Annotated in this window: 45 protein-coding genes, 1 tRNA gene and 2 rRNA genes (2 of these 48 only partly in view); 32 read left to right on the forward strand and 16 right to left on the reverse strand. The window is 72.5% G+C overall.

Annotation, left to right across the window (positions count from 1 at the left end):
* From AB8735_RS27435 to AB8735_RS27450, 4 genes are all read left to right on the forward strand, one after another.
* Positions 1-1,650: ribosomal RNA gene (locus tag AB8735_RS27435) — 23S ribosomal RNA — on the forward strand; it begins 1,473 nt to the left of the window's first position.
* Positions 1,651-1,724: 74 nt separating this feature from the next.
* Positions 1,725-1,841, forward strand: a 5S ribosomal RNA gene (gene rrf / locus AB8735_RS27440).
* 119 nt (positions 1,842-1,960) lie between these two features.
* Positions 1,961-2,665, forward strand: a complete 705-nt coding sequence (locus AB8735_RS27445) for a DegT/DnrJ/EryC1/StrS family aminotransferase (protein WP_372410024.1) — start codon at positions 1,961-1,963, stop codon at positions 2,663-2,665.
* Between the two features lie 58 nt (positions 2,666-2,723).
* Positions 2,724-2,799: transfer RNA gene (locus AB8735_RS27450), tRNA-Thr, on the forward strand.
* Positions 2,800-2,871: 72 nt separating this feature from the next.
* Here AB8735_RS27450 and AB8735_RS27455 read toward each other — a convergent pair.
* Complete coding sequence (locus tag AB8735_RS27455) at positions 2,872-5,499, reverse strand: SpoIIE family protein phosphatase (protein WP_372410026.1); 2,628 nt, start codon at positions 5,497-5,499, stop codon at positions 2,872-2,874.
* 418 nt (positions 5,500-5,917) lie between these two features.
* Between AB8735_RS27455 and AB8735_RS27460 the strand changes: the two genes are divergently transcribed.
* From AB8735_RS27460 to AB8735_RS27510, 11 genes are all read left to right on the forward strand, one after another.
* Positions 5,918-11,395, forward strand: a complete 5,478-nt coding sequence (locus tag AB8735_RS27460; protein WP_344020039.1) for a HAMP domain-containing protein — start codon at positions 5,918-5,920, stop codon at positions 11,393-11,395.
* A 244-nt stretch (positions 11,396-11,639) separates the two neighbouring features.
* A complete protein-coding gene (locus tag AB8735_RS27465; RefSeq protein ID WP_344020037.1) occupies positions 11,640-12,326 on the forward strand; it encodes a response regulator in 687 nt (228 codons plus the stop codon).
* A gap of 115 nt (positions 12,327-12,441) precedes the next feature.
* A complete protein-coding gene (locus AB8735_RS27470; RefSeq protein ID WP_372410028.1) occupies positions 12,442-15,132 on the forward strand; it encodes a DNA translocase FtsK in 2,691 nt (896 codons plus the stop codon).
* A 218-nt stretch (positions 15,133-15,350) separates the two neighbouring features.
* Positions 15,351-16,160, forward strand: a complete 810-nt coding sequence (locus AB8735_RS27475; RefSeq protein WP_344020033.1) for a RodZ domain-containing protein — start codon at positions 15,351-15,353, stop codon at positions 16,158-16,160.
* A gap of 115 nt (positions 16,161-16,275) precedes the next feature.
* A complete protein-coding gene (gene rimO, locus AB8735_RS27480) occupies positions 16,276-17,775 on the forward strand; it encodes a 30S ribosomal protein S12 methylthiotransferase RimO (RefSeq protein ID WP_372410031.1) in 1,500 nt (499 codons plus the stop codon).
* Complete coding sequence (pgsA, locus tag AB8735_RS27485) at positions 17,772-18,398, forward strand: CDP-diacylglycerol--glycerol-3-phosphate 3-phosphatidyltransferase (RefSeq protein ID WP_372410032.1); 627 nt, start codon at positions 17,772-17,774, stop codon at positions 18,396-18,398. Before rimO ends, pgsA begins: the two co-directional genes overlap by 4 nt.
* Positions 18,395-18,922: a CinA family protein gene (locus tag AB8735_RS27490; protein ID WP_372410034.1), complete on the forward strand. Its 528-nt coding sequence runs from the start codon at positions 18,395-18,397 to the stop codon at positions 18,920-18,922. Before pgsA ends, AB8735_RS27490 begins: the two co-directional genes overlap by 4 nt.
* Positions 18,923-19,016: 94 nt before the next feature.
* Positions 19,017-19,400, forward strand: coding sequence for a helix-turn-helix domain-containing protein (locus AB8735_RS27495; RefSeq protein WP_004955592.1), 384 nt, complete (start codon positions 19,017-19,019; stop codon positions 19,398-19,400).
* Positions 19,401-19,687: 287 nt separating this feature from the next.
* On the forward strand, positions 19,688-20,158 hold the full coding sequence (locus AB8735_RS27500; RefSeq protein ID WP_372410036.1) for a Dps family protein: 471 nt from the start codon (positions 19,688-19,690) through the stop codon (positions 20,156-20,158).
* Between the two features lie 46 nt (positions 20,159-20,204).
* Positions 20,205-20,426 carry a hypothetical protein gene (locus AB8735_RS27505; RefSeq protein ID WP_344020020.1) on the forward strand — a complete coding sequence of 74 codons (222 nt, stop codon included), beginning with the start codon at positions 20,205-20,207 and terminating at the stop codon, positions 20,424-20,426.
* Between the two features lie 13 nt (positions 20,427-20,439).
* Positions 20,440-20,685 (forward strand): hypothetical protein, encoded by a 246-nt coding sequence (locus AB8735_RS27510; RefSeq protein ID WP_344020018.1) that lies wholly within the window; start codon positions 20,440-20,442, stop codon positions 20,683-20,685.
* A gap of 19 nt (positions 20,686-20,704) precedes the next feature.
* Here the strand turns inward: AB8735_RS27510 and AB8735_RS27515 are convergent, their stop codons facing one another.
* The gene (locus AB8735_RS27515) at positions 20,705-25,477 is read right to left on the reverse strand and encodes an ATP-dependent helicase (protein ID WP_372410038.1); all 4,773 of its coding nucleotides are present in this window, start codon (positions 25,475-25,477) and stop codon (positions 20,705-20,707) included.
* A gap of 47 nt (positions 25,478-25,524) precedes the next feature.
* The gene (locus AB8735_RS27520; RefSeq protein ID WP_344020014.1) at positions 25,525-26,481 is read right to left on the reverse strand and encodes a hypothetical protein; all 957 of its coding nucleotides are present in this window, start codon (positions 26,479-26,481) and stop codon (positions 25,525-25,527) included.
* 178 nt (positions 26,482-26,659) lie between these two features.
* Here AB8735_RS27520 and AB8735_RS27525 point away from each other — a divergent pair, with 178 nt between their 5' ends.
* The 4 genes from AB8735_RS27525 (at position 26,660) to recX (ending at position 29,491) form a co-directional block, all read left to right on the forward strand.
* Positions 26,660-27,211, forward strand: a complete 552-nt coding sequence (locus AB8735_RS27525) for a hypothetical protein (RefSeq protein ID WP_372410041.1) — start codon at positions 26,660-26,662, stop codon at positions 27,209-27,211.
* Positions 27,212-27,228: 17 nt separating this feature from the next.
* Positions 27,229-27,423 carry a DUF3046 domain-containing protein gene (locus tag AB8735_RS27530; RefSeq protein ID WP_344020010.1) on the forward strand — a complete coding sequence of 65 codons (195 nt, stop codon included), beginning with the start codon at positions 27,229-27,231 and terminating at the stop codon, positions 27,421-27,423.
* Between the two features lie 199 nt (positions 27,424-27,622).
* Positions 27,623-28,741 carry a recombinase RecA gene (recA, locus tag AB8735_RS27535; protein WP_344020008.1) on the forward strand — a complete coding sequence of 373 codons (1,119 nt, stop codon included), beginning with the start codon at positions 27,623-27,625 and terminating at the stop codon, positions 28,739-28,741.
* Between the two features lie 6 nt (positions 28,742-28,747).
* Complete coding sequence (gene recX, locus AB8735_RS27540) at positions 28,748-29,491, forward strand: recombination regulator RecX (protein WP_372410043.1); 744 nt, start codon at positions 28,748-28,750, stop codon at positions 29,489-29,491.
* A 43-nt stretch (positions 29,492-29,534) separates the two neighbouring features.
* Here recX and AB8735_RS27545 read toward each other — a convergent pair whose 3' ends face one another.
* The 8 genes from AB8735_RS27545 to AB8735_RS27580 all read right to left on the reverse strand — a co-directional run bounded on the left by AB8735_RS27545 (position 29,535) and on the right by AB8735_RS27580 (position 35,940).
* Entirely contained in the window at positions 29,535-29,915 is a 381-nt protein-coding gene (locus AB8735_RS27545; protein WP_344020047.1) for a rhodanese-like domain-containing protein, read from the reverse strand.
* Complete coding sequence (locus AB8735_RS27550) at positions 29,906-30,481, reverse strand: cysteine dioxygenase (RefSeq protein WP_372410045.1); 576 nt, start codon at positions 30,479-30,481, stop codon at positions 29,906-29,908. Before AB8735_RS27550 ends, AB8735_RS27545 begins: the two co-directional genes overlap by 10 nt.
* On the reverse strand, positions 30,481-30,567 hold the full coding sequence (locus AB8735_RS27555; protein WP_372411923.1) for a putative leader peptide: 87 nt from the start codon (positions 30,565-30,567) through the stop codon (positions 30,481-30,483). Before AB8735_RS27555 ends, AB8735_RS27550 begins: the two co-directional genes overlap by 1 nt.
* A 32-nt stretch (positions 30,568-30,599) precedes the next feature.
* Positions 30,600-32,357 carry an FAD-dependent monooxygenase gene (locus AB8735_RS27560; protein ID WP_372410047.1) on the reverse strand — a complete coding sequence of 586 codons (1,758 nt, stop codon included), beginning with the start codon at positions 32,355-32,357 and terminating at the stop codon, positions 30,600-30,602.
* Positions 32,358-32,525: 168 nt separating this feature from the next.
* Positions 32,526-33,401, reverse strand: coding sequence for an amino acid ABC transporter permease (locus AB8735_RS27565; protein ID WP_344020000.1), 876 nt, complete (start codon positions 33,399-33,401; stop codon positions 32,526-32,528).
* A complete protein-coding gene (locus tag AB8735_RS27570) occupies positions 33,398-34,048 on the reverse strand; it encodes an amino acid ABC transporter permease (RefSeq protein ID WP_372410048.1) in 651 nt (216 codons plus the stop codon). Before AB8735_RS27570 ends, AB8735_RS27565 begins: the two co-directional genes overlap by 4 nt.
* Positions 34,049-34,144: 96 nt before the next feature.
* Positions 34,145-35,062 carry a glutamate ABC transporter substrate-binding protein gene (locus AB8735_RS27575; protein WP_372410050.1) on the reverse strand — a complete coding sequence of 306 codons (918 nt, stop codon included), beginning with the start codon at positions 35,060-35,062 and terminating at the stop codon, positions 34,145-34,147.
* Positions 35,063-35,163: 101 nt separating this feature from the next.
* A complete protein-coding gene (locus AB8735_RS27580; protein WP_344019994.1) occupies positions 35,164-35,940 on the reverse strand; it encodes an amino acid ABC transporter ATP-binding protein in 777 nt (258 codons plus the stop codon).
* Positions 35,941-36,202: 262 nt separating this feature from the next.
* Between AB8735_RS27580 and AB8735_RS27585 the strand changes: the two genes are divergently transcribed.
* Both AB8735_RS27585 and AB8735_RS27590 read left to right on the forward strand, forming a co-directional pair.
* Positions 36,203-36,907: a response regulator transcription factor gene (locus AB8735_RS27585; RefSeq protein WP_372410052.1), complete on the forward strand. Its 705-nt coding sequence runs from the start codon at positions 36,203-36,205 to the stop codon at positions 36,905-36,907.
* Positions 36,908-36,918: 11 nt separating this feature from the next.
* Positions 36,919-38,331 (forward strand): HAMP domain-containing sensor histidine kinase, encoded by a 1,413-nt coding sequence (locus AB8735_RS27590; RefSeq protein ID WP_344019990.1) that lies wholly within the window; start codon positions 36,919-36,921, stop codon positions 38,329-38,331.
* On the opposite strand, the gene AB8735_RS27595 is transcribed toward AB8735_RS27590, so the two are convergent.
* The gene (locus AB8735_RS27595; protein ID WP_372410054.1) at positions 38,310-39,308 is read right to left on the reverse strand and encodes a TAXI family TRAP transporter solute-binding subunit; all 999 of its coding nucleotides are present in this window, start codon (positions 39,306-39,308) and stop codon (positions 38,310-38,312) included. The genes AB8735_RS27590 and AB8735_RS27595 overlap by 22 nt on opposite strands.
* A gap of 173 nt (positions 39,309-39,481) precedes the next feature.
* On the opposite strand from AB8735_RS27595, the gene miaB reads away from it, so the two are divergent.
* Positions 39,482-41,008 (forward strand): tRNA (N6-isopentenyl adenosine(37)-C2)-methylthiotransferase MiaB, encoded by a 1,527-nt coding sequence (gene miaB, locus AB8735_RS27600; RefSeq protein WP_372410056.1) that lies wholly within the window; start codon positions 39,482-39,484, stop codon positions 41,006-41,008.
* A 48-nt stretch (positions 41,009-41,056) separates the two neighbouring features.
* Entirely contained in the window at positions 41,057-41,767 is a 711-nt protein-coding gene (locus tag AB8735_RS27605) for a class III extradiol dioxygenase subunit B-like domain-containing protein (RefSeq protein ID WP_344019984.1), read from the forward strand.
* Positions 41,768-41,866: 99 nt separating this feature from the next.
* Here AB8735_RS27605 and AB8735_RS27610 read toward each other — a convergent pair whose 3' ends face one another.
* Both AB8735_RS27610 and AB8735_RS27615 read right to left on the reverse strand, forming a co-directional pair.
* On the reverse strand, positions 41,867-42,115 hold the full coding sequence (locus AB8735_RS27610) for an antitoxin (RefSeq protein ID WP_372410057.1): 249 nt from the start codon (positions 42,113-42,115) through the stop codon (positions 41,867-41,869).
* A 37-nt stretch (positions 42,116-42,152) separates the two neighbouring features.
* A complete protein-coding gene (locus AB8735_RS27615) occupies positions 42,153-42,401 on the reverse strand; it encodes a gliding motility protein (RefSeq protein ID WP_344019980.1) in 249 nt (82 codons plus the stop codon).
* 182 nt (positions 42,402-42,583) lie between these two features.
* Between AB8735_RS27615 and miaA the strand changes: the two genes are divergently transcribed.
* The 6 genes from miaA (at position 42,584) to hflX (ending at position 50,548) form a co-directional block, all read left to right on the forward strand.
* Complete coding sequence (miaA, locus tag AB8735_RS27620; RefSeq protein WP_344019978.1) at positions 42,584-43,522, forward strand: tRNA (adenosine(37)-N6)-dimethylallyltransferase MiaA; 939 nt, start codon at positions 42,584-42,586, stop codon at positions 43,520-43,522.
* 106 nt (positions 43,523-43,628) lie between these two features.
* Positions 43,629-44,078, forward strand: coding sequence for a hypothetical protein (locus AB8735_RS27625; RefSeq protein WP_344020045.1), 450 nt, complete (start codon positions 43,629-43,631; stop codon positions 44,076-44,078).
* 64 nt (positions 44,079-44,142) lie between these two features.
* Entirely contained in the window at positions 44,143-45,027 is an 885-nt protein-coding gene (dapF, locus tag AB8735_RS27630; protein ID WP_372410060.1) for a diaminopimelate epimerase, read from the forward strand.
* Positions 45,028-45,206: 179 nt separating this feature from the next.
* A complete protein-coding gene (locus tag AB8735_RS27635; RefSeq protein WP_372410062.1) occupies positions 45,207-47,330 on the forward strand; it encodes a bifunctional (p)ppGpp synthetase/guanosine-3',5'-bis(diphosphate) 3'-pyrophosphohydrolase in 2,124 nt (707 codons plus the stop codon).
* A gap of 118 nt (positions 47,331-47,448) precedes the next feature.
* Positions 47,449-48,921 (forward strand): M1 family metallopeptidase, encoded by a 1,473-nt coding sequence (locus AB8735_RS27640; RefSeq protein ID WP_344025413.1) that lies wholly within the window; start codon positions 47,449-47,451, stop codon positions 48,919-48,921.
* A gap of 139 nt (positions 48,922-49,060) precedes the next feature.
* The gene (gene hflX, locus AB8735_RS27645; RefSeq protein ID WP_372410065.1) at positions 49,061-50,548 is read left to right on the forward strand and encodes a GTPase HflX; all 1,488 of its coding nucleotides are present in this window, start codon (positions 49,061-49,063) and stop codon (positions 50,546-50,548) included.
* 54 nt (positions 50,549-50,602) lie between these two features.
* On the opposite strand, the gene AB8735_RS27650 is transcribed toward hflX, so the two are convergent.
* The gene (locus AB8735_RS27650; RefSeq protein WP_344025409.1) at positions 50,603-51,814 is read right to left on the reverse strand and encodes a hypothetical protein; all 1,212 of its coding nucleotides are present in this window, start codon (positions 51,812-51,814) and stop codon (positions 50,603-50,605) included.
* A gap of 339 nt (positions 51,815-52,153) precedes the next feature.
* Between AB8735_RS27650 and AB8735_RS27655 the strand changes: the two genes are divergently transcribed.
* From AB8735_RS27655 to AB8735_RS27665, 3 genes are all read left to right on the forward strand, one after another.
* Entirely contained in the window at positions 52,154-53,245 is a 1,092-nt protein-coding gene (locus AB8735_RS27655) for an aminotransferase class III-fold pyridoxal phosphate-dependent enzyme (RefSeq protein WP_372410067.1), read from the forward strand.
* Positions 53,246-53,285: 40 nt separating this feature from the next.
* Positions 53,286-55,118: an IucA/IucC family siderophore biosynthesis protein gene (locus AB8735_RS27660; RefSeq protein WP_372410070.1), complete on the forward strand. Its 1,833-nt coding sequence runs from the start codon at positions 53,286-53,288 to the stop codon at positions 55,116-55,118.
* 82 nt (positions 55,119-55,200) lie between these two features.
* Positions 55,201-57,180, forward strand: coding sequence for an ATP-dependent DNA helicase (locus AB8735_RS27665; RefSeq protein ID WP_344025403.1), 1,980 nt, complete (start codon positions 55,201-55,203; stop codon positions 57,178-57,180).
* Between the two features lie 463 nt (positions 57,181-57,643).
* Here the strand turns inward: AB8735_RS27665 and lexA are convergent, their stop codons facing one another.
* Positions 57,644-57,671 carry the 3' end of a transcriptional repressor LexA gene (gene lexA / locus AB8735_RS27670; protein ID WP_199895797.1) on the reverse strand. 758 nt of this gene lie beyond the right edge of the window, so the window shows 28 of its 786 coding nt (coding positions 759-786); its start codon lies off the right edge, out of view — the gene reads right to left on this strand; it ends in the stop codon at positions 57,644-57,646.

Here is a 57,671-nt window from a genome sequence, read left to right on the forward strand (position 1 = left end):
GAGGCCGACAGGCGTAGTCGATGGACAACCGGTTGATATTCCGGTACCCGCTTTGAAACGCCCAATATCGAATCAGGCGATGCTAAGTCCGTGAAGCCGTCCTGGATCCTTCGGGTGAAGGGAAGTGGTGGAGCCGACGGACCAGACTTGTAGTAGGTAAGCGATGGGGTGACGCAGGAAGGTAGTCCAGCCCGGGCGGTGGTTGTCCCGGGGTAAGGGTGTAGGCCGTGTGGTAGGCAAATCCGTCACACGTTAAGGCTGAGACCTGATGCCGAGCCGATTGTGGTGAAGTGGATGATCCTATGCTGTCGAGAAAAGCCTCTAGCGAGTTTCATGGCGGCCCGTACCCTAAACCGACTCAGGTGGTCAGGTAGAGAATACCGAGGCGTTCGGGTGAACTATGGTTAAGGAACTCGGCAAAATGCCCCCGTAACTTCGGGAGAAGGGGGGCCATGTCCGGTGATGAGTCTTGCACTCTGAGCTGGGTGTGGCCGCAGAGACCAGCGAGAAGCGACTGTTTACTAAAAACACAGGTCCGTGCGAAGCCGTAAGGCGATGTATACGGACTGACGCCTGCCCGGTGCTGGAACGTTAAGGGGACCGGTTAGCTCCATTTCGGTGGGGCGAAGCTGAGAACTTAAGCGCCAGTAAACGGCGGTGGTAACTATAACCATCCTAAGGTAGCGAAATTCCTTGTCGGGTAAGTTCCGACCTGCACGAATGGCGTAACGACTTCTCGACTGTCTCAACCATAGGCCCGGTGAAATTGCACTACGAGTAAAGATGCTCGTTTCGCGCAGCAGGACGGAAAGACCCCGGGACCTTTACTATAGCTTGATATTGGTGTTCGGTTCGGCTTGTGTAGGATAGGTGGGAGACTGTGAAGCATGCACGCCAGTGTGTGTGGAGTCGTCGTTGAAATACCACTCTGGTCGTGCTGGATGTCTAACCTGGGTCCGTGATCCGGATCAGGGACAGTGTCTGGTGGGTAGTTTAACTGGGGCGGTTGCCTCCTAAAGGGTAACGGAGGCGCCCAAAGGTTCCCTCAGCCTGGTTGGCAATCAGGTGTTGAGTGTAAGTGCACAAGGGAGCTTGACTGTGAGACCGACGGGTCGAGCAGGGACGAAAGTCGGGACTAGTGATCCGGCGGTGGCTTGTGGAAGCGCCGTCGCTCAACGGATAAAAGGTACCCCGGGGATAACAGGCTGATCTTCCCCAAGAGTCCATATCGACGGGATGGTTTGGCACCTCGATGTCGGCTCGTCGCATCCTGGGGCTGGAGTCGGTCCCAAGGGTTGGGCTGTTCGCCCATTAAAGCGGTACGCGAGCTGGGTTTAGAACGTCGTGAGACAGTTCGGTCCCTATCCGCTGTGCGCGTAGGAGTCTTGAGAAGGGCTGTCCCTAGTACGAGAGGACCGGGACGGACGAACCTCTGGTGTGCCAGTTGTTCTGCCAAGGGCATGGCTGGTTGGCTACGTTCGGGAGGGATAACCGCTGAAAGCATCTAAGCGGGAAGCCTGCTTCGAGATGAGGACTCCCACCCACTTGATGGGGTAAGGCTCCCAGTAGACGACTGGGTTGATAGGCCAGATATGGAAGCCGGGTAACCGGTGGAGTTGACTGGTACTAATAGGCCGAGGGCTTGTCCTCAGTTGCTCGCGTCCACTGTGTTGGTTCTGAAACCACGAACAACCATTGCCGGTTGTTGATATGTTTCGTAGTGTTTCGGTGGTCATAGCGTTAGGGAAACGCCCGGTTACATTCCGAACCCGGAAGCTAAGCCTTTCAGCGCCGATGGTACTGCATGGGGGACCGTGTGGGAGAGTAGGACGCCGCCGAACTATTATTCAAAAAAGCTCTGGTGTTTGAACTACGGTTCAGACGCCGGAGCTTTTTTGTTTTCGTGATGCGGTACGGAGCGTCACGTCCGGTTAACCTGGCGCCTCCACCATCCGCAGGTATGGGGACACAGGAACTGCTGTTGGCGGCCGGCGTGGGCTCCGGTGACGAGGTCGTGGTGCCGTCGTATGCCACGACGGCCGCCGCGGAGGCCGTCCGTTCGGTGGGTGCGACACCGGTGTTCGCGGACATCGATGCCGCGAGCTACTGCCTTGCCCCCGCCTCCGTCGCCGCCGCGGTCACCGCCCGGACCGCGGCCATCGTCGTCGCCGAGCTCTTCGGGCACCCGGCCGATCTGGCCTCCCTCCGGCTGGTCACCGCCGCCTGCCCCTTGCCCGTCATCAACCACATCGAGCCGTCCGGCATCGGCCGGGCAGCGGACCGTGATGCCGCCCGTCGGCGGCGGATGAACGCCGCCTGTCTCGACGCCCGGCTGACGGGTGTCCTGACTCCCGTCGTCCCGCCGGGGATTGAGCACCGCTTTCACTCCTATGTCGTGCGCGTACCCGGCAATGGAAGGCCCGACCGGGACGCCTTCGCGCGGGCGTTGCGGTCCCGTGGAGTGGACTGCCGGGTACCCGTGAAGACGCCGGTGCACCGAATGCCCCCGTTCCGGCGGGAGTTGAGGCTGCCGCAGACCGAACGGGCGGTCGACGAATGTCTCGCCCTGCCGGTCGGAGCCGGTATGACGCGGCGTGAGCTGCATCGGGTCGTGTCGGCGTGCAACGCCTTGGGCGGGCTTCTGCCGTACGGTGCCGCCGCTTAGCCCCGGGCTACTGGTCAAAAGTACGTCCGAACATCAGGTATGCTTTATCTCGTTGCCGGCCCCAATAGCTCAGTCGGCAGAGCGTCTCCATGGTAAGGAGAAGGTCAACGGTTCGATTCCGTTTTGGGGCTCCATAAGGAAAGGCCCCCGCCACTCGGCGGGGGCCTTTCCTGTATCCCGGGGCAGCATCCCGGGCCGGTCGTATTTCAGTGGTCCAGCGCTTCCGGCACCCGCATGGCGAGGATCGCCATGTCGTCGGAGGCCGGTTCCGCCGCGAAGCGTTCGACGGCGCGGAGGATGCGGGCGGAGACGGCGCCGGCGGTCAGGCCCGTGCAGGTGGTGAGAACGTCGGCCAGGCCGTCGTCCCCCAGCATGCGGGTGCCCTCGCGGCGCTCGGTGACGCCGTCCGTCACGCACAGCAGGACGTCGCCCGGGTTCAGGGTGACCGTCTGCTCGTACAGCTCGAGGTCCTCCATGACGCCCAGCAGCGGCTGGGGGTCGGCGGCGGTCGACACCGTGCCGTCCTGACGCAGGCGCAGCGGCAGCGGGTGGCCGGCACAGACGACCTTCAGCAGGGCGCTGCCGTCCTCCTGGGGCCAGAGCTCTCCGTAGAGAAGGGTGAGGAAGCGGCTGCGGGCGCCCTCGTCGAGGATCGCCGCGTTGAGCCGCTCCAGGACCGCCGGGCCGCCGAAGCCCTCGCGGGCGAGCAGGCGCAGGGCGTGTCGGGCGAGGCCGGTGACGGCGGCGGCCTCCGGGCCCGTGCCGCAGACGTCGCCGATGGCGAAGCCGTAGGCGCCGTCGCGAATGGGGAACAGGTCGTAGAAGTCGCCGCCGACCTCGTTGCCCTCGCCTGCCGCGCGGTAGATGACGTCGACCTCCACGCCGGGCACGTCCGGGAGGCCGGGCGGGAGCAGGCTGCGCTGGAGGCTCTGGCTGATGGCCGTGCGCTCGCTGTAGAGGCGGGCGTTGTCGAGCGCGAGGGCGGCGCGGCGGGAGAGGTCCTCGGCGAGTTCGAGGATCTCCTGGCGGAAGTGGTCGTCGGTGGGCTTGCCGAGGGTCAGCATTCCGATGACGCGGTTGCGGGCGACGAGGGGCAGGACGACCGTCTCGCCGCCCACCGCGGCCGCCGTGGACAGCGAGATGCCGGGGCCGGGGGAGTGCTCGATGTCGCCGGCCAGGCCGACGGTGCGCAGGGAGGTGCGCAGCGCGCCCTTGTGGGCGGCCTCGGAGGGGGCGGGCCAGGGGCGTGCGCCGGGGGTGGGGACGGGGTCCGGCGGGGCGACCTTGACCAGGAGCGCCTTGAGACCGTCGATCAGGTCCTCGTCCTCGTGCAGGACGTAGGAGAGTTCGGGCTCGGAGGACTGGTCGGCGATGGTGTAGACGGCGCACCAGGTGGCGAGGGTGGGGACGGTCATCTGGGCCATGAGGGCCAGTGTCTGGTCCCGGTCGAGGGTGCCGGCCAGCAGGTCGGAGGCCTCGACGAGGAAGGAGAGGGAGCCGCGGCGCAGCCGTTCCAGCTCGCCGAGGCGGGCGGACTCGACGGCGAGGGCGATGCGGTCGGCGGCGAACTGGAGCCGCAGGGCCTCCTCGTTGCCGTACCGGTGGGGTGCCTCGGCGGCGACGCCGAGCGAGCCGGTGAGGCGGCCCTCGACCTTGAGGGGGACGGTGACGACGGAGCGCATCCCGGTGTCGGTGAGCAGGGGGACGGCGCCGGGGACGGCGTTGAGGTCGTCGTGGACCGAGGGCATACGGGCGGAGCCGTAGCGGCCGGTGCCGGCCTCGACGGGGACGCGGGCGAAGCGCTGGCGGGCGGAGGGCAGGCCGGTGGAGGCGCGGACCTCCAGCTCGGTCTCGTCGTCGGTGGCGAGGAGGAGGTAGGCGGAGTCGCCGTCGAGCATGTCGCGGGCGCGTTCGACGGTGCGCTGGAGCAGGCCGTCGAGGTCGTCGGGGGCGGGGGAGCCGATGAAGACCTCGAAGGGGTCGGCGGAGCCGGAGCGGTCGGTGCCGGATTCGCCGCCGGCGCGCGGCGGGCTCTGGAGCACGGCGCGCTCGGCGTCGCGCACCAGGAGGCAGACGGTCGAGGGGGCGCCGACGGTGTCGCGGACGCGCAGGTGGGAGGCGTAGACGGGGATGACGCGGCCGTCGGCGCCCCTTATGCCGTACGAGCCCTCCCAGCGGGAGAGCCGCAGGGCCTCCGCGATGCCGGTGGAGGTGCCGGGGGTGTGCGGCCAGGCGGCGAGGTCGGCGAGGGGTTTGCCGGTGACCTGCTCCGCGGTGTAGCCGAAGAGGTGCTCCGCGTCGTCGTTCCAGGCGTTGATGTGGCCGGTGCCGTCGATCTGGATGACGGCGACGCGCACCCGGGCGTCGGCGAGCGGCAGGGCGGCCGCGGGGAGGGCCGGGCCGGCCGAGCGGGTGCCGGCGGGGCGGTCGTCGAGGTCGAGCCGGAACCACACCTTTTTATGGGTGGAGCCGTACTCGACGCCCCAGCGGGCGGCCAGGGCCGTGCACAGCATCAGTCCGCGGCCGCCCTCGCGGTCGATGCCGCCGAACTGGCGGGCCGGGGACTGGAGCGGCAGCTCGCGCTCGGGATAGCGGTCGCTGACCTCGATGCGGACCCCGGCGTCGGTGCGGACGCACAGCACCTCGGCGGAGGTGCCGGCGTGCACGACGGCGTTGGTGACCAGTTCACTGGTCAGGACGACGGCGTCGTCGATGATGTCGGGGAACCCCCACCCCTGCAGTGTGTCGCGGACGAAGGCACGGGCCGCGGCGACGGAACGCCCGACCGGCTCGAAAGTGGCGGTTGCCCGCGCGGTGATCACAGCACTCCCCATTGGCCTCTCATCGCTCCCCCGAGTCCTGTGCCCGATTCTCATGACGGCGATTCGTCCGCCAGGCTAAACCGTCGGCACCGGCGATGGGGAACGGAGCCGGGCAATTCAGGAGTGAATGCGGGGGCGGGACCGTACGGGCTTTCCCGCCCGGAATGCCGGGGGAGAAGGGGGTCGGCGGGGCCCGGGAAGCCGACGGATGTGGGGTGGTCCGCGGTGATGTGTCCCGAGGTCCGGGGAGTGCCGCCGGGATGTGCGGCTCATGGTGGGGCACCGGGCAGGTTTTCTGTTCGGCTTTAACGAGTGGCCTGCCAGCTGGTTACGCTCTGACGGGCAGCCGCTCCGGTGCGCTCGGGTGAAACACTGGGAAAGCTGGAAGCGAAAACCCGACGAGGATCAGCGACCCTGCGGGAGGGACACGGTGGAGTCTGGCGGAGCGACGCGGGGCACGAGCACGCGCGCGAAGGGCGGACGGTCCCGGCCCCAAGGGACGACGGAGGTGGACACGGCGGCCCTGCACCGGCTGCTGTCGGCGCTGGAGGCGATGCGGGACGGGAACTTCCGCAAGCGGCTGACGGTCTCGGGCGACGGTGTGATGTCGGAGGTCGCGGCGGTCTTCAACGAGGTCGCCGACCGCAACCTCCAGCTCACCGGGGAGCTGGCGCGGGTGCGCCGGGTCGTCGGGCGGGAGGGCAAGCTGACCGAGCGGCTGGAGGTCGGCGGCTGCGAGGGGGCCTGGGCGGCGGCGATCGACGCGTCGAACGCCCTGGTCGACGACCTGGTGCGGCCGGTGTCCGAGGTGGGCCGGGTGCTGTCGGCGGTGGCCGAGGGCGACCTGGAGCAGCGGATGGACCTGCGCTCCCAGGCGGCGGACGGGACGGCGCACCCGTTGCGCGGTGAGTTCCTCAAGGTGGGGCGGACGGTCAACGGGCTGGTGGACCAGCTCTCGGCGTTCACCGACGAGGTGACGCGGGTGGCCAGCGAGGTCGGCACCGAGGGGAAGCTCGGCGGGCAGGCGCGGGTGCGTGGAATGTCGGGTTCGTGGAAGGACCTCACGGACTCCGTCAACACGATGGCCTCGCGGCTCACCGCTCAGGTGCGTGATATCGCTTTGGTGACGACGGCGGTGGCGAAGGGCGATCTATCCCGGAAGGTCACGGTTCATGTGGCCGGGGAGATGCTGGAGCTGAAGAACACCGTCAACACGATGGTCGACCAGCTCTCCTCCTTCGCCTCGGAAGTGACGCGGGTGGCCCGGGAGGTCGGCACCGAGGGCGAGCTCGGCGGGCAGGCCCGGGTGCCGGGGGTGGCCGGCGTCTGGAAGGACCTCACCGACTCCGTCAACCTCATGGCGGGCAACCTCACCGCCCAGGTGCGCGGGATCGCGGAGGTGACGACGGCGGTCGCCAACGGTGATCTGTCGCGGAAGGTCACGGTGAGCGCCCGGGGCGAGATCGCCCAGCTCGCCGAGACGATCAACCAGATGACCGAGACGCTGCGCACCTTCGCCGACGAGGTGACGCGGGTGGCCAGCGAGATCGGCGCCGAGGGGCGGCTGGGCGAGCAGGCGCAGGTGCCGGGTGCGGCGGGTACGTGGAAGGACCTCACCGACTCCGTCAACAACGCGTTCCGGAATCTCACCGCGCAGGTGCGGGACATCGCGCAGGTGACGACGGCGGTGGCCAACGGCGACCTGGGACAGAAGGTCACCGTCGATGTCTCCGGCGAGATGCTGGAGTTGAAGAACACCGTCAACTCGATGGTGGACCAGCTCCAGTCCTTCAGTGCCGAAGTGACGCGCGTGGCACAGGAGATCGGTGTCGAGGGCGAGCTCGGCGGTCAGGCGGCGGTGCCGGGTGCGGCGGGTACGTGGAAGGACCTCACCGACTCCGTCAACACGGCCTTCCGCAACCTCACCGGACAGGTGCGCAACATCGCGCAGGTGACGACGGCGGTGGCCAACGGCGACCTGGGGCAGAAGGTCACCGTCGAAGTGTCCGGCGAGATGCTCCAGTTGAAGAACACCGTCAACACCATGGTCGATCAGCTGTCGGCCTTCGCCGACCAGGTCACGCGCATGGCGCGGGACGTCGGTACGGAGGGCCGGCTGGGCGGTCAGGCGCGGGTGCCCGGCGTCAGCGGCACCTGGAAGGAGCTGACCGACTCGGTCAACTTCATGGCGGGCAACCTCACCTCGCAGGTGCGGCAGATCGCCCAGGTGACCACGGCGGTGGCGCGCGGTGACCTGTCACAGAAGATCGATGTGGATGCCCGGGGCGAGATCCTGGAGCTGAAGAACACCATCAACACCATGGTCGACCAGCTCTCCGCCTTCGCCGAGCAGGTCACCCGGGTTGCCCGGGAGGTCGGCACCGACGGCCGGCTGGGCGGTCAGGCGCAGGTGCCCGGCGTCGCCGGCGTCTGGCGCGACCTGACCGACTCAGTCAACGGCATGGCCGGCAATCTGACGGCGCAGGTCCGCAACATCGCCCAGGTCGCCACGGCGGTGGCGCGGGGTGATCTGTCGCAGAAGATCGATGTGGATGCCCGGGGCGAGATCCTGGAGCTGAAGAACACCCTCAACACCATGGTCGACCAGCTGTCCTCGTTCGCCGAGCAGGTCACGCGGGTGGCCCGCGAGGTGGGCACCGAGGGCATCCTGGGGGGTCAGGCGGAGGTGCAGGGCGTCTCGGGCACCTGGAAGGACCTCACCCAGTCCGTCAACTTCATGGCGAACAACCTGACGTCGCAGGTCCGCAACATCGCCGAGGTGACCACCGCGGTCGCCATGGGCGACCTGTCGAAGAAGATCACGGTGGACGCGAAGGGCGAGATCCTCGAACTGGTCACCACCGTGAACACGATGGTCGACCAGCTCTCGGACTTCGCGGAGCAGGTGACGCGGGTGGCCCGCGAGGTGGGCACCGAGGGGCAGTTGGGCGGCCAGGCCCGGGTGCGCGACGCCACGGGCATCTGGAAGGACCTCAGCAACAACGTCAACCTGATGGCCACCAATCTGACCAGCCAGGTGCGGAGCATCTCCCAGGTGGCCGCCGCGGTCGCCAACGGCGACCTGACCAAGAAGGTCACCGTCGAGGCCAGGGGAGAGGTCGCGCAGCTCGCCGACACCGTCAACAGCATGGTGACCACGCTGTCGTCGTTCGCCGACGAGGTCACCCGGGTGGCCCGGGAGGTCGGCACCGACGGCATCCTGGGCGGTCAGGCCCGGGTGCCCGGGGCCAGCGGCACCTGGAAGGACCTCACCGAGTCGGTGAACTCGATGGCCTCCAACCTGACAGGCCAGGTCCGCAACATCGCGATGGTCACCACCGCCATCGCGCAGGGCGATCTCACCAAGAAGATCGACATCGATGCCCGCGGTGAGATCCTCCAGCTCAAGACGACCATCAACACGATGGTGGACCAGCTGTCGTCCTTCGCCGACCAAGTGACGCGGGTGGCCCGCGAAGTGGGGACGGAGGGGCAGCTGGGCGGCCAGGCGCGGGTGCGCGACGTGGACGGCGTCTGGCGCGATCTGACCGAGTCCGTCAACGAGATGGCCGGCAACCTCACCCGTCAGGTACGGGCCATCGCCGAGGTCGCCACGGCCGTGACCCGCGGCGACCTCAATCTGCGGATCGACGTCGCCGCGGCCGGCGAGATCCTGGAACTCCAGGACAACATCAACACGATGATCGCCAACCTCCGCGAGACCACGCTCGCCAACAAGGAGCAGGACTGGCTCAAGGGCAATCTGGCCCGCATCTCCGGGCTGATGCAGGGCCGCCGCGACCTGGAGGACGTCGCCCAGCTCATCATGAGCGAGCTGACCCCCGTCGTCTCGGCGCAGCACGGGGCGTTCTTCCTGGCCATGCCGACCGCGGGGCAGGACGGCGGCAGCGGGGAGGACGCGTACGAGCTGCGGATGCTCGGTTCGTACGGCTACTCCATGGGCTCGATGCCCACGTCCTTCCGGCCCGGTGAGTCGCTGATCGGGACGTCGGCCAAGGAGAAGCGCACGATCCTCGTGGAGAACGTGCCCACCGGCTATCTGAAGATCGCCTCCGGGCTGGGGGAGGCGTCGCCGGCGCATGTCATCGTGCTGCCGGTGCTGTTCGAGGGGCAGGTGCTCGGCGTCATCGAGCTGGCGTCCTTCCAGCAGTTCGCGCAGATCCAGAAGGACTTCCTCAGCCAGATCGCCGAGATGATCGGCACCAGCGTCAACACCATCAGCGTCAATACCAAGACGGAGATGCTGCTCAAGCAGTCCCAGGAGCTGACCGAGCAGTTGCGCGAGCGGTCGGCCGAGCTGGAGAACCGGCAGAAGGCGCTGGAGATCTCCAATACCGAGCTGGAGGAGAAGTCCGAGCGGCTGGCCCGGCAGAACCGGGACATCGAGGTCAAGAACACCGAGATCGAAGAGGCCCGGCAGGTGCTGGAGGAGCGCGCCGAGCAGCTGGCGGTCTCGATGCGCTACAAGTCCGAGTTCCTTGCCAACATGTCGCACGAGCTGCGCACGCCGCTCAACTCGCTGCTGATCCTGGCGAAGTTGCTCGCGGACAACGCGGACGGCAACCTCTCGCCGAAGCAGGTCGAGTTCGCCGAGACGATCCACGGCGCCGGGTCCGACCTGCTCCAGCTGATCAACGACATTCTGGACCTGTCGAAGGTCGAGGCGGGCAAGATGGACGTCAGTCCGACCCGCATCGCCCTGGTGCAGCTGGTCGACTATGTGGAGGCCACCTTCCGGCCGTTGACCGCGGAGAAGGGGCTGGACTTCTCCGTCCGGGTCTCGCCGGAGCTGCCCGCCACCCTGCATACCGACGAGCAGCGGCTGCTCCAGGTGCTGCGCAACCTGCTGTCGAACGCGGTGAAGTTCACCGACTCCGGCGCCGTCGAGCTGGTCATCAGGCCGGCGGGCGCGGACGTCCCGGACTCCATCCGCGAGCAGCTGCTGGAGGCGGGCGTGCTGCGCGACGCCGACGGCGAGCTGATCGCCTTTTCGGTCACGGACACCGGCATCGGCATCGCGGCCAGCAAGATGCGGGTCATCTTCGAGGCGTTCAAGCAGGCGGACGGGACGACGAGCCGCAAGTACGGCGGGACGGGGCTCGGGCTGTCGATCAGCCGGGAGATCGCCCGGCTGCTGGGCGGTGAGATCCACGCGGCGAGCGAGCCGGGCCGGGGCTCGACCTTCACCCTCTACCTGCCGCTCAACGTGGCCGAACTGCCGTTGGAGGGCTACCCGCAGCAGCCGGCCGAGGGCGACGCGGGCGGCCGGCGGGCGCTTCCGGCGGCGGGCGCGCCCCTGGAGGGCGAGGAGCAGCTGCCGGAGGTGCCGGCGCGCGGTGCGGCCGGGCTGTTCCTGCGCCGCCGGAGGGCCGCGCAGCAGCAGGCCGTCGCACCGGCGCAGGGCACGGCCGGTGCTGCCGGCCGGGGCGCGGCCGCGGCACAGGCGCCGGCCGTGTCGCAGGAGTCCTGGGTGGAGGTCGGCGCGGGCGGCGGTGCGGGGGCCGGCGGCTTCCACGGCGAGAAGGTCCTGATCGTCGACGACGACATCCGCAATGTGTTCGCGCTCACCAGCGTGCTGGAGCAGCACGGGCTGACGGTGCTCTACGCGGAGAACGGGCGCGAGGGGATCGAGGTGCTGGAGCAGCACGACGACGTGGTGGTGGTCCTGATGGACATCATGATGCCGGAGATGGACGGCTACGCCACGACGGCCGCGATCCGCAAGATGCCGCAGTTCGCCGAGCTGCCGATCATCGCGCTCACCGCGAAGGCGATGAAGGGCGACCGGGAGAAGAGCATCGACGCCGGGGCTTCCGACTATGTCACCAAGCCCGTTGACACTGATCAACTCCTGGCGGTGATGAAGCAGTGGATGCGCGCAGAGTGACAACTGCCCGACCGATCACCGACTGTTTGCTGATCGACTGTGGCCGGTGACGTGTGGGACCGCGGCATTCCGGGAACTTTCACGTACCCCGCCGCGTTTCCTCTCCGTGCGCAGTGACATCGTGGTGACAGGGTGTGGTGACGGGCGGGGTGCGGCTACCATGACCGGCACAAGGACGGGCGGCGCAAGGGAGTCGTCCCCTGGGGCGGCGCCCGGTGCACTTCCGGGGCGAGGAGGACGGGCCATGGTGCAGAAGGCCAAGATCCTCCTGGTCGATGACCGGCCGGAAAATCTGCTCGCGCTGGAGGCCATCCTCTCGGCGCTCGATCAGACACTGGTGCGGGCATCGTCAGGGGAGGAGGCGCTCAAGGCGCTGCTGACGGACGACTTCGCGGTGATCCTGCTGGACGTCCAGATGCCTGGCATGGACGGCTTCGAGACCGCGGCGCACATCAAGCGGCGGGAGAGGACCCGGGACATCCCGATCATCTTCCTCACCGCCATCAACCACGGTCCGCACCACACCTTCCGCGGCTACGCGGCCGGTGCGGTGGACTACATCTCCAAGCCTTTCGACCCCTGGGTGCTGCGCGCCAAGGTCTCGGTGTTCGTCGAGCTCTACATGAAGAACTGCCAGCTGCGCGAGCAGGCCTCGCTGCTGCGGCTGCAGATGGAGAACGGCCAGGCGGGCCGTACCGCGGCCGGTGAGCCGCCGGAGACCGCGGGGCTGCTCGCCGAGCTGTCGGCCCGGCTGGCCGCGGTCGAGGAGCAGGCCGAGGCGCTGTCCAAACAGCTGGACGAGTCCGCCGACGCCGCGGCCGTCGCCACCGCCGCCCACCTGGAGCGCAAGCTCAACGGGCTGCGGCGCGCGCTGGACGCCCTGGAGCCGGGCGCGGGCAGCAGCGTTCCCCCGGTGGCGTCACAGACCTGACGAACCACCCCATGAGTGATGCGGCGTCAGTCCACGCGCTGAAACGGCATCACACACATGGGTGAACGCCCGGGCCCACGTGTCCCCTCCGGCGGACGACGGTAATCTCGGCACCATGGCCTCACGTACGTCCGGCAAGGGTTCCCAGAGCACGGCGGGCACCTCCAAGCAGCGCGCCGGACGCGCCGGGAGCCCCGCCAAGAAGGCGCCTGCCAAGAAGGCGCCCGCGAAGAAGACCGCCGCCCGGCCGCCCGCCAGGAAGGCGCCGGCCCGGAAGGCCGCCGCCAAGGCGGCGCCCAGGCCGTCCGCCGCGGGCCGCGCCGGACGCGGGGTGGCACACGGCGTCGGCGCGCTGTTCCGGGGCGTGGGACGCGGTGCCCGCAACCTGGACCCGGCCCACCGCAAGGACGGGCTGGCGCTGCTGCTGCTCGCCCTCGCCCTCGTCGTCGCGGCCGGCACCTGGTCCAGCCTCGAAGGCCCGGTGGGCGACCTGGTCAAGCTGCTCGTCACCGGCGCCTTCGGCCGCCTCGACCTGGTCGTGCCGATACTCCTCGGCATCATCGCGATGCGGCTCTTCCGCCACCCCGAGCGCCCCGAGGCCAACGGACGCATCGTCATCGGCCTCTCGGCGCTGGTCCTCGGCGTCCTCGGCCAGGTGCACATCGCCTGCGGCGCACCCGGCCGCGGCGAGGGGACGCAGGCGCTCCAGGACGCCGGCGGCCTGATCGGCTGGGCCGCCTCGAAGCCGCTGCTCTTCACGGTCGGTCAGGTCCTGGCCGTACCGCTGCTGGTGCTGCTCACGGTCTTCGGGCTGCTGGTCGTCACGGCCACGCCGGTCAACGCGATCCCGCGGCGGCTGCGGCAGTTGGGGATCCGGCTCGGGGTGATCGAGCCGCTGCCCGGCGAATACGAGCCCGAGGACGCGCACCGGTACGCGGGGGAGTATGACGCCGACTGGCGCGAGACCCCGGCCAGGCCCAAGCGCCCCCGGCGCACGCCGGAGGCGCAGGGCGATGCCGAGAGCGCCGAGGAAGCGGCGCTCGCCAAGCGGCGCCGGTCCAAGCGGCCGTCCTCGGACGCCGTGGACATCGCGGCCGCCGCAGCGGCCTCGCTGGACGGGGCCGTGCTGCACGGGGTGCAGCCCTCGCCGCTCCTCGCCGGGCTCAGCAGCGGCATCACCCAGGAGGACGAGATCACCGTCCCGGTGCCGACGCCCGCGCCGCCGTCGCGCGGCGCCCGGCCGGACGGCGCCGTCCCCGACCTCACCAAGCCCGCCCCCGAGCCCCCCTCCGGGCTGCCGCCGCGGGCCGAGCAGCTCCAGCTGGCGGGCGACATCACCTACTCCCTGCCCTCGCTCGACCTGCTGGAGCGCGGTGGCCCCGGCAAGGCCCGCAGCGCCGCCAACGACGCCATAGTGGCCTCGCTGACCACGGTGTTCGCGGAGTTCAAGGTGGACGCGGCTGTCACCGGCTTCACCCGTGGCCCGACGGTCACCCGCTACGAGGTCGAGCTGGGCCCCGCGGTCAAGGTCGAGCGCATCACCGCGCTCACCAAGAACATCGCCTACGCCGTCGCCAGTCCCGACGTCCGCATCATCAGCCCCATCCCCGGCAAGTCCGCCGTCGGCATCGAGATCCCCAACACCGACCGGGAAATGGTCAACCTGGGCGACGTGCTGCGGCTCGCGGATGCCGCCGGCGACGACCACCCGATGCTCGTGGCGCTGGGCAAGGACGTCGAGGGCGGCTACGTCATGGCCAATCTGACGAAGATGCCGCACATCCTCGTCGCGGGCGCCACCGGCTCCGGCAAGTCCTCGTGCATCAACTGCCTTATCACCTCGCTGATGGTGCGTGCCACCCCCGAGGACGTGCGGATGGTGCTGGTCGACCCCAAGCGCGTCGAGCTGACCGCGTACGAGGGCATCCCGCACCTGATCACGCCGATCATCACCAACCCCAAGCGGGCGGCCGAGGCCCTCCAGTGGGTGGTGCGCGAGATGGACCTGCGCTACGACGACCTGGCGGCCTACGGCTTCCGGCACATCGACGACTTCAACGCGGCGGTGCGCGAGGGCAAGGTCAAGCCCCCCGAGGGCAGCGGACGCGAACTGGCGCCCTATCCGTACCTGCTGGTCATCGTGGACGAGCTGGCCGATCTGATGATGGTCGCCCCGCGCGACGTCGAGGACTCGATCGTGCGCATCACCCAGCTCGCCCGGGCCGCCGGCATCCACCTGGTGCTGGCCACCCAGCGGCCCTCGGTGGACGTCGTCACCGGCCTCATCAAGGCCAACGTGCCCTCCCGGCTGGCCTTCGCCACGTCCTCGCTCGCCGACAGCCGCGTCATCCTCGACCAGCCCGGCGCCGAGAAGCTGATCGGCAAGGGCGACGGCCTGTTCCTGCCGATGGGGGCGAACAAGCCGGTCCGTATGCAGGGCGCCTTCGTGACGGAGGCCGAGGTCGCCACCGTCGTCCAGCACTGCAAGGACCAGATGGCGCCGGTCTTCCGGGACGACGTCACCGTCGGTACGGCACAGAAGAAGGAGATCGACGAGGACATCGGTGACGACCTCGATCTGTTGTGCCAGGCGGCCGAGCTGGTCGTCTCCACCCAGTTCGGCTCGACGTCGATGCTCCAGCGCAAACTGCGTGTGGGATTCGCCAAGGCGGGCAGGCTCATGGACCTGATGGAGTCGCGCGGCATCGTGGGCCCGAGCGAGGGCTCCAAGGCCCGCGACGTGCTCGTCAAGCCCGACGAACTGGACGGGGTGCTCGCGCTCATCCGCGGGGACACCGGGGCCTGACGGCGGGCGGACGCCCCGGTCACCGTTTTTCTCCCGGGGCGGGCGCGCAGGGGTGAGGAGGGAGGGGAGCAGCGATGTGCCGCAGCCGGTACCGCAGACCCGTCTGATGGCCTGCCTTCTGATGGCCTACAAAGTCGGCCTTCCCGCTTGCCGGACGCTTTTGCGTCCCCCCTAGACTGAACTTCCAGCAGGTGGCTGCACGCTCGAAAGGCGCCCACGTGTCCATCGGCAACTCACCTCCGGAGGACGAACGGCCGTCCATCGGCCGCGCTCTCCAACAGGCCCGCATCAATGCCGGACTGACCGTCGACGAGATCAGTTCGACCACGCGCGTACGCATTCCGATCGTGCATGCGATCGAACAGGACGATTTCTCCCGCTGCGGCGGGGACGTCTACGCCCGTGGCCATATCCGCACGCTGGCGCGCGCCGCCGGCCTCGATCCCACGCAGCTCATCGAGCAGTACGACGCCGAGCACGGCGGGCGCCCCCGGCCGAGCCGGGCCGCGCCGGTCTTCGACGCCGAGCGCATCCGGCCCGAGCCCCGGCGGCCCAACTGGACCGCCGCGATGGTCGCGGCGATCGTCGCGGTCGTCGGCTTCGTCGGGTTCACGCTCTTCAACGGCGGGGCCAAGAGCCAGGACAGCGCGGCCGAGGCCGGCCAGGCGTCGGCCAAGCCGTCGAAGTCCCCCGCCAAGGCGCCTCCGGGCAAGGCGGTCGACGCCAAGCCCGAGCCGTCCGACAGCGCGGTCGCCGCTGCCCCGGCCAACAAGGTCACGGTCAAGCTCACCGCCGAGCGGGACCAGACCTGGATGTCGGCCAAGGATCACAACGGCAAGCTGCTCGACGAGGGCGTGCTCAAGCGCGGGGCCTCCAAGACCTTCACCGACAGCAACCGGATCGATCTGGTGCTCGGCAACGCCGGGGCCGTCCAGCTGTTCGTGAACGGCAAGGAGATCAAGAACGTCGGTGACGACGGCCAGGTCCAGCGGCTCAGTTACACCCGGGGCGACCCCGCGGCCGGCTGACCGGCGGCGGAAGGGGACCTTCCGGCGGGCGGAGGGCCTCCGGGTGACCAGGCTCTCCGCACCCGGCGGCCACTCGGCAGCGGATGCGGCGTCCGGACAAAGTAGGCTGAGCCCTATGCCCGAACGCCGTACCGTCGCTCTTGTCACACTTGGCTGCGCCCGTAACGAGGTGGACTCGGAGGAGCTGGCAGGCCGCTTGGCGGCGGATGGCTGGGACCTCGTCGAGGACGCCGCCGACGCCGATGTCGCCGTGGTCAACACCTGCGGCTTCGTCGAAGCCGCCAAGAAGGACTCCGTGGACGCCCTCCTGGAGGCCAACGATCTGAAGGAGCACGGCCGCACCCAGGCCGTGGTGGCCGTCGGCTGCATGGCCGAGCGGTACGGCAAGGAGCTGGCGGACGCGCTGCCCGAGGCGGACGGCGTCCTGGGCTTCGACGACTACACCGACATCTCCGACCGCCTGCAGACGATCCTCTCGGGCGGCATCCACGCCTCCCACACCCCGCGCGACCGGCGCAAGCTGCTGCCGATCAGCCCCGCCGAGCGCCAGGCCGCCGCCGTGGCCCTGCCCGGCCACGCCCAGGACCCCGCCCCCCAGGACACCGCGCCCGAGGACCTTCCGGAGGGCGTCGCCCCCGCCTCCGGGCCCCGGGCCCCGCTGCGCCGCCGGCTCGGCTCCAGCCCGGTGGCCTCCGTCAAGCTGGCCTCCGGCTGCGACCGGCGGTGCTCGTTCTGCGCGATCCCCTCCTTCCGCGGCTCGTTCATCTCCCGCCGCCCCTCCGACGTGCTCGGCGAGGCCCGCTGGCTGGCGGAGCAGGGCGTGAAGGAGATCATGCTGGTCTCCGAGAACAACACCTCCTACGGCAAGGACCTCGGCGACATCCGGCTGCTGGAGACCCTCCTGCCCACGCTCGCGGAGGTGGACGGCCTGGAGCGGATCCGGGTCAGCTACCTCCAGCCGGCCGAGCTGCGGCCCGGCCTGATCGACGTGCTGACCTCGACCGAGAAGGTCGTCCCGTACTTCGACCTCTCCTTCCAGCACTCGGCGCCCGCCGTGCTGCGCGCGATGCGCCGCTTCGGCGACACCGACCGCTTCCTGGAGCTGCTGGACACGATCCGCTCCAAGGCCCCCCAGGCGGGCGCCCGTTCCAACTTCATCGTCGGCTTCCCCGGGGAGACCGAGGAGGACGTCGCCGAGCTGGAGCGCTTCCTCACGGGCGCCCGGCTGGACGCCATCGGTGTCTTCGGCTACTCCGACGAGGACGGCACCGAGGCCGCGACCTATGAGAACAAGCTGGACCCCGACGTCGTCGCCGAGCGGCTGGCGCGCGTCTCCCGGCTGGCCGAGGAGCTGACCGCACAGCGCGCCGAGGACCGGATCGGAGAGACAATCGAGGTACTGGTCGATCGCGTGGACGACGAGGACGGGGTCATCGGCCGGGCGGCCCACCAGGCGCCCGAGACCGACGGCCAGGTCCGGCTGGTCACCGACGGCCTCGCGGCCGAGCCGGCGCCCGGTCGCATGGTCGTCGCCAAGGTGGTCGCGAGCGAGGGGGTCGACCTCGTCGCCGAGCCCGTCGGGGACGGCGGGTGTACCGAGGAGGCGGGCAGATGAGCGGAATCCCGGCATCGGCCGCGGGCCGTCCCGCCCCGGCGCCGGGCGTACGGCCGGTCCGGCTGTGGAACATCGCCAACATCCTCACCATGGTCCGGCTGTGCCTGGTGCCCGGATTCGTCCTGCTGATGCTTCACAACGGCGGACATGATCCGGTCTGGCGCTCGTTCGCCTGGGCCGCCTTCGCCATCGCCATGATCACCGATCTCTTCGACGGGCATCTGGCGCGGACGTACAACCTGGTCACCGACTTCGGGAAGATCGCCGACCCCATCGCCGACAAGGCGATCATGGGCGCCGCGCTGATCTGCCTCTCCGGCCTGGGCTTCCTGTCCTGGTGGGTCACCGGCGTGATCCTCGCCCGCGAGGTGGGCATCACGCTGATGCGGTTCTGGGTGATCAAGCACGGTGTCATCCCGGCCAGCCGGGGCGGCAAGCTGAAGACGCTCTTCCAGGGGGTGGCCACGGGGATGTACATCCTCGCCCTGGAGGGACCGCTGGCCACGGTGCGCTTCTGGGTGATGGCGGTGGCCGTGGCCTTGACGGTGCTGACCGGTCTGGACTACGTGCGGCAGGCCGTCGTCCTGCGGAGGAAGGCCCTGGCCCCGGAGCCGGGGCGGTGAGCGGGGACGCGGCCGCCGTCCTGGCGGCGCTGGTGGAGCGGGGCCGGACGGTGGCCGTCGCCGAGTCGCTGACCGGCGGTCTGGTCGCGGCGGCCCTGACCGCCGTTCCGGGGGCCTCCCGGGCGGTGCGCGGCTCGGTGACCGCGTACGCGAGCGAGGTCAAGCGCGACGTCCTGGGTGTGGCCGGATCCCTGCTGGCCGACCGAGGAGCGGTGGACCCCGAGGTCGCGCGACAGATGGCCCGGGGCGTGCGCTCCGTGCTGGGCGCCGACTGGGGCCTGGCCACGACCGGTGTCGCCGGGCCCACGGACCAGGACGGGCAGCCGGTCGGCACGGTCTTCGTCGCCGCGGCCGGTCCGCACGGCGGCTGCGTCGTGCGACGGCTGTCGTTGGACGGCGACAGGGAATCGATTCGGACGGAAAGCGTCCGGGCGGTCCTCGCGCTCCTGCACGACGAATTGACGGCGAACGCGGGGGCAAAGGATACGGAACACAAGGGGGGGAATGGATGTTTGCAGCCCTGAGTGAACACGACATAGCTCCCCGCACGGCCGCACCCCGAGGCGGTACGGTGGGGCGTGAAGGATCCGGATACGCGGTCCAAGGAGGGAGCCACCGATGATTCTGCTCCGTCGCCTGCTCGGTGACGTGCTGCGTCGGCAGCGCCAGCGCCAGGGCCGCACTCTGCGCGAGGTCTCCTCATCGGCCCGGGTCTCGCTCGGTTACCTCTCCGAGGTCGAGCGGGGGCAGAAAGAGGCGTCCTCCGAGCTTCTCTCCGCAATCTGCGACGCTCTGGACGTACGGATGTCCGAGGTCATGCGCGAGGTGAGCGACGAGCTGTCGCTGGCCGAGCTGGCGCAGTCGGCGGCGGCGAGCGAGCCGGTACCCGCGCCGATGCGGCCGATGTTCAACCCGGTGTCGGTGACGTCCGTGACCGGAGTCCCGGGCGAGCGCGTGACCATCAAGGCGCCCGCGGAGGCCGTCGACGTGGTCGCCGCCTGAAGCCCGGCCGTTCCATTGCTGTTCCCGGTCCCCGCCGGTCCGTTGAGGATCCGCGGGGACCGGTGTTTTCCCGGATGTCTCCGGATGTTTCCGCATGTCTCCGTCTCCGCATGTCTCGGTCTCCCGAGCGTCTCCGCTTTCCGGACATATCCATGCCCCCTCGGCATTTCCCGTCTGATTTCTCCCCTCCGGCCCGATTCCGGGCACTGTGCGATGGTGGGAGGACGGACCGGTGGTGGGGGACGGACGAAAGCGAAAACCGGGACCGGACGGCAAAGGAGAAGCGCATGTCTGTCGTGAAGAGCCCGCTGCCGGAACAGGACCGCAAGACCGTCGGCGACGCCCTCCAGGGCGCGCTCGTCGACCTCGTGGACCTCTCGCTCGTCGCCAAACAGGTCCACTGGACGATCGTGGGCCCGCGTTTCCGCTCGGTGCACCTCCAGCTCGACGAGGTCGTGGTCAGTGCGCGGCAGCACGCCGACACCGTCGCCGAGCGCGCCTCCGCCCTCGGCGTCCCGCCCGACGGCCGGGCCGACACCGTGGCCAGGACCAGTGGCATCGCCCCGCTCGGGGGCGGCTGGACCAAGGACGTGGACGTGGTGCGGCTCCTGGTCGACGCGCTCGACGCCGTCATCACCCGGATGCGGGAGCGCATCCGGGACACCGGGGACCCCGACCCGGTCAGCCAGGACATCCTCATCGGGCTCACCGCGGACCTCGAGAAGCACCACTGGATGTTCCAGGCGGAGAACGCCTGAGCGGTGCCGGGTGGCGGAGCCGGGGCCGGCGCGGTCTCCTGGGGGCATGGACGAGCACCCGGTGTTCCGCTTCACGAACGAGCTCATGACCGTCTCCGAGCTCGACCGGCGAGCGGCCGGCGCCTTCGTGCGCAGCGTCTACCAGGAGGGTGCGCACGAAGGGGAGCAGCGGGTGATCGTCGAACTCCACCGGCGCGACCGGAGGATCGCGGAGCTGGAGACCGAACTGGCGCTGCTGCGCGGCGAGGACGCCGAGGCATCCGGCTGACGGGCGGCACCCGGTGGGCACTTCGTCGCACGGGCGCGGGCGGGCGCGTCCGTCCGGGCCGTGGCGGGCAGTCGCCCGGGCGGCCTCCCTCGCGCCGGTCGTGGTGTGGGCCTGGGCCGTGCACCGGCTGGGTGCCGGGGGCGGCGCGGGGCCGGTGGAGTCGCTGGCGGCCGCCGGATGGGGGCTGGGCCTGCTGCCGGTGCACTGCGTGCCCTGGGCCCGGCCGCGCGGGCGGCGGCGCGGGCGCCGGATCCGGTAGGCGGGCGCCCGGACGGTCCTTAGGGCGCGCGCATCCGCAGCCCCCGGGGCGTGGCATGGAAGCCGGCCGACTCCAGGACGGAACCCAGCGGCGCGGTGAGCGCCGGGGCGCCGTTGATCCGCTCGACGGTCACCGTGCCCAGGGCACCGGCGCGGGCCGCCGCGGCCAGGGCCTCCACGGCCGTGCGGAGCCCGGCGTCGTCGGGGTGCGCCTCCTCCCCTTCCGCCGGCGGCCAGGCCAGCAGGGTCTTGCCGCCGCGCTCCACGAAGAGCACCAGGGCCCCGTCCACCAGCACCACCAGGGAGCCCGCCTTGCGGCCGGGCTTGTGGGCGGCGCCCGCCGGGGGATCGGGCCAGGGGAGGGCCGCGCCGTAGGCGTTCGCCGGATCGGCGGCGGCCAGCACCACCGCGCGGGCCGTGGCCGGGCGGTGGCCGGGGCCGTCGGCCCGCTCGCGGGCGGTGCCGATGGCCCGGAGGCGGTCGACGGCGCCGTCCATGGCGAACTGGGCGGCGCCCAGCCCCTCGACGACATAGCCGCGGCGGGCCTGGCCGCTCTCCTCGAAGGCGGAGAGCACCCGGTACGCGGCGGAGAAGCCGCCCTCCACTCCTTCGGCGGCGACGGCGCCGCGGGTCACCACACCGTGCCGGTCGAGGAGCGTCCTGGCCAGGGCGTGGGCCCGATGGGTGGGGTCGGGCTCGGGCGGGGGCAGCAGGGACCAGCGGCCGGCGACCGTGGGCGGCCCGCCGCGGGAGGCGGTGGGGCGGAGCGGGGCGCCCCGTCCGGTGAAGGAGCCGTAACGCCCGCGCGGCACGGGGCGTTTGGCGCGGTGCGCCGTGGAGCCCGCCGTCCGGCCCGAGCCCAGGAGCGAGCGCAACGGGGCCAGGGTGTCGCCCGTGATCCGGCCGGACCAGGCGAGGTCCCACACGGCGTCGGCGATCTGTGCGTCGGTGGTCAGGGGGCCGTCCGGCTCGGGGAGCGCGGCGCGGACGCGGTCGGTGATCTGACGGAAGAACAGGCCGTATCCGCCGGAGAGGGCGTCGAGGACGGCCCGGTGCACGGGCGTCGGCTCCAGCGGGTGCGGCTCCGGCAGCAGGAGCGGGGCCGTGTCGGCCGGCAGCAGGGACACCCAGCCGTCCTTGCCGGGCAGGGCGCCGGCGCCGGCCCAGACGACCTCGCCCGACGCGGTGAGCTCGTCGAGCATCGCCGGGGAGTAGTCCGCCACGCGGGCGGGCAGGACGAGCTTCTCCAGGGCCGAGGCGGGGACCGGCGCGCCCTGCAACTGCTCGACGGCGCGCAGGAGTCCGTCGATGCCGCGCAGGCCGTGGCCGCCGATGTGCTGCCACTGGGGGAGGAAGGCGGCGAGCGCGGCGGGCGGCACCGGCTCCAGCTCCTGGCGCAGCGCGGCCAGGGAACGGCGGCGGAGGCGGCGCAGGACAGTGGCGTCGCACCATTCCTGATCTGTACCCGCTGGGTGGAACTCGCCCTGGACCAGGCGGCCTTCGGCGGCGAGGCGGTGCAGGGCGCCGTCGGTGACCGCCGTGCCCAGGCCGAAGCGGGCCGCGGCCTGCGCCGAGGTGAACGGGCCGTGGGTGCGGGCATAGCGGGCCAGCAGATCGCCCAAGGGGTCCTTGACCGGCTCGGTGAACGCCTCGGGGACGCCCACGGGCAGGGCCGTGCCCAGCGCGTCGCGCAGCCGTCCGGCGTCCTCGACGGCGCACCAGTGCTCCCGGCCGGCGATGCGCACGCGCAGGGCACGGCGGGCGTCGGCGAGCTCGCGTGCCCAATCCGGCTCGGCGCCGCGCCCGGCCAACTCCTCGTCGGTGAGGGGCCCGAGGAGGCGCAGCAGATCGGCGACGCCCTCGGCGTCCTTGACGCGGCGGTCCTCGGTGCGCCACTGGAGCTCGCGCTCCAGCTCGTCCAGGACGTCCGCGTCGAGCAGCTCGCGCAGCTCGGCCTGGCCCAGCAGCTCGGCCAGCAGCCGCGAGTCCAGCGAGAGCGCGGCGGCGCGGCGCTCCGCGAGCGGGGAGTCGCCCTCGTAGAGGAACTGGGCGACGTAGCCGAAGAGCAGCGAGCGGGCGAACGGCGACGGCTCGGGGGTGGTGACCTCGACCAGCCGTACGCGGCGCGCCTCGATGTCGCCCATGAGCTCGGTGAGGCCGGGGACGTCGAAGACGTCCTGGAGGCATTCGCGGACGGCCTCCAGAACGATCGGGAACGAGCCGAACTCGCTGGCGACCTCCAGCAGCTGAGCGGCGCGCTGGCGCTGCTGCCACAGCGGGGTGCGCTTGCCCGGGCTGCGCCGCGGCAGCAGCAGGGCGCGGGCGGCGCACTCGCGGAAGCGGGCGGCGAACAGGGCCGATCCGCCCACCTGGTCGGTGACCACCTGGCCGATGCCGCCCGGGTCGAAGACGACGTCCGCGGCGCCGACGGGGGACTCCTCGCCGTCGTACCCGGCGCCCGGGCGGGCCGGGCCGGCATCGAGCAGGTCCGGGCCCAGGAGATCGGCGTCGGGCAGGCGCAGGACGATGCCGTCGTCCGCGTGCATCACCTGGGCGTCCATGCCGTACCGCTCGGTGAGGCGGGCGCCGAGGGCCAGTGCCCAGGGGGCGTGCACCTGGGCGCCGAAGGGGGAGTGGACGACCACCCGCCAGTCGCCCAGCTCGTCGCGGAACCGCTCGACGACGATCGTCCGGTCGTCGGGCACATGGCCGCAGGCGCGGCGCTGTTCGCCGAGGTAGGCCAGGACGTTGTCGGCGGCCCAGGTGTCGAGGCCGGCGGCGGTGAGGCGGGCGCGGGCGGCCTCCGGCGCCGCGCCGCCGACCTCGCGGAGGAACGCGCCCAGCTCACGGCCGAGTTCGAGCGGGCGGCCCAGCTGGTCGCCCTTCCAGAACGGCAGCCGGCCGGGGACGCCCGGGGCGGGGGTGACCAGGACGCGGTCGCGGGTGATGTCCTCGATCCGCCAGGACGTCGTGCCCAGGGTGAACACGTCGCCCACCCGGGACTCGTAGACCATCTCCTCGTCCAGCTCGCCCACCCGTCGCCCGCCACCACCCCGAGGGGAAGCGCTTCGCGCTGCTGTATCCGATGGGCCGCCGCCCTTCTTGGGATCGGCGCCGGCGAGGAAGACGCCGAAGAGGCCGCGGTCGGGGATCGTGCCGCCGGAGGTGACCGCGAGGCGCTGGGCCCCGGGGCGCCCGGTGACGGTGTGGGCGATCCGGTCCCAGACCAGGCGGGGGCGGAGCTCGGCGAAGGCGTCGGACGGATAGCGCCCGGCGAGCATGTCGAGCACGCCGTGGTAGGCGGACTCCGGGAGCGCGGCGAAGGGGGCCGCGCGGCGCACCAGGGCCAGCAGCTCCCCGACGTCCCAGGCGTCCATGGCCGTCATGGCGACGATCTGCTGGGCCAGCACGTCCAGCGGATTGGCGGGCACCCGCAGGGACTCGATGGCGCCCTGGCGCATCCGCTCCGTCACGACCGCCGCCTGCACCAGGTCGCCCCGGTACTTGGGGAAGACGACACCGGTGGAGACGGCGCCCACCTGGTGTCCGGCGCGGCCGACCCGCTGGAGGCCGGAGGCGACCGACGGGGGCGACTCGACCTGGACGACCAGGTCGACGGCGCCCATGTCGATGCCCAGCTCCAGGCTGGAGGTGGCGACGACGGCGGGCAGACGCCCGGCCTTCAGATCCTCCTCGACCTGGGCGCGCTGCTCCTTGGAGACCGAGCCGTGGTGCGCGCGGGCGAGCACCGGCGGCGCGCCCCGGGCGGCGCCGGACTGGGCCATCAGTCCGGCCGGGGAGTGGGCCTCGGACAGCGGCTCGCCGGTGGTCCGCTCGTGGGCGATCTCGTTGAGCCGGTTGCACAGCCGCTCCGCCAGGCGGCGGGAGTTGGCGAAGACGATCGTGGAGCGGTGGGCCAGGACGAGATCGGCGATGCGCTCCTCGACATGGGGCCAGACCGAGGGCCGCTCCCGCTCGTCCCCCTCCTGGACGGGGGCGGTGCCCAGCTCGCCCAGATCCTCCACGGGGACGACCACGGAGAGGTCGAACTCCTTTTCCGACGGCGGCTGGACGATCTCCACCCGGCGGTGCGGCGACAGATAGCGCGCCACTTCCTCCACCGGACGCACGGTGGCGGACAGGCCGATGCGCCTGGCGGGGCGCGGGAGCAGGGCGTCCAGCCGCTCCAGGGACAGGGCCAGGTGCGCGCCGCGCTTCGTCCCCGCGACGGCGTGCACCTCGTCGAGGATGACGGTCTCCACGCCCGCGAGCGCCTCCCGGGCCGCGGAGGTGAGCATCAGGAACAGTGACTCGGGCGTGGTGATGAGGATGTCCGGCGGCCGGGTGGCCAGGGCGCGGCGCTCGGCGGCCGGGGTGTCGCCGAAGCGGATGCCGACGCGGATCTCCGGCTCGGGCAGGCCCAGCCGGACGGCCTCCTGGCGGATGCCGGTGAGCGGGCTGCGCAGATTGCGCTCGACGTCCACCGCGAGGGCCTTGAGCGGGGAGACGTAGAGCACGCGGCAGCGCTTGGCGCGCTCGGCCGGCGGCGGGGCGCTCACCAGCCGGTCCAGCGAGGCGAGGAAGGCGGCGAGGGTCTTGCCGGAGCCGGTGGGCGCGACGACCAGGACGTCCGACCCCTCGGCGATGGCCCCCCAGGCGCCGGCCTGCGCGGCCGTGGGCGCGGTGAAGGCGCCCGTGAACCAGGAGCGGGTCGCGGGGGAGAAGCCGGCGAGGGCCGGGTGTCCGTCCTCCGCCGAGGCCCGTGCGGGGCCGGTCGCCGAGTCGTCCGTCATGCCCCCCATCGTGCACCGGGGCACTGACAATGCCCCGGACGCGCAGGTCAGACCGGATGCGGGGGGTTCGGGCGCGGGCTGCCGCGGCCGTGGGCGCGCAGGGTCAGGAGCGCCTCGACGGTGGTCAGCGGGCGGCCCTCCAGGGCGGTGCCCGGCGCCCAGGCGCCGCGGCGCAGCGGCCAGCCGCCGTCCTCCTGCTGCGCCGCGGCCAAGTGGTCCAGCGAGCGGCCGAGTTCGGTGTCGGTGAACCAGGGGCGGGCCAGCGAGTCGGGGGTCCGGGCGTAGTCGTGCGGGAAGTGGTGCGCGGCGGACCCGGCGGCCGGCGGGTCCGCCGCCGCCCGCTCCGGGTCCAGCACGGCCAGCCGCTGCTCGCGGACCACCCGGCCGAGCCGGTCGGCGGCGGCCTCGGCCCGGGCGCGGTCCGGGGCCCCGTCGAGGAAGGCGACGGCCGCCTCGACCTCGTAGGGGTGCGGCCGCCCAGCGAGCACCAGCGCGTCGATCGCGGCCCAGCAGAAGTCGGTGGCCCGGAACAGCCAGGCGTGCCACACCGCGTTGCGGTGCAGCAGCCCCACGACGGGCCCGGTGGTCAGCAGGGAGCCGGCGGCCGGGGCGCCGGGACCGCCGGGCGGGGCGGGGAACCAGGGCGCCGCCGGCCAGGCGGCGGACGCCGGGTGCAGCGCGGGGAGCGCGCCCTCCGGGGTGGAGACCGCGGTCAGATAGCGGCACACGAGTTCGGCGCGGCGGTCCGTGCAGCGGCCGATCTCGTCGAGGACGCGCAGGGCGTGCGCGGTGTGGTGCGGCTGGCTCACCGGGCCGCGCAGGTCCGGGTCCAGAGCGTGTCCGTAGCCGCCGTCCTCGCCCCGGTAGGCCGTCAGCGCCGCCTCCACGGCGTCCGGGCTGCCGTCGAGGAAGTGGTAGGCGAATCTGCGCTGTTCGAGGACGCGGGCGGTCAGCCAGACGAAGGCTTCGGCACGGGCTACGGGGGATGCTCCGGGTGGGGCCATGCACAAGACCGTAGGGCGGAAAACGCCGCCGGTCAGCGGCTCGTGCCCGGCTGCACCCGCAGGGGCGGGGGGCGGGGGGTACGGGGTTGACGGAGGCGGGCCGGACGGTCCCGCGGGAGCGTTCCGTAGGATCGGCCGGTCTGAAAAGTACGGGGGCAACGGTGTACGGGGGACAACGGTGGACGCAGCCATATCCGTTCGGGCGGCAGCCGGTGCCGCGGGGGACGAGCACGTCGCTCAGCTGATCGGCGGGGCGAACGCGCTCCTGGTCCTGGGGATCACGGCGCTCGTCCTGGTGCTCCAGTTCCGGGCCCGCAGGGTGCGGGCCGTCGCGTTCGTCTGGGTGGCCCTGCTCGTGGTCCGCGGCCTCGTCCCGCCCGGCCCGGCGCGCGCGACGGCGGCGGGCCTGGTGTTCCTGGCCCTGGGGCTGGCCGTCTCGGCGGCGTTCGGCGTGCTGCGCGGCCGGGCCATGCCGCTGTGGCGCGACGCGGACGGGACGGTGTGGCGCCGGGGCGACTCCGCCGTCCTGCGGCTGTGGCTGCTGACCGTCGTCGCGCGCTGCGCGGTCTCGGCCGTCGAGTACGCGCTGACCGACGAGCCGTTCAACGGCAACGCGTTCCTGCTCGGCTTCGGGGTCACGCTGGGTGTCCAGCACGCCGTGCTGCTGTTCCGGCGGGGGACCCTGCGCCGGGGTGGTCCGGGGATCGCCGTGTCCGCGCACGGCGCGTGACGGCTTACGCTGCGTCCATGCGGTTGACGGTTTTCTGGCAGCGGATGGCGGATCATTTCGGGGCGGCGTACGCCGACTCCTTCGCGCGCGACCACGTGATGTCCGAGCTGGGCGGCAGGACGGTGCACCAGGCACTGGACGCCGGCTGGGAGGCGAAGGCCGTGTGGCGCGCGGTCTGCCGGGCGATGGAGATCCCTGCCGACAAGCGCTGATCCGGAAGGCCGTGCGGACCCGCGTGCCGCGTTTGACACAAAAATCGAACATCCATTCTCATGGGTGGTCCGGGCCCTCCCGGAAATGTCCGCAACATGACGTTTCCGCAGGTCGGAGCGGTGTCCGGGCCCGTTGTCAGTGGCAGGCGCTAGCGTCGTGGACGTGAAGCGATCGACTCAAGCAAACCGGGTGGAACCCATGGCAGGCACGGACCGCGAGAAGGCGCTCGACGCCGCGCTCGCGCAGATTGAACGGCAATTCGGCAAGGGCGCCGTGATGCGCCTCGGTGAGCGGCCCAACGAGCCCATCGAGGTCATCTCCACCGGGTCGACCGCTCTCGACGTCGCGCTCGGTGTCGGCGGGCTGCCGCGCGGCCGCGTGGTGGAGATCTACGGGCCGGAGTCCTCCGGCAAGACGACGCTCACCCTGCACGCGGTGGCCAACGCACAGCGGGCCGGCGGCACGGTGGCGTTCGTCGACGCCGAGCACGCGCTCGACCCCGAGTACGCCCGCAAGCTGGGCGTCGACATCGACAACCTGATCCTGTCCCAGCCGGACAACGGCGAGCAGGCGCTGGAGATCGTCGACATGCTGGTCCGCTCCGGCGCGCTCGACCTGATCGTCATCGACTCCGTGGCGGCCCTGGTGCCCCGCGCGGAGATCGAGGGCGAGATGGGCGACTCGCACGTGGGCCTCCAGGCCCGGCTGATGAGCCAGGCGCTGCGGAAGATCACCAGCGCGCTCAACCAGTCCAAGACCACCGCGATCTTCATCAACCAGCTTCGCGAGAAGATCGGTGTGATGTTCGGTTCCCCCGAGACCACGACCGGTGGCCGGGCGCTGAAGTTCTACGCCTCGGTGCGCATCGACATCCGCCGCATCGAGACGCTCAAGGACGGCACGGAGGCGGTCGGCAACCGCACCCGCTGCAAGGTCGTCAAGAACAAGGTCGCTCCGCCCTTCAAGCAGGCCGAGTTCGACATCCTCTACGGCCAGGGCATCAGCCGCGAGGGCGGCCTGATCGACATGGGTGTGGAGCACGGCTTCGTCCGCAAGGCCGGTGCCTGGTACACCTACGAGGGCGACCAGCTCGGCCAGGGCAAGGAGAACGCCCGCAACTTCCTCAAGGACAACCCCGACCTCGCCGACGAGATCGAGAAGAAGATCAAGGACAAGCTGGGCGTGGGCCAGCGGGGCGCCGCCCCGGCCGAGGGGGACGGTGCCGACGCGGCGGGCGAGCCCGCCAAGACCGTGCCCGCTCCGGCCACGCCCGCCAAGGCCACGGGGAAGGCCGCCAAGGCCTCGGCCAAGGCGTAGTCGCGCATGGTGCGACGGAGCGACTGGTCTTCGCCCGGCGGGTTTTCGTCCGACTGGCCTTCGCCCGACGGGTCTTCAGCCGACCGGTCTTCGCCGCAGTCGTCCGACGGCCGGTCCGGGGGCGATCGCGGTCGTGCCGGTCGTGCCGGCCGCGGCGGCCGTGGCAGTCGTGGCAGTCGTGGCGAACGGACCGGCAGCGGTGCCGAGCCCCCGTCGAGAGCCGGGGGAGGGGCGCCGCTGCCCCCCGAGGAGCAGGCGCGGGCCATCTGCCTGCGCCTGCTCACCGGATCCCCGCGCACCCGCAAGCAGTTGGCGGAGGCGCTGGCCCAACGGGGCATCCCCGACGACGCGGCGGAGGCGGTGCTGTCCCGCTTCGAGGAAGTGGGGCTGATCGACGACGCCGCCTTCGCGGGGGCCTGGGTGGACTCCCGGCACCGCGGACGGGGACTCGCCCGCCGGGCCCTCGCCCGCGAACTCCGCACGAAGGGTGTGGAGTCGGCGGTGATCGACGAGGCGGTCGGGAGGCTCGACGCGGAGCAGGAGGAGCGTACGGCGCGTGAGCTGGTGGAGCGCAAGCTCCGGGTCACGCGGGGGATGGAGCGGGAGAAGCGGCTGCGGCGGCTTGTCGGGATGCTTGCCCGGAAGGGGTATTCGGAGGGGCTTGCGGTGCGGGTGGTGCGGCAGGCGCTGGAGGAGGAGGGGGACGATCCGGAGGCGCTGGACGCGTACTTGTCCGGGGACGGGGAGTGAGGGCGGCCGCCGGGTCCGGTGGGCCCGGCGGAAGCGGTCCCCCTCATCGCATGACCGGCAACCCCGCCGCCCGCCACGCCTGGAAGCCGCCCACCACATCCGTCGCCCGGCGCAGGCCCAGCCGTCGTAGCGAGACGGCCGCGAGCGACGACGCATAGCCCTCGTCGCAGATCACCACCACCCGCAGACCGTGACCGGTCGCCTCCTCGGCACGGTGGGGGCACAGGGGATCCAGGCGCCACTCCAGCTCGTTGCGTTCCACGACCAGTGCCCCGGGGATCGTTCCGTCCCGTTCCCGCAGCGCGGCGTAGCGGATGTCCACCAGCAGGCCGCCCGCGGCCTGTGCCCCGGCGGCCTCGGCGGGGGCGAGGCGGTCCAGTTCGGCGCGGGCGGTGGCGAGCAACTCCTCGACCGTCACGTCCATTCCTCCGGCCACTCGACCTCCTCCAGACGCAGCACCCGCCCTGTCCGTCCGTACCGCCGCATCAGCGGCAGCGGCGGGTAGTAGGCGTGCACCGACACTGCGTGCTCCTCCTCCGAGGAGTTGAACACCTGGTGCACATGGTGCGGGCCGAAGGCCCGGCCGTCCTGTGCGGCGAGCTGCCGTTCGCGGTCGACGCCCTCCGCCAGCTCCAGCAAGGTCCAGCCCTCCGTGGGCAGTTGGGCCGTCAGGGACTGCTCGGTCAGACGGCCGTCGGCGGTGACGAAGGCGCCGTGCGAGCCGCCGTGGTCGTGCCAGCCGGTGCCGGTGCCCGGCGGCCAGCCGATCAGCCACGCCTGGCTGCCGCCCGGCCCCTCCAGCCGGATCCAGGTACGGCCCTCGGGGTCGAGCGGGAGGGAGGAGACGAGCGACGCGTCCGCGGCCACGCCGCGCGCGAAGCGGAGGAGGTCGGCCGCGGAGGGTGCGCCGACGCCGGGGGAGGGGGAGAGGACAGGAGAGGACAACGGGACCGCCCTGGTTGATCGCGAAGGAAGTGAACACACGCGCATCAGCAGGACGGACGACAGACGCAGCCCGCGTAGCGGAGCAGGTCCACATGGACCCTCCGCCAGAAACGGGCACCGCTGTCGGTCATGGGCCGGAGTCAACCACGGCCCGCCGGGCCGGTCAACGCTTGGCCGAAGCCTCACGGGGAGCCGGATCGGCCTTCTCCGACGGCTCCTTGACGAGGTCCGTGCCCGTCTCCCGGGCCGGTTCGGGGGACCCGCCGCGGATCGCGTCCGCGCAGGCGTACAGCTCCGCCGGGCGCACTCCGGACATCGCCGCCACCAGATGGCCGTCCGGCCGCACCACGAGCACCGTGTGCGCCGCGGCCCCCGGATAGCCCTCGGCGACGAGCAGTTCGGCGCGCACGGGCAGGGCGCCCACGGCCGCCGCCAGCCCGGGCATCAGCCCCGCGCCCAGCCAGTGCCGCCGCTCCCACACCCCGGTGCCGGGGGCGACCAGCACGACCAGCAGTGGTCCGTCCAGCCGGTCGTGCAGCCGGACCGCCGAGCCGTCCGGCGCCGTCACCGGCACGTCCGCCACGGGCGCCCCGACCGCGGTGCCCACCGGCACCGCACTGCCGGGCGGCGACGCCGGGGCCAGGGGCGTACGGGTGTACACCGCCGGCTCGCCCAGCGCCCCGCGCCCCACATGACCATCCGTCAGCAGCGTGTCGTGGCCCCGCACGGCGCCCGGGACCACGGTGCGCCGGACCGTGCGCCAGCCGCCCGCGCCCCGCACGGCGGGCAGCGCCCGGTCGGCGGTCCGCAGCCGGGCCCCCACCGCCTCCCGCCGCTCGGCCTCGTAGCTGTCGAGCAGCGCCTCGGACGCCCCGTGGTGCCAGGCCTGGGCCAGCTTCCAGGCGAGGTTGCCGGCGTCCCGCAGGCCCTCGTCCAGACCCTGGGTGCCGAGCGCGCCCAGCAGATGGGCGGCGTCCCCGGCCAGGAAGACCCGCCCGCTGCGCCAGCTGCGCGCGAGCCGGTGGTGCACGGCGTGCACCCCGGTGTCCAGGAGCTCGTACCGCGGCACGTCCCCGCACCAGGCGCCGAGTGTGTCGTGGATGTGGCCGATCATGTCCTCGGGCGTGACCAGCCCGCCGTCCGGCGGCAGCAGCCAGTCCAGCCGCCAGACCCCGTCCGGCAGCGGACGGGCCGTCACCTCCGCGCCCCGCAGGGGCGACCGCTGGAGAACGGCCTCGCCCGGCCAGGGGAGTTCGGTGCGCAGGGCCGCGACCGCGTACCGCTCGACGGCCGTGCGGCCGGGGAAGCGGGTGCCGAGCAGCTTGCGGACGACGGACCGGGGGCCGTCGCAGCCGACGAGGTAACCGGCGCGCCAGGCGGACCCGTTCCCGCCCCGGGTATGCAGGGTGATCCCGTCGGTGTCCTGCTGGAGCACGGTGACCTTGCTGCCGGGGACGATCCGGACGTCGTCGCGGCCGGCGAGGGCGGCGCGCAGTTCGCGCGCCAGCGCGTGCTGCGGCAGATGCAGCGGGGACGGTTCTCCCGGTGCGACGGGCGGGGCCGGCGTGACCGGTGTGACGGCGGGGGCATCCCCGTCCAACCGGTCCTCGTCGAGGGCGACTTCGTCCGGATCCTTGCCGGGGTCCCGCTCGCCGAAGTGCACCTGTGCCACCAGAGTGCGCCGCCGCATCGTGCGCCACCCGGACCAGCGGGCGCCCTCCGCCGTCGTGCAGCCGAGCCGCTCCAGCATGGCCGCCGTGTCGGGCCGGAGGACGGCGGTACGGGCGAGCCGCCGGTCGGCGAGGTCGGCGTCGTCGGCCGGCCTCTCGTCGAGGACGACGACGGGCACCTCGTACCGGGCGAGGGACAGGGCGAGGGCGAGACCGACGGGGCCGGCCCCGACGACGGTCACCGGGTCCACGGGGCGGGGCGGGTGAGGAGACGGAGCGCGATCACAGAACGTATGCAACCCATTGCCGCTGCTTGCGTCAAGTGATCAGTGGCCGCCCGGTGGCGCGCCGGTGGCGTGCGCCCCCGTGGCCCGGAGCGGACCACCGGGTGCCGCACGCCACGCGTGCCCCGCGGCGCGTCAGGGGTTCACCACGCCGGACCCACCGGTCCCGAGGTCGAGCGCCACGGGGGGAGCGGGAGGGGCGCCCTTGCGGGAGCGCTTCGTGCGCCGTTCGATCCAGGTGGCCACGCCGGACAGGGCCAGGCACAGCAGGATGTAGATCGAACCGAAGACGATGACCATGGGGATGAAGGCGTAGACGCCGTTCACCGGCTCGGTCTGCTGGGCGAACGCCTTGCCCACGAAGAGGAGTTCCTCGTAGAGGATGATGAAGCCCAGCGCGGTGTCCTTCAGCGTCACGACCAGCTGGCTGATGATCGAGGGCAGCATCGACCGCACGGCCTGCGGGACGAGGACGTACGCCATCACCTGCGTCTTGCGCAGCCCGAGCGCCCGGGCGGCCTCGCCCTGTCCCTGGGGCACCGCCTTGATGCCGGAGCGGAAGATCTCCGCCTGGACCGACCCGTTGTACAGGGTCAGCCCGATGACCAGCGCCCACATGGGGTCGTTGGTGAAGAACGCCGCGTACAGCAGGAAGATCATGATGAGCAGCGGCATGGCGCGGAAGAACTCCACGGCCACGGTCGCCGCCCAGCGCACGGGTGCGTGGTCGGAGAGCCGTGCGGCGGCCAGCAGGGTGCCCAGCGCGAGGGAGAGCAGCGCCGCGATCCCGAAGGTCTTGAGCGTGGTCACCAGGCCGTCGAGGATCCGGTTCTGGGTGTCGGTGTACTCGTAGGCCTCCCACAGGCCGGACTGGAACTGGCCGGTGGAGTCGAGTCGTTGGACCACGAAGGCCAGGAGGCCGACGATGGCGAGGACGGAGAGCGCGCCGTAGATCCGGTTACGGATCCGGGCCTTCGGGCCTGGGGCGTCGTAGAGGACGTTGGCGCTCATCGGGCCACCGCCAGCCTGCTCTCCAGCAGCCGGAAGAGGCCGCTGATGGCGAAGGTGATGATGAGGTAGCAGAGGGCGATCCAGAGGAAGATCACATAGATGTTGTATCCCTCGTCCGCGTTCAACTGCTTCTGCAGTGCGGCCAGTTCCGCCACATTGAAGCCGGAGGCGATCGCGGTGTTCTTGGCGAGGGCGATCATCAGGCTGCCCAGCGGGGGTATCGCGGTGCGGGCCGCCTGGGGCAGCACGATCTGGCCGAGGGTCTGGGTGAAGGTCATCCCGATCGAGCGGGCGGCCTCGGCCTGGCCCACCGGCACGGTGTTGATGCCCGAGCGCACCGCCTCGCAGACGAAGGCCGAGGTGTAGCAGCCCAGGGCGAGCACGGCGAGCCAGAACGAGTCCCAGCCCTTGAGGCCGAGCGCCGGCAGCCCCAGGGTGACGGCCAGGAAGAGCAGCACGAGCGGGGTGTTGCGCAGCAGCGTCACCCACACCGTGCCGAACGCGCGCAGGACGGGCACCGGCGAGACGCGGAACCCGGCGATCAGGATGCCCAGGACGAGGGCGAGCAGGGCGCTGGACGCCGTCAGTTCGACGGTGCCCAGGAAGCCTTCGCGGAACTCCGCGAAGTGGTCCGACAGAACGTTCACGTCAATTCTCCGGGTTCACGGGGCTCTCCGGGGTCACGGGGCTCTCCGGTCATGAGGCCGCGGCGGCGGCCGGGCCCGGCCGGGCCCGGGACCGCCTCAGTAGCGCTCGACGGCGGGCGGGGCCGGGGCCTCGCTGCCGGAGCGGCCGAGGGTGGCGTCGTACGCCTTCTTCCAGTCGCCGTTCTTCTCGTGCGCCTCCAGGGCCTTGTCCACCGCCTCGCGCAGCGCCTTGTCCTCCTTCTTCAGGCCGATGCCGTACGGCTCCTTGGAGAACGGCTTCCCGACGACCTTGAGGCCCTTGTTCTGGGCCGCGTACCCCTTGAGGATCGCGTCGTCCGTGGTGACCGCGTCGACCGTGCCGTTGACCAGCTCCTGGACGCAGAGCTGGTAGCCCTGCTGGGCCTTGACCTCGGCGGCGCCGTACTTGGCCTCCTTGATCCGCTTGAGCGGGGTGGAGCCGGTGACGGAACAGATCTTCTTGCCCTTGACGTCGTCCGGGCCCTTGACCGAGCTGTCGGACTTCACCAGCAGGTCCTGCCCGGCGACGTAGTACGGGCCGGCGAAGCCGACCTGCTTCTTGCGCTCGTCGTTGATGGTGTACGTGCCGACGTACAGGTCGACACCGCCGGCGGCGATCTGCGTCTCGCGCGCCTCGGAGGGCACGGTCACGAACTTGATGTGCGCCTCGTCGAAGCCGAGGTCGGCCGCGACCATCTTGGCGATCTCCACGTCGAAGCCCGACCGCGTTCCCTTGCTGGGGTTCTCGAAGCCGAGCCCGGGCTGGTCGGCCTTGGTGCCGATGGTGATCGTCTTGCCCTTGATCTTCTCGAAGACGGGCGAACCCTTCACGTCCGCCGCGGAGTTGACCTGGTACGCCGGCGGTGCGGGCGCGGAGGATCCGCTGCTCGCCCCGTCCTTCTTGTCGTCGGGGCTGCCCTCCTTCCCGCAGGCGGTCGCGGACGCGGTCAGCGCCACCACCACGGCGGCCGCTGCGACGGTCTTGCGGAGCTTCATGTGCCCATCCTTTTCACGGGGAAGCGGGGAGCCTGCGGTGCGGAATCAACAGATCCGCGGTTCGACGGATCCGCGGTTCAGCGATTCAGTGATGCGGCGGTTCAGTGGTGCAGGATCTTGGAGAGGAAGTCCTTGGCCCGGTCGCTGCGCGGGTTGCTGAAGAACTGCTCCGGCACGGCCTCCTCGACGATGCGGCCGTCGGCCATGAAGACCACGCGGTCGGCGGCGGAGCGGGCGAAGCCCATCTCGTGGGTGACGACGACCATCGTCATGCCGTCGCGGGCGAGCTGCTGCATGACCTCCAGCACCTCGTTGATCATCTCCGGGTCGAGGGCCGAGGTCGGCTCGTCGAACAGCATCACCTTCGGATCCATGGCCAGCGCGCGGGCGATGGCCACGCGCTGCTGCTGGCCGCCGGACAACTGCGCGGGGTACTTGTCCGCCTGGGCGCCCACCCCGACCCGGTCGAGCAGCGTGCGGGCGGTCGCCTCCGCCGTCGCGCGGTCCTTGCGGCGGACCTTGGTCTGCCCCAGCGTCACATTGGCCAGCACGGTCTTGTGGGCGAAGAGGTTGAAGGACTGGAAGACCATGCCCACGTCCGCCCGCAGCCGGGCCAGTTCGCGGCCCTCCTGGGGCAACGGCCTGCCGTCGATGGTGATGGAGCCGGAGTCGGTCGTCTCCAGCCGGTTGATCGTCCGGCACAGCGTGGACTTGCCGGAGCCCGACGGGCCGATGACGACCACGACTTCGCCGCGTGCGATGGACAGATCGATGTCCTGCAGCACGTGCAGCGCGCCGAAGTGCTTGTTGACCTTGTTCAGGACGACCAGGGGGTCCGCCGCGGGGCCCGTGCTGTCGTTCACCGGTGCTTGGCTCATCGGCGTTCCACGCTCCGTCCTCCTCGGTTGAGAGGACAGTAGTGAGCCGCCACGACCAGCGTCATTACATCTGAGCGGAAATTGAGCATAACGAAACGGCCGCACGTGGACACGGTCCGTGAACGGGCGCACGGATGCGTGCGGGGCGTACCGGCTGCATAACGGAAGCCGTCCGGCCGACCGGGCCCCCTTGACGTACGCCGTGTCCATCGGCGTGGATGCGGGGGTGCCGCACCGAGCCTGCGGACCGGGACGGAGAACGATGAGACTGCTGCTCGTCGAGGACGACGACCATGTCGCCGCGGCCCTGTCGGCCGTCCTGGCGCGGCACGGCTTCGCCGTCACCCACGCCCGCAGCGGCGAGGAGGCCCTGCAGGCGCTCCTGCCGGGCGACGGCGCCCCGTTCGGGGTGGTCCTGCTCGACCTGGGCCTGCCCGACCAGGACGGCTTCGAGGTCTGCGGCAGGATCCGGCGGTCCACCGGCACCCCCGTCATCATGGTCACCGCCCGCGCCGACACCCGTTCCAAGATCCACGGCCTGAACCTGGGCGCCGACGACTACGTCGTCAAGCCGTACGACACCGGTGAACTGCTCGCCCGCATCCACGCCGTGGCCCGGCGCACCCCGGCCACCGAGGGGCGCGCGCGGCCGTCCGCGGGCCCCCCGGAGAGCGAACTGCGCCTGGGGTCGCTCACCATCGAACTGCCCACCCGTCGCGTCTCCGTGGACGGCCTCGTCGTTCCCCTCACGCGCAAGGAGTTCGACCTGCTGGCCCTGCTCGCCCGGCGGCCCGGCGTCGTCTTCCGCCGGGAACAGATCATCAGCGAGGTGTGGCGCACGAGTTGGGAGGGGACGGGACGGACCCTGGAGGTGCACATCGCCTCGCTCCGCGCCAAGCTGCGCATGCCCGCGCTCATCGAGACCGTCAGGGGCGTCGGTTACAAAATCGTCGTTCCCGCCGTCTGACGGCCCCGCCCGTGCGCGCCCGCCTCCTTCCGCTGCTCATCGTCCTCATGGCCGGTGTGCTGCTCGCCCTCGGACTCCCGCTCGCGGCCGGCATGGCCGCCGTGGAACAGCAGCGCGTCGTCGTGGACCGGATCGACGACACCGCCCGTTTCGCCGCGCTGGCCCAGTTCGTCGTCCTCCAGCCGTCCGGGGCGGACGGGCGGACGGCCACCCTGGGCGCCGAACTCACCCGCTACGAGGAGCTCTACGGCATACGGGCCGGGGTCTTCCGCCGCGACCGGACCGCCGTGGCCGCCGCCCCGGACGGCTGGCGGGTGCCGGACCGCGGGGAGGGCCGGCGGGCGTTCGACGAGGCCCTCGCCGGGCGGCGCAGCCACGACCCCGCCCAGGTCTGGCCCTGGCGCCAGGACCGGCTCACCGTCGCCTCGCCCGTCATCCGGGACGGCGACGTCGTCGCGGTCGTCGTCACCGACTCGCCCACCGGCGCGCTGCGTTCGCGCATCCTGCACCGGTGGCTGCTGCTGGCCGCGGGCGAGACCGCCGCGATGCTGCTGGCCGTCGCCGCCGCGTTCCGGCTCACCGGCTGGGTGCTGCGGCCCGTGCGGACCCTGGACGCCGCCGCCCACGGCATGGCCAAGGGCCGGCTCCAGGCGCGCGTCGCGGCCGACAGCGGACCGCCGGAACTCCGGCGCCTGGCCCGGTCGTTCAACGAGATGGCGGACAACGTCGAGGACGCCCTGGAACAGCAGCGCGCCTTCGTCGCCGACGCCTCGCACCAATTGCGCAATCCGCTCGCCGCCCTGCTGCTGAGGATCGACCTGCTGGCCCTGGACCTCCCCGAGGGGCACCCGGAGGTCGCCTCGGTGCGCACCGAGGGCAAACGGCTGGCCCGGGTCCTGGACGACCTCCTGGACCTGGCGCTGGCCGAACACACCGCCGCCGACCTCAAGCTGACCGACATCGCCGAGCTCGTCGCCGACCGGGTGGGCGCCTGGAGTCCGGTGGCCGGGCGCGAGGAGGTCGCGCTGGAGTACGCGGGACCGGCCGCCGCCACCGGCTGGGCCGACCCGGTCGCGCTCTCCAGCGCGCTGGACGCCGTCGTGGACAACGCGCTGAAGTTCACGCCCGCCGGGGCCCGCGTCGAGGTCTCCCTGGCCGTCGTCGGGGACCGGGTGACCGTCACCGTCGCCGACGAGGGCCCCGGGCTGACCGAGGAGGAACTCACCCGCGTCGGCGACCGTTTCTGGCGCAGCGGACGTCACCAGAACGTCTCCGGCTCGGGGCTGGGCCTGTCCATCTCCCATGCCCTGCTCGCCGCGGGCGGCGCCGGCCTCTCGTACGCGCCGAACGCGCCGCACGGGCTGCGCGTCACGATCCGGGTGCCGCGCGAGAGGCCCCCGGATCAGGGCTTGCCCGACACGTAGTAGCGGCGCGCCCCCGTGTGCAGGGGGAGGGGATCGGTGAACACGGCCGTGCGCAGGTCCACCAACTGCGCCGCGTGCACCTCCTTGCCGATGTCGTCCCGGCTGCGGATCACGGTGCGGGTGACCCCCTCGGTCAGCGCGGCGTCGACCCTGTCCGTGGTGATGAGGAGGTTCGCGACCGCGATGGTCTTCACCGGCTCGGTGGCGTGGGCGAAGGGGTAGGCGTCCATCGGCATCACCGCCGCCCGGTAGTGGCGGGCCGGTTCGCCCAGCTTCTGCAGCGGGGCGATCATGTCGCCGAGCTGGACGAAGCGGACCGGGAACTTCTCGCTGAGCTGCTGCAGGCTGAGGGTGGGCAGCCCGCCCGACCAGAAGAAGGCGTCGACGCCGCCGTTGCGCAGCAGCCCCGGCAGGTTGTTGATGCCGGCCTTGACCGGGGTGATGTCCCGCGCGAAGTCGAGCTCCCCGGCCGCGAGCAGCCGCCGGGCGATCAGCTGCACCCCGGAACCGTCCGGCCCCACGCCCACCTTGAGCCCCTTGAGGTCGCGCACGGAGCCGATGCGCGCGTCCTTGCGCACCACCAGGTGGATGTAGTCGTCGTACAGCCGGGCGCAGGCGCGCAGGTGCCCGGCGCCGGGGCGATTCCCGTCGCGGTACTTGGCGACCGCGTCCGCCGTCGCGATCGCGAAGTCGGCCTCGCCGGAGGCGACCTGGCGCAGGTTGTCCAGCGAGCCCTGGCTGTGCCGCACTCGCACGTCCAGCCCGGGCAGGTCGTGGGCCAGGTACGGCTTGAGCAGCTCGCCGTACTTCGCGTACACCCCCGACGGGGTCCCGGTGGCGATCGACATCCGCCCGGAAGGCGACGGCGTCCCCTCCGTCGTCACCAGCCACCACGTCAGCAGCGCGCACAGCACGGCGGCCACGGCACCCGCCCGGACGGCGCGGCGCCTGCCGGGGTGCGGGATCCGGGGGGCCATGGGCGGATCCTGCCAGCCGCGGGGCCGGGCGGCCAGAGGGTGGGACGAGTCCGGCAATGATCGTAAAACGGCGGGCCCGGCGGCCGGGTCCGCCGGCCGGTCCGGCGCCCGGCGGCAGGTGCCCCGGCACACTGGCGGCCGCGACCGCTCCGGCACCCCTTTACCCTTGAGGGATGACCAGCAGCAGCGACCGGGACCAGGCAGTGGACGTCAAGGGAACGTACGAGGTGCGCACCTACGGGTGCCAGATGAACGTCCACGATTCCGAGCGGCTCTCCGGCCTGCTGGAGGACGCGGGCTATGTGCGCGCGCCCGAGGGGACCGCGGAGGGCGATGCCGACGTCGTCGTCTTCAACACCTGCGCCGTGCGCGAGAACGCCGACAACAAGCTCTACGGCAACCTGGGCCGGCTGGCGCCGATGAAGGCGAAGCGGCCCGGGATGCGGATCGCCGTCGGCGGCTGCCTGGCCCAGAAGGACAAGGACACCATCGTCAAGAGGGCCCCCTGGGTCGACGTGGTCTTCGGCACGCACAACATCGGCAAGCTGCCCGTCCTGCTGGAGCGCGCCCGCATCCAGGAGGAGGCCCAGGTCGAGATCGCCGAGTCGCTGGAGGCGTTCCCCTCCACGCTGCCCACCCGCCGTGAGAGCGCCTACGCGGCCTGGGTCTCGATCTCCGTCGGCTGCAACAACACCTGCACCTTCTGTATCGTGCCCGCGCTGCGCGGCAAGGAGAAGGACCGCCGGCCCGGCGACATCCTGGCCGAGGTCGAGGCGCTCGTCGCCGAGGGCGTCACCGAGATCACCCTGCTCGGGCAGAACGTCAACGCCTACGGTTCCGACATGGGCGACCGCGAGGCCTTCTCCAAGCTGCTGCGGGCCTGCGGGAAGGTCGAGGGCCTGGAGCGCGTCCGCTTCACCTCGCCGCACCCGCGCGACTTCACCGACGACGTGATCGCCGCCATGGCCGAGACGCCGAACGTGATGCACCAGCTGCACATGCCGCTGCAGTCCGGCTCGGACACCGTCCTCAAGGCGATGCGCCGCTCGTACCGCCAGGAGCGCTTCCTGGGCATCATCGAGAAGGTGCGCGCCGCCATGCCGGACGCCGCCATCTCCACCGACATCATCGTGGGCTTCCCCGGCGAGACCGAGGAGGACTTCGAGCAGACCATGCACGTGGTGCGCGAGGCGCGCTTCGCCAACGCCTTCACGTTCCAGTACTCCAAGCGCCCCGGCACCCCCGCGGCCACCATGGAGGGCCAGATCCCCAAGGAGGTCGTGCAGGCGCGTTACGAGCGTCTCGTCGCCCTCCAGGAGGAGATCTCCTGGGACGAGAACAAGAAGCAGGTCGGCCGCACCCTGGAGGTCATGGTCGCCGAGGGCGAGGGCCGCAAGGACGACGCCACGCACCGCCTCTCCGGCCGCGCGCCCGACAACCGCCTCGTCCACTTCACCAAGCCGGAGGAGCCGGTGCGCCCCGGTGACATGGTCACCGTGGAGATCACCTACGCCGCCCCGCACCACCTGCTGGCCGAGGGCCCGGCCAAGGCCGTCCGCCGCACCCGCGCCGGCGACGCCTGGGAGAAGCGCAACGCCGCGGCGGCGGAGAAGCCCAAGGGCGTGCTGCTCGGCATCCCGACGATCGGCGCACCCGCCCCGCTGCCGGCGCCCGCCGCCCCGGGGTGCAGCCTCGCCTGACCCGGGCGTGTGCGGCGGCGGACGGCACGCGGGGCGTATCGTTCCCGCATGCTCGTCGCCGCCGCCGTATGCCCCTGTCCGCCGCTGCTCGTCCCCGAACTGGCCGCCGGGGCCGCCCCGGAGCTCGACGCCCTGCGGGCCGCCTGTCTGGACGCGGTGGCCGTGGCGGCCGCCGCCCGCCCCGACCGGCTCGTCGTGGTGGGGCCCGCCGCCCCGCCCCGCGACGGCCGCTACCCGCAGGGCGCCGTCGGCTCGTTCCGCGGCTTCGGGGTGGACCTCGACGTCCGCCTCGGCCGGGACGGCGCCGCGGGCGCCCGGCCGCTGCCGCTGTCGCTGGCCGTCGGCGCCTGGCTGCTGGAACGCACCGGCTGGGCGGCCGCGCCCGTCGAGGGCCTGGCGGTGGCCGAGTCGCTCGACACCGACGACTGCCTGGCCGCGGGCCGGGAACTGGCCGCGGGCGAGGACCGCGTCGCCCTCCTGGTGACGGGCGACGGCAGCGCCTGCCGCACCCTGAAGGCGCCCGGCTACCTGGACGACCGCGCCGAGCCCTTCGACGCCGCCACGGCCGCCGCCCTGGGCTCCGCGGACACCGCCGCCCTGGCCGGCGTCGACCAGATGCTCGCCCGCGAGCTGCAGGCCGCCGGACGGGCGCCCTGGCAGGTGCTCGCGGGTGCCGCGGAGGGCGCCGGGCTGCGCGGCGGGCTGCTCTACGACGGGGCCCCGTACGGGGTCGGCTATCACGTGGCGGCCTGGTCCTGACCCCTCCGCGGCACGGGACCTCCCCGCACACGGCGACGGCCGCGGAGCGGTGTGCTCCGCGGCCGTTCGCCGGTACGGACCGTCAGGACGCGCGGACCGTCAGGAGGAGGTGCCCTTGCCGCCCCGGGCGGATCCGCCGTCCTGCTCGGCGAGCTTCTCCAGGGCCTGCTTGGCCTTGCCCGTACCGGTCCGGATCTGGCTGCTGTACTTGCCGTCGGTCTTGGAGTCGACCGCCTGCGCCGCCTTGTCCAGCCCCTGCTCGATCTTGTCCCCGTGCTGCTGCACGAGATCGCCGACCTTGTCCTTCACCGGACCGAGCTTTGCCTTGAGATCGTCGAACAGGCCCATGGGCACCTACCCCTCGTTTCGTTCCGCGCGCTGCGCGCTACTTGCGGGCGCCCTCGCCGGCCTCGCTGTCGGCCGCCTCCTCGGCGGACTGCTGCTTGGGGATCTCGACGGCCTCTCCCCCCTCGGCGGCGCCCTCGCCGGCCGCGGACTCCTCGGCCGGGACCGCCTCCGGGGAGGCCGCCTCCGGAGCGGCGGCGGCGTCGGAATCCGCCGTACGGGTGTCCGCCGTGGCCTCCTCCGTTGACGCCTGCGACGGCTTACGGCGAAGCCATGAAAACACGCCCATATCTACTCCATTACCTTACTGGTGTGAGCGAAATCCCGGATCGCCCGGTGCGTCCCCTTGCGCCGCTCCCGGGCTCCGGCCCGTTAACCGGCGGTCGGAACCTCGCAACAGGCAACGAGGCCGGGAGCGGCGCGTCACGTCGCTCGTTCGAGCGGCGGGCTGAGGTTTGCGAGACTGGTGCGGTGAGAAAAGCAGCCCCCGCACCGCAGGTCATCGCCGTCGTCGGCCCCACGGCGGCCGGCAAGTCCGACCTCGGTGTCGCGCTCGCGCGGCACCTGGACGGCGAGGTCGTCAACGCGGACTCGATGCAGCTCTACCGGGGCATGGACATCGGGACCGCCAAGCTGACCATGGAGGAGCGGCAGGGGGTGCCGCACCGCCTGCTCGACATCTGGGACGTCACCGAGGCCGCGAGCGTGGCGGAGTACCAGCGGCTCGCCCGCGCCGAGATCGACCGGCTGCTGGCCGAGGGCCGCACCCCGGTGCTGGTGGGCGGCTCCGGGCTCTACATCAAGGGCGCCGTCGACGCCCTGGAGTTCCCCGGCACGGACCCGGCCGTCCGCGCCCGCCTGGAGGACGAACTGGACGCGCACGGGCCGGGCCCGCTGCACGCCCGGCTGGCCGCCGCCGACCCGGAGGCCGCCCGCGCCATCCTGCCCGGCAACGGGCGGCGCATCGTCCGCGCCCTGGAGGTCATCGAGATCACGGGCAAGCCCTTCACCGCCAACCTGCCCGGCGAGACCGCCGTCTACGACACCCTCCAGATCGGCGTCGACGTCGGGCGCCCCGAACTCGACGAGCGCATCACCACCCGGGTGGACCGGATGTGGGAGGCGGGGCTCGTGGACGAGGTCCGCGCGCTGGAGCGCGCGGGGCTGCGCGAGGGGCGCACCGCCTCCCGCGCGCTGGGCTACCAGCAGGTGCTCGACTTCCTCGCCGGCGAGTGCACCGAAGAGGCCGCCCGGGACGAGACCGTCCGCGCCACGAAGCGCTTCGCCCGCCGTCAGGACTCCTGGTTCCGGCGGGATTCCCGGGTCCACTGGCTCAGCGGGGCCGTCGAGGACCGGGCGGAACTCCCGGGGCGCGCGCTGACGTTGGTCGAACGGGCGGTCACAGCCTGATCACGTGATGGCATCGGGAAGTGCCACGTGTCATCGCGGCCTTCCCGGGCGTGCCATCATCAAACTTCGATCGAGCCGTGAAGTCCGGTTGGGAGGGCGCGTGGCGATGGAGGCCGGCCCCCGCGACAGACCGCAGCCGCCGCCCCGCGGCGAGGGCGGGGCGCTCTCCCCGGACGGCCCCGACGACACCGAGGGGCCCGCGCGCGACGCACCCGCTCCCGCGTCCTTCCGCGAACTGCGCCCCCCGCGGCGGCTCCGCGCCTGGCAGCTCGCGCCGATCGTCGTGCTCGCCGCCCTCGGCTCGCTGATGTTCGCCTTCCCGCTGGCCTTCGAGTTCGGCGACGGAGGTCCGGTCGTCGCCATGCTCGGCCTCCTCATCAGCGGCTGCGCCGCCGGCTGGGGCGTGATGGCGGCCCGCCGCGTCGGCTACACCTGGCCCGGCCTGCCGCAGCGCGGCTCGGGGCGGCGGCCGGACTGGCGCTACGTGGCCTCGTACGCCGCCGTCGTCCTGGTGGTCGCCGTACTGGCGGTCTGGCGCGTCGCCCGGCTGCGCTGAGGCTCCCCGGTCAGGGGCGCCGCCCGGCTGGGAGGTGCGGTACGGCGGCCCGTACCATCGACACGTGAGCACCGCGCAGACCGCCTTCCTCAAGGGCCACGGCACCGAGAACGACTTCGTGATCCTCCCCGACCACGACGGGCTGATGGAGCTGTCCCCGGCCGCCGTCGCGCGGCTGTGCGACCGCCGCGCCGGCATCGGCGCGGACGGCGTGCTGCGGGTGGTGCGCTCCGCCGCGCACCCCGAGGCGCGGGCGATGGCCGACGAGGCCGAGTGGTTCATGGACTACCGCAACAGCGACGGCAGCATCGCCGAGATGTGCGGCAACGGCGTCCGCGTCTTCGCCCGTTACCTCCAGCGGGCCGGTCTGGTGCAGGAGGGCGACGTGGCCGTCGCGACCCGGGCGGGCGTGCGCCGGGTGCACATCGCCAAGGCGGGTCCCGACGGGACGCCCGGCGCGGTCACCGTCGCCATGGGCCGGGCCGCGCTCCCCGAGGGCGACGTCACCGTCACCGTCGGCCCGCGCAGCTGGCCCGCGCGCAATGTGAACATGGGCAACCCGCACGCCGTCCTCTTCGTCGACGACCTCGCCGACGCCGGGAACCTCTACGACGCCCCGGAGGTGGCCCCCGCGGCCGCCTACCCGGACGGCACCAACGTCGAGTTCGTCGCCGACCGCGGCCCGCGCCACGTGGCGATGCGGGTGCACGAGCGCGGCTCCGGCGAGACCCGGTCCTGCGGCACCGGCGCCTGTGCGGTGATGGTCGCCACGGCCCGCCGGGACGGCCTGGACCCCGCCGTCGTGGGGCACCCCGTCACCTACACCGTGGACGTCCCCGGCGGCCGGCTGGTGATCGGTGAGCTCCCGGACGGCACGGTCGAGATGACCGGCCCCGCGGTGATCGTCGCCGAGGGCCGCTTCGACACCGCCTGGCTGACGGCCTCCTGACGGTCCGCAGCCACCACCTCCGGTCCTTTCACCGGATTTCCGGATCCGCGACTCGCTCGAATGGGTGATCCGGTTCACTCTGGGCGAGAGGGGGTGAGCGGTGCGTGATGGGGTCGGTAGCATCAAGCACCGGTCCGGAGGCGTGAGCCCACCGCCGGTCGAGGCTGCCGGAGGTGCCCATGAGCGCAGAGGCCACGAACGAACGTGCTCCCCGCCGCAGGCGCGGCCACCGGATCGACCTGCGGCGGCTGGGGCGCGCGGCCCTCGGCGGTTCCGGTGCCCGCGACCGTCTCCCCGATGCCATCGAGCACATGGCGAAGGTGCACCGGGCCCACCATCCCGGCGCCGACCTGGACATCCTGCGCCGTGCCTATGTGTTCGCCGAGACCTCCCACCGCGGCCAGACACGCAAGAGCGGCGGCCCGTTCATCACCCACCCGCTGGCCGTCACCCTGATCCTGGCCGAACTGGGCGCCGAGACCACGACGTTGACGGCCTCGCTGCTGCACGACACCGTCGAGGACACCGAGGTGACGCTGGATCAGGTGGGCCGGGAGTTCGGCGCGGAGGTGCGCTTCCTCGTCGACGGCGTCACCAAGCTGGAGAAGGTCGACTACGGTGCCGCCGCCGAGCCCGAGACCTTCCGCAAGATGCTCGTGGCCACCGGCAACGACGTCCGGGTGATGTCGATCAAACTCGCCGACCGGCTGCACAACATGCGCACCCTCGGCGTCATGCGCCCCGAGAAGCAGGCCCGGATCGCCAAGGTCACCCGCGACGTGCTGATCCCGCTCGCCGAGCGGCTCGGCATCCAGGTGCTCAAGGCCGAGCTGGAGGACCTCGTCTTCGCCATCCTCCACCCCGAGGAGTACGCCCGCACCCGTGACGTCGTCCGCGCCCACGCCGGCCGGCCGGACCCGCTGGAGGCCACCGCCGTCCGGATCCGCGCCGTGCTGCGCGAGGCCGGGGTGGGGGCCGAAGTCCTCGTCCGCCCGCGGCACTTCGTCTCCGTGCACCGGGTGCGGCTCAAGCGCGGCGAGGTGACCGGGTCGGACCTGGGGCGCCTGCTCGTCCTCGTCGCGGAGGACGCCGACTGCTACGCGGTCCTCGGCGAGCTGCACACCTGCTTCACGCCGTTCATCTCGGAGTTCAAGGACTTCATCGCCGCGCCCAAGTTCAACCTCTACCAGTCGCTGCACACCGCCGTCGCGGGGGAGGGCGGCGAGGTGGCCGAAGTCATCGTGCGCACCCATCAGATGCACCGGGTCGCCGAAGCGGGCGTGATCGCGCTGGGGAAGCCGTCCGCTGCCGCGGATCCGTCCGATGCGGCGGACGAGGACCGCGTGGACCCCACCCGCCCCGGCTGGCTCACGCGGCTGCTGGAGTGGCAGCGCGCCACCCCCGACCCGGACACCTTCTGGACCTCCCTCCGCGACGAGCTGGCCCAGGACCGGGAGATCACCGTCTTCCGCGCCGACGGCGGCACCGTGGGCCTCCCGGCCGGCTCCAGCTGTATCGACGCGGCGTACGCGCAGTACGGGCAGGGCGGCCACAGCTGTATCGGCGCCCGGGTCAACGGGCGGCTGGCGACGCTCAGCACGGTCCTGCGCGACGGCGACACCCTGCATCTGCTGATGTCCCCGGACACCGCCTCCGGCCCGTCCTCCGGCTGGCTGGAGCACGCCCGCACCCCCGCGGCCCGGATCGCCATCGGCCGCTGGTTCGCCACCCACCCGGCGTCCGACCCCGCCGCGCCCCCGGCCGAGGACCGGCCCCCCGCCGCGCGGGCCGCGCCGCGGCCGGCCGGCCCCGCCGCCCGCGTCCCCGTCGCCGTCGTCTGCGACGAGGAGGGGCTCGCCGCCGCGCACGCCCGGCTGGCCGGCTGCTGCACCCCCGTCCCCCCGGACGAGGTCACCGGCTTCGCCGTCCGCGGCCACGCGGTGACCGTGCACCGCGCCGAATGCCCGGTGGTGGCCCGCATGACCGCCGCCGGCCGCCGGCCGGTCCGCGTCCACTGGCGCGATCCCGCCGGATCGGGGCCGGGGGGCTGCCGGGTGACGCTGCGGGCCGAGTCGTTCAGCAGGCCGCACCTGCTCGCCGATCTGACGGAGGTCATCGCGGCCCAGGGCGCCGCCGTGATCTCCGCGGCCGTCGAGCCGCCGCACGAGCAGCGCGTCCGCCACACCTACACCCTCCAACTGCCGGACGCCGCCCACCTGCCGGAGCTCATGCGGGCGATGCGCCGCGTCCCCGGGGTCTACGACGTCGGCCGGGCGGGCCGGCCCGCCACCGCGTCGCTCTGACGTACGCCCCTCCGTCACCACGCGTCCCTATGACACACAGGACCCGGGGACGCTCGTACGGGTGGGACCCTGCGCGCCGCGCACCCCCGGGCCCCGGCGCGCTGGTAGCGGTGGACGCATGCCGCACTCACCCGGGGAGCGCTCCCCGCGACGGCGCAGGCCCCTCCGCCGCTGCGCCGCCCTCGCCGCCACCGCGTCCTTGCTCCTGCTGGCGGGAGCCGCCCCGCCGCCCGTCCCGCTGGGCATCGGCGACCGCCTCTTCCCGTACCTCGGCAATCCCGGGTACCACGTCACCGGGTACGACATCTCCCTCGACTACCACGGCAACACCGCCCCGCTGGACGCGGTGACCAGGATCGGTGCCCGGTCCACCGCGCGGCTGGCGCGGTTCAACCTGGACTTCGCCCGGGGGACGGTGCGTTCGGTCGAGGTCAACGGGGCGCCGGCGGCCTTCGCCCCGGCCGAGGAGGACCTCGTCGTCACTCCCGCCCGCCCGGTCCCCCGCGGCACTCCGTTCACGGTCACCGTCCACCACACCAGCGATCCACGGGGGTCCAAGGAGGGCGGCTGGGTCCCGACCAAGGACGGGCTGGTCATGGCCAACCAGGCGGACGCGGCGCACCGCGTCTTCCCGGGCAGCGACCACCCCTCCGAGAAGGCGCTGTTCACCTTCCGCGTGCGGGCCCCCAAGGAGCTGACGGTGGTCGCCAACGGGGTGCCGGTGGGCCGCGTCACCCGGGACGGCAGCACCACGTGGATCTACCGCACCCGGCACCCCATGGCCACCGAGGTCGCCCAGGTCGCCATCGGCCGCTCCGTGGTCCCGGAGGGCACGGGGCCGCGCGGTCTGCACCTGCGCAACGTCCTGCCGGCCGACGGACGGGAGCGGCTGGAGGCCTGGACGGCGAAGACGCCCGAGCATCTGGCGTGGCTGGAGGGGAAGGTGGGGAGGTACCCCTTCGAGAACTACGGGGTGCTGATCGCGGAGGCGTCCACCGGCTTCGAGCTGGAGACCCAGACCCTGTCCCTCTTCGAGCACGACCTGTTCACCCGCACCGACCTGCCCGCCTGGTACGTGGAGTCGGTGATGGTCCACGAGCTGGCGCACCAGTGGTTCGGCGACAGCGTCACCCCGCGCACCTGGTCCGACGTCTGGCTCAACGAGGCCCACGCCAGCTGGTACGAGTCGCTGTACGCCGAGCTCAAGGGCGGGCGGAAGCTGGAGGACCGGATCCACCGGGCGTACGAGTACTCCGACCTCATGCGGACCGACGGCGGGCCGCCCGCGGTCCTCAAGGCCCCGGCCCCGGGGAAGAAGGTGAGCATCTTCCGGCCGGTGGTCTACGACGGCAGCCTGCTGGTGCTCTACGCCCTCCGGCAGAAGATCGGCACCCCCGCCTTCGAGGAGCTGGAGCGGCGGTGGGTCACCGTGCACCGCGACTCCACCGCGTCCACGGCCGACTTCGTCCGCCTCGCCTCCCGGGTCTCGCACCAGGACCTGACCGCGTTCCTGCACGCCTGGCTGTACGAGCCGACGACCCCGCCGATGCCCGGCCACCCCGACTGGAAGCCCACCCGGAAACCCGCGTGACGCCCCCGGCGGGGCATGGGAACATCGTCCTGTCGGCAGGCGCCGGGCCACGGGGGAATTCCGGGGGGCCGTGTGACGTTGTCGACGCCGGGACCCCGGGTCCCGCAGCATCCGCACCACCCGACGAACAAAGGATCACATGACCTCCACTTCTTCCCTTCCCCAGGACCGGCAGAGCCTCGCAGAGGGTCTTCGGGCCGACGCCCTGATGGAAGAGGACGTCGCCTGGAGCCACGAGATCGACGGGGAGCGCGACGGCGATCAGTACGACCGCTCCGAGCGCGCGGCCCTGCGCCGCGTCGCCGGCCTCTCCACCGAGCTGGAGGACGTCACCGAGGTCGAGTACCGGCAGCTGCGCCTGGAGCGCGTGGTGCTGGTCGGCGTCTGGACGTCCGGCACGGTCCAGGACGCGGACAACTCCCTCGCGGAGCTGGCCGCGCTCGCCGAGACCGCCGGCGCCCTCGTCCTGGACGGCGTGACCCAGCGCCGCGACAAGCCGGACCCGGCGACGTACATCGGCTCGGGCAAGGCCCAGGAGCTGCGGGACATCGTCCTGGAGAGCGGTGCCGACACCGTCGTCTGCGACGGTGAGCTGAGCCCCGGCCAGCTGATCCACCTCGAGGACGTCGTCAAGGTCAAGGTGGTCGACCGCACCGCCCTGATCCTCGACATCTTCGCCCAGCACGCCAAGTCCCGCGAGGGCAAGGCGCAGGTCTCCCTGGCACAGATGCAGTACATGCTGCCGAGGCTGCGCGGCTGGGGCCAGTCGCTGTCCCGGCAGATGGGTGGTGGCGGCTCCGGTTCGTCCGGCGGCGGCATGGCCACCCGTGGTCCCGGTGAGACCAAGATCGAGACGGACCGGCGGCGGATCCGCGAGAAGATGGCGAAGATGCGCCGGGAGATCGCGGAGATGAAGACCGGCCGCGACATCAAGCGCCAGGAGCGCAAGCGCAACAAGGTCCCCTCGGTCGCCATCGCCGGCTACACCAACGCGGGCAAGTCCTCGCTGCTCAACCGCCTCACCGGCGCCGGAGTCCTGGTGGAGAACGCGCTGTTCGCCACCCTCGACCCCACCGTGCGCCGGGCCGAGACGCCCAGCGGGCGGCTCTACACCCTCGCCGACACCGTCGGCTTCGTGCGCCACCTGCCGCACCACCTCGTCGAGGCCTTCCGCTCCACCATGGAGGAGGTCGGCGACTCCGACCTGATCCTGCACGTGGTGGACGGTTCGCACCCGGCGCCGGAGGAGCAGCTGGCCGCCGTGCGCGAGGTGATCCGCGACGTGGGCGCGGTCGACGTGCCCGAGGTCGTCGTGGTCAACAAGGCGGACGCGGCCGACCCGTTGGTCCTCCAGCGGCTGCTGCGCATCGAGAAGCACTCGATCGCTGTGTCCGCGCGGACCGGTGAGGGCATCGACGAGCTGCTGGAGCTCATCGACGCCAACCTGCCGCGTCCCGCGGTCGAGGTCGAGGCCCTCGTGCCGTACACGCACGGGGCGCTGACGGCCCGGATCCACTCCGACGGCGAGGTGATCTCCGAGGAGCACACCGCGGAGGGCACCCTGGTCAGGGCCCGGGTCCACGAGGAACTGGCGGCCGAGCTGCGGAAGTTCGCCCCGGCTGTCTGAAGGACGTACGCGTAAGGGCCCGCCTCCCCCGGGGAGACGGGCCCTTTCCCGTGCCTAGCGGGTCGCGGCGAACTTGCTGCTGATGGCGTCGTAGACGCCCTTCGCCTCCGGGCCCAGGTGCGGTCCGGCCAGCCAGCGGCTGTCGGACGGGCCGATGGAGGTGTTCGAGACGAGCACCGCCTTGCCGTCGGGGCCGGGGGCGAACCAGCCGCCGCCCGACGAACCGCCGGTCATCGTGCAGCCGATGCGGTACATCGTCGGCTGGGCGGTGTCCAGGGACAGTCGGCCCGGCTTGTCGACGCAGTCGTACATCATCTGGCCGTTGTAGGGCGGTGCGGCGGGATAGCCCCAAGCCCCCATCGTGCGGATGGACTTCACCTGCGGGGCGTTGAAGTCCACGGCCAGCGCGGTCCCGACGGTCTCCTCCAGCGACTTGCCCGTCCCCCGCTCCGGCTTCACATGCAGCACGGAGAAGTCGTACGGAGCGCCCGCGCCGCCGGTCTCGGCGCCCTGGGTGATCCACTGGGTGGACGTCTGGGCCCAGTCCGCCCACCACACGCCATAGGGCGCCACGTCCTGCACCGGGGCGGTGTTGACCTGGGCGGCGGGCAGGCCCTTGTCGTTGTAGGAGGGCACGAAGGCGATGTTGCGGTACCAGCCGCCGCTCTTGCCCGCGTGGACGCAGTGGCCCGCGGTCCACACGAGGTTGGACTTGCCCGGGTGCGCCGGGTCCTTGACGACCGTTGCCGAACAGACCATGTGGCCCTGCGGGCTGTCGAAGAAGACCTTGCCGACCGGCGCCGCGTTCTGCCGATAGGGCTTCTGGACCTCCTTGGCCTGCACCGGGCGCGGCTCGGGGTCCGTGACGCCCTGGTCGCCCTGGCCGATGCCGCCGGGCGCGGTGCCCGGGGCGTCCTTGAGCGTCTTGTCGTTGGAGTGGGCGTCCTTCATCGAACCGGGCTTCCAGTGGCCCTCGATGATGGGGTTGATGAAGTCGCGGGCCTCACGCAGCCACTGCTCCTTGTCCCACTTCTTCCAGGCGCCGCCCTTCCACTTGTCCAGGTCCTTGAGCGTGAGGCCCTTGGGGAGCTTGAGGGTGGTGTCGCCCTGCTGGGCCGCCGAGGCGCTGGGCTTGTCGCCGCCGGCCGCCTCGTCGTCGGACGGCCCGCAGGCCGCGGCCGTCAGCGCCAGCACGGTCGCCGCGGCCACCGAGGCCAGGGCGCGCGGAGCTCGCCGGCGGGCCAGGGACGGGCGTTGGGATGGCATGGAGTGGATTCCCCCGATCTGTGACACATGTACGGGCGCACGTCTGCTCGTTGGAGCGCACGGTTGACGAACTTGTCATGCACCGCCCCGGCGACGGGGCAGGGACACCCTACGCCGACGCCACGGGGCGCGGGACGGGGCGGCACGCCCGTCCCCCTGCGCGGGACACCGCACCTTCTCGCCGTCCGCCCGTGTTCCCCGGGCCCCGGCGTCGTTGGTACGTACGGGGGACCCTCGGCGTTCACGGAGTTCGCCCTGCCCGTCCGGCCTGCCCCGTGGGCCGGTGGTTCCGGCCGGGGGCGGCCCCGGAAAATGCAGCATCAGGAGGAGGCACAGGACGTGGCCCTGACCCAGCCGTCGGCGGCGCTCCCGGCGACGCGCGGCGGTCCGCGCCGGGAGCGGCCGGCCCGTGCGCACGCCCGCGCCCTGCCCATCGTGCCGGTGCGCGCCCGCGGACTGATGATCGAAGGGGCCGACGGCCGCCGCTACCTGGACTGCTTCCCCGGCGCGGGGTCCCTGGTGCTGGGCCACAACCACCCGGTGGCGCTGGAGGCCGTCCGCTCCGTGCTGAGCCCGGCCGCCACCTCCGGCTCCGTCCACGACACCTTCGCCGCAGAGCTGCGCGCCACGCTGCCGGGGCCGCTCGCCCACCGGGCCCGCGTCCGGTTCTGCGCCCCGTCCCGCGCGGCCGCCCTGGCCGCCGCACGGGAGCTGGCCCCCGGCGCGGAGGCCGTCGAAGCGGTACGGGACGAGGACGGGGTCCTCGTCCCCGGCGCCGAACGGCTGCGCGGGGCGCGTGACACGGCCGCCGCCCGGTCCGTCCCCCTGGTCGCCGACGAGACCCGCACCGGGCTGGGACGCACCGGGACGTTCTGGGGCATCGAGCACGCCGACGCCGTCCCGGACGTGATGGTCCTGTCCGGCGCGGTCGGCGGCGGCCTGCCGCTGGCCCTCGTGGTCCACGGGGACGTCCCCGGGGACGACGCGCCCGCCGGTCCGCCGGAGCCCTTCCACGGCAACCGGCTCGCCCTCGCGGCCGGCGCGGCCACCCTGCGCCACCTCAGGGAGAACGGGCTGGCCGGCCGCGCCCGGACGCTGGGCGACCGCCTCCTGGCACGGCTGCGCCGCGACGTGCTCGCCCACGAGGGCGTCCGGGACGTGCGCGGCCTCGGGCTCCTCCTCGGCGTCGAGTTCGCCGACGCCGCGACGGCCGCGGCCGTGCGCCACGCCTGCCTGCGGCGCGGCCTGCTCGTCGGGCCCTGCGACGCCCGGCCCGCCGTGCTGCGCCTGCTGCCGCCCCTGACCATCACGGACGAACAGGCGGAGGCCGTGCTGGACCGGCTCTCCGACGCGATCGCCGCGGCCCCGCGCCCCGGCGGGCACCCGCCCACCGTCAGCACGCGGAAGGAGGCAGGCGCGGCCCCGGCCTGACGCCGGCGGCGCGGCGCCGCACCGAATGAAGGCACCGCTCATGAAGGCACCGCTCGTGAAGGCCCCCAAGGCACCGACGGCGTCCCTGCCCACCGGCGCCCCGGCCGTCCCCCGTGGCCGCGGCCCCGCCGACCCGCCCGACCAGGATCCCCTGGACCACCCCGACCCCGGAGCCGCCGCGGACAGCGCCGCCCGCGACAACCTGCTGCGCTGCTGGGTCCGCGAGACCGGCGTCCCCCGGCCGCGGGGCAACTGCCTCCAACTGCCGCTCCCCGCCGCCGGCGTCACGCTCCACGTCCCCGTCCGCTACTGGTCCGCGACCGGCGCCCACCGCTTCGGCGCCCCCACGCCGACGGGCGCCCCCGGTGACGCGCCCGCCCTCGACGCCGTCGCGCTCGCCGCCCTGCTCGGCCACCAGGCCGCGCACGCCGCGACCCGGACGGGCCGGCCGGCCGCGCCCGTGGCCGCCGGCCTCGTCGCCCGCGTCGCCGACTCGGTGCGCCGCACCGCCGCCTTCGTCGAGCACCGCCGCGCCCGCCCCGCCGACCCCGACGGCGCCGCCCTCTTCCTCCACGGCGAGCAGTCGTCGCTCCTCGGGCACCCCCTGCACCCCGCGCCCAAGAGCCGCGAGGGCCTCTCCGCCGCCGAGGCCCCGGACTGCTCGCCCGAGACCCGGGGCGCCTTCCCGCTCCACTGGCTCGCCGTCGACCGTTCCGTCCTGGCCACGGACTCGGCCTGGACCGAACGCGGCCGTCCCGTCGAAGCGGCGGTGCTCACCGCCCGGCTGCTCCCGCCCGGCGTGCGGCTGCCCGACGGGACCGTGCCGCTGCCGCTGCACCCCTGGCAGGCCCGCACCGTCCGGCACCACCCCGCCCTCGCCCGCCTGCTGGACGACGGGCTGCTCCACGACCTGGGGCCGCGGGGCGAGTCCTGGCACCCCACCTCCTCGGTCCGCACCGTGTACCGCCCCGGCGCGCCCGCGATGCTCCGGCTCTCCCTGGACCTGGACGTCGCCGGAGCCGGCCGGGAGCCGCTGCGCGCCGCCGCCCGCCGCGGCGTCGAGCTGCACCGGCTGCTGCGCAGCGGCCTGGCCGAGCGGTGGCGCGCGGCCTGCCCCGGCTTCGACGTGGTCCGCGACCCGGCCTGGCTCGCGATCGGAGCCCCGGACGGCACACCGGTGCCCGGCCTGGACGTGATCGTCCGGCACAATCCGTTCGGCCCCGGCGACGACGCCGTCTGCCTGGCGGGCCTCACCGCGCTCCGCCCCTGGCCGGGCCGCGGGACGCCGGCCGGCCACCCCGCCATGGCCTCGCGGCTCGGCGACCTTGTCGCCCGACTCGCCCTGCGCACCGGCCGGCCGGGGTCCGTGATCGCGGCGGAGTGGTTCCTGCGGTATCTGTCCGCGGTCGTCCGCCCCGTGCTCTGGCTGGACGGCGCGGCCGGCGTCGCCCTCGACGCCCACCAGCAGAACACCCTCGTCCTCCTGGACCCGGACGGCTGGCCGGCCGGCGGCCGGTACCGGGGCGGCCACCGCTTCCGGGAGTCACGGCGGGCGGAGCTGGAGGCGCGTCTGCCGGGGACCTGCGGGGAGAGCCGTGCCTTCGTGCCCGACGAGGGCGCGGACGAGCGGCTCGCCCACCACCTGGGGTGCGACAACGTCCTCGGTCTGATCGGGGCGTTGGGCGCCCAGCGGCTGCTGGACGAACGGATCGCGCTGGCCGCGTTCCGCCGGTTCCTGGCCCGGAGCGACACCGCCTCCTCGACACTGCCCGCGTTCCTGCTGGAGACCTCCGTCCTGCGCTCCCCGGCGCTGCTGGCGGACGGCGCGGGGCACGTCGAGGTCGCCAACCCCCTTGCCGCACCGGGCGGATGAGAGGGGCCGGGGCGGCGGGGGCGGGGCGGGTGGCGCGGAGGAGGCCCGCGATGTCGGTGCCGCCCCGTAGGGTGGACGAGCTATGACTGCCTCCTCCTCCCAGCCCTCACTGACCGATCTGCTGCACGCCGCGGTCACCGCGGTCGGCGGTGCCGAGCGCCCCGGTCAGGTCGCCATGGCCGAAGCCGTGGCCGAGGCCATCGACGGCACCTCCCACCTGCTCGTGCAGGCCGGCACCGGCACCGGCAAGTCCCTCGGCTATCTGGTGCCTGCCCTCGCGCACGGCGAGCGCGTGGTCGTCGCGACGGCGACGCTGGCGCTCCAGCGCCAGCTCGTCGAGCGCGACTTGCCGCGCACGGTGGACGCCCTGCACCCGCTGCTGCGCCGCCGCCCCGAGTTCGCGATGCTCAAGGGCCGGTCCAACTACCTCTGCCTGCACCGGCTCCACGAGGGCGTGCCGCAGGACGAGGAGGAGGGCCTCTTCGACCCGCTGGAGACCGCGGCCCCCACCAGCCGCCTCGGCAAGGACCTGCTGCGGCTGCGCGACTGGGCGGACGAGACCGAGACCGGCGACCGCGACGACCTGACCCCCGGCGTCTCCGACAAGGCCTGGTCCCAGGTCTCGGTCACCTCACGGGAGTGCCTGTCGGCCTCCAAGTGCGCCTACGGGGCCGAGTGCTTCGCCGAGGCGGCCCGCGAGCGCGCCAAGCTCGCCGATGTGGTGGTCACCAACCACGCGCTGCTGGCCATCGACGCCATCGAGGGCGCCCCGGTCCTCCCGTCCCACGAGGTGCTGATCGTCGACGAGGCCCACGAGCTGGTCTCCCGGGTCACCGGCGTCGCCACCGGCGAGCTCACCCCGGGCCAGGTCAACCGGGCCGTGCGGCGTGCCGCCAAGCTGGTCGACGAGAAGGCGGCCGACGCGCTCCAGACCGCCTCGGAGAGCTTCGAGCGGCTGATGGAGCTGGCCCTGCCGGGCCGCCTGGAGGAGATCCCCGAGGACCTGGGGTACGCCCTGGCGGCCCTGCGCGATGCGGCCCGCACGGTGATCACGGCCATCGGCAACACCCGGGACAAGTCCGTCCAGGACGAGGACGCCGTCCGCAAGCAGGCCCTGGCCATGGTCGAGAACGTGCACGGCGTGGCCGAGCGGATCCTGGAGGGCTCGGAGTACGACGTCGTCTGGTACGAGCGGCACGACCGCTTCGGAGCGTCCCTGCGGGTGGCGCCGCTGTCGGTGTCGGGGCTGCTGCGGGAGAAGCTCTTCAACGAGCGTTCCGTGGTGCTCACTTCGGCCACGCTCAAGCTCGGTGGGGACTTCAACGGGGTCGGCGCCTCGCTGGGCCTGGCTCCCGAGGGCGTCACGGGGGAGGACCTGCCGGAGTGGAAGGGCGTCGACGTCGGCTCCCCCTTCGACTACCGCAAGCAGGGCATCCTCTATGTCGCCAAGCACCTGGCCCAGCCCGGCCGGGAGGGCGGCCGGACGGACATGCTCGACGAGCTGGCCGAGCTGATCGAGGCGGCCGGAGGGCGCACGCTCGGCCTCTTCTCGTCGATGCGGGCGGCCCAGGCCGCTGCCGAGGAGCTGCGGGGCCGGCTCGACCTGCCGATCCTCCTCCAGGGCGAGGAGACGCTCGGCGAACTGATCAAGACCTTCGCCGGTGATGACCGTACGTGTCTGTTCGGCACGCTCTCCCTGTGGCAGGGCGTCGACGTGCCCGGGCCCAGCTGCCAGCTCGTCGTCATGGACCGGGTGCCCTTCCCGCGCCCCGACGACCCCCTGATGAGCGCCCGGCAGCGGGCGGTGGAGCAGGCGGGCGGCAACGGCTTCATGGCGGTCGCCGCGACCCATGCGGCGCTGCTGATGGCCCAGGGCGCGGGCCGGCTCGTCCGGGCGTCCGGCGACCGCGGTGTGGTCGCGGTGCTCGATCCCCGGCTGGAGAAGGCGCGTTACGGTTCGTTCCTGCGCGCTTCCCTGCCGGATTTCTGGTACACCACCGACCGGAATCAGGTGCGCCGTTCGCTGGCGGCGATTGACGCCGCCGCCAAGGAGGCCGGCTGAGGGGCTTGCCGAGGAGACTCGTCAAGGAGGCGAAGTGCTGATCCCCGGGCTGTTCCCGGGACGCGAAGCGGTTATTTCCTTTCGCAATGCGCCGCCTGAAGATCTCGGTGTGCAATGTGCGGCGGACGTGTCCCGGACGGGCACAACCGACGGCACCGGGCGGCCGGGACCGGCGGAGCCGATGGGAATGGCGTGACGGGATTTCGGCGCCGGATGTCCCCGGGGACATTGCGGGGGCCGTGGTCGCGCCGTGGTCACGTCGTGGTCGCAGGGGAGCCTCGCGATACCCGGCGGCGGTTCACGGGCTCCGACGCGCGGTTCACCGGCTCCGGCGCGGAGCCGGTGAACCGGGGCCAGGGGGGATGCTCACGAACGGGGATGCCCATGGACAGGGGGGGCAGAAAGGAGCCCCGGAACCGGCGCAGTGGTCCCGGGGCCCGCCTCCGGCGGCGCGGTGGCGCCGTCACACCCGCCGCAGCACCGCCACGACC

Origin of the sequence: Streptomyces luteireticuli (genome assembly GCF_041519305.1) — a bacterium.
Lineage (GTDB): Bacteria > Actinomycetota > Actinomycetes > Streptomycetales > Streptomycetaceae > Streptomyces > Streptomyces luteireticuli.

Excerpts from the sequence above, each read along its gene's own strand:
- AB8735_RS27445 (WP_372410024.1), top strand. The coding sequence starts at position 1,961 with ATGGGGACACAGGAACTGCTGTTGGCGGCCGGCGTGGGCTCCGGTGAC.
- AB8735_RS27455 (WP_372410026.1), bottom strand. The coding sequence starts at position 5,499 with ATGGGGAGTGCTGTGATCACCGCGCGGGCAACCGCCACTTTCGAGCCG.
- AB8735_RS27465 (WP_344020037.1), top strand. The coding sequence starts at position 11,640 with ATGGTGCAGAAGGCCAAGATCCTCCTGGTCGATGACCGGCCGGAAAAT.
- AB8735_RS27470 (WP_372410028.1), top strand. The coding sequence starts at position 12,442 with ATGGCCTCACGTACGTCCGGCAAGGGTTCCCAGAGCACGGCGGGCACC.
- rimO (WP_372410031.1), top strand. The coding sequence starts at position 16,276 with ATGCCCGAACGCCGTACCGTCGCTCTTGTCACACTTGGCTGCGCCCGT.
- pgsA (WP_372410032.1), top strand. The coding sequence starts at position 17,772 with ATGAGCGGAATCCCGGCATCGGCCGCGGGCCGTCCCGCCCCGGCGCCG.
- AB8735_RS27495 (WP_004955592.1), top strand. The coding sequence starts at position 19,017 with ATGATTCTGCTCCGTCGCCTGCTCGGTGACGTGCTGCGTCGGCAGCGC.
- AB8735_RS27500 (WP_372410036.1), top strand. The coding sequence starts at position 19,688 with ATGTCTGTCGTGAAGAGCCCGCTGCCGGAACAGGACCGCAAGACCGTC.
- AB8735_RS27505 (WP_344020020.1), top strand. The coding sequence starts at position 20,205 with ATGGACGAGCACCCGGTGTTCCGCTTCACGAACGAGCTCATGACCGTC.
- AB8735_RS27515 (WP_372410038.1), bottom strand. The coding sequence starts at position 25,477 with ATGACGGACGACTCGGCGACCGGCCCCGCACGGGCCTCGGCGGAGGAC.
- AB8735_RS27520 (WP_344020014.1), bottom strand. The coding sequence starts at position 26,481 with ATGGCCCCACCCGGAGCATCCCCCGTAGCCCGTGCCGAAGCCTTCGTC.
- AB8735_RS27530 (WP_344020010.1), top strand. The coding sequence starts at position 27,229 with ATGCGGTTGACGGTTTTCTGGCAGCGGATGGCGGATCATTTCGGGGCG.
- recA (WP_344020008.1), top strand. The coding sequence starts at position 27,623 with ATGGCAGGCACGGACCGCGAGAAGGCGCTCGACGCCGCGCTCGCGCAG.
- recX (WP_372410043.1), top strand. The coding sequence starts at position 28,748 with ATGGTGCGACGGAGCGACTGGTCTTCGCCCGGCGGGTTTTCGTCCGAC.
- AB8735_RS27545 (WP_344020047.1), bottom strand. The coding sequence starts at position 29,915 with ATGGACGTGACGGTCGAGGAGTTGCTCGCCACCGCCCGCGCCGAACTG.
- AB8735_RS27550 (WP_372410045.1), bottom strand. The coding sequence starts at position 30,481 with ATGCGCGTGTGTTCACTTCCTTCGCGATCAACCAGGGCGGTCCCGTTG.
- AB8735_RS27555 (WP_372411923.1), bottom strand. The coding sequence starts at position 30,567 with ATGACCGACAGCGGTGCCCGTTTCTGGCGGAGGGTCCATGTGGACCTG.
- AB8735_RS27565 (WP_344020000.1), bottom strand. The coding sequence starts at position 33,401 with ATGAGCGCCAACGTCCTCTACGACGCCCCAGGCCCGAAGGCCCGGATC.
- AB8735_RS27575 (WP_372410050.1), bottom strand. The coding sequence starts at position 35,062 with ATGAAGCTCCGCAAGACCGTCGCAGCGGCCGCCGTGGTGGTGGCGCTG.
- AB8735_RS27580 (WP_344019994.1), bottom strand. The coding sequence starts at position 35,940 with ATGAGCCAAGCACCGGTGAACGACAGCACGGGCCCCGCGGCGGACCCC.
- AB8735_RS27585 (WP_372410052.1), top strand. The coding sequence starts at position 36,203 with ATGAGACTGCTGCTCGTCGAGGACGACGACCATGTCGCCGCGGCCCTG.
- AB8735_RS27595 (WP_372410054.1), bottom strand. The coding sequence starts at position 39,308 with ATGGCCCCCCGGATCCCGCACCCCGGCAGGCGCCGCGCCGTCCGGGCG.
- miaB (WP_372410056.1), top strand. The coding sequence starts at position 39,482 with ATGACCAGCAGCAGCGACCGGGACCAGGCAGTGGACGTCAAGGGAACG.
- AB8735_RS27605 (WP_344019984.1), top strand. The coding sequence starts at position 41,057 with ATGCTCGTCGCCGCCGCCGTATGCCCCTGTCCGCCGCTGCTCGTCCCC.
- AB8735_RS27610 (WP_372410057.1), bottom strand. The coding sequence starts at position 42,115 with ATGGGCCTGTTCGACGATCTCAAGGCAAAGCTCGGTCCGGTGAAGGAC.
- AB8735_RS27615 (WP_344019980.1), bottom strand. The coding sequence starts at position 42,401 with ATGGGCGTGTTTTCATGGCTTCGCCGTAAGCCGTCGCAGGCGTCAACG.
- AB8735_RS27625 (WP_344020045.1), top strand. The coding sequence starts at position 43,629 with ATGGAGGCCGGCCCCCGCGACAGACCGCAGCCGCCGCCCCGCGGCGAG.
- AB8735_RS27635 (WP_372410062.1), top strand. The coding sequence starts at position 45,207 with ATGAGCGCAGAGGCCACGAACGAACGTGCTCCCCGCCGCAGGCGCGGC.
- AB8735_RS27640 (WP_344025413.1), top strand. The coding sequence starts at position 47,449 with ATGCCGCACTCACCCGGGGAGCGCTCCCCGCGACGGCGCAGGCCCCTC.
- hflX (WP_372410065.1), top strand. The coding sequence starts at position 49,061 with ATGACCTCCACTTCTTCCCTTCCCCAGGACCGGCAGAGCCTCGCAGAG.
- AB8735_RS27650 (WP_344025409.1), bottom strand. The coding sequence starts at position 51,814 with ATGCCATCCCAACGCCCGTCCCTGGCCCGCCGGCGAGCTCCGCGCGCC.
- AB8735_RS27660 (WP_372410070.1), top strand. The coding sequence starts at position 53,286 with ATGAAGGCACCGCTCGTGAAGGCCCCCAAGGCACCGACGGCGTCCCTG.
- AB8735_RS27665 (WP_344025403.1), top strand. The coding sequence starts at position 55,201 with ATGACTGCCTCCTCCTCCCAGCCCTCACTGACCGATCTGCTGCACGCC.